This is a genomic window from Desulfomicrobium apsheronum (assembly GCF_900114115.1).
GTDB lineage: Bacteria > Desulfobacterota > Desulfovibrionia > Desulfovibrionales > Desulfomicrobiaceae > Desulfomicrobium > Desulfomicrobium apsheronum.
In genome coordinates this window covers 1-57,502 of sequence record NZ_FORX01000023.1, presented here as the reverse complement: position 1 = coordinate 57,502, position 57,502 = coordinate 1, and the positions used below count along the sequence as shown (strand labels likewise).

Sequence of the window (57,502 nt, the reverse complement as noted above, 5' to 3'; positions counted from 1 at the left end):
TACTTTGTAAGTAATTCATATTTTGACCACAATTTTAAAAAAAATAGCAAGGAGGAAGCCGTGAGTTGGAGATTTCATAATGGGAGATTGTCCGCTCCAAATGGTGGTGAATGGTCGGCAAGAAGCGGTCCTTGGGGGAAAGGGAAGTTGCCTGATGGTTTATACAGAATTGGTGTTGCCGTGAGTTTGAGCGGTGCAGCAAATGCCTCATTCAAGGATGAAGCCAATTTCGCGTGGTGGTGCCCCATCACGCCTCGATTCGGAACGCCGCGAACCGGTTTCGGAATTCATCCCGATGGAGGAATTTCGGGAACACTGGGATGTGTGGGCATCGTCGATGGAAACACCAGGGCGTTGTATGCGTTACTTCTTCGTGCTGAAGGCGAAACATTGTTGGATGTATTGTCTTGCCGAGAAATGTAAGAATTGCGATCAGTAAAAGCGGTGATACTAGTCTTATAGTGAGATGATAAACGTGAGATATAGCATTATTACATTGATATTAATTGCGTTATTGAGCAACAATTCCTATTCTTCAGACGAATTTGAAGAACAAGTCATATTTAACAAAAAATATGAATATATCATAACAAAATCTTGCGAAGATATTCAGGCTAATACGGATATATTGTTGATCATGTACAAAGAATCTGATGCCGCAATTGCCACGACATGGAGAGTTAGCGTGGCTAAAAATATTCCTTCTCAGGCGGTTGCCGCGATACGCCTCTTGTCGAAAGCAGGCGTCAAGCCAAATCGCTACTGCATGGACCCGTTTTTCGAAACAGATGAAATCACATTGAAGACATGGCTCGGCAACGCCATCAATGCCCTTGAAGCCTTCACGATGAATAACGGGAAAGAGGAATTGTTTCGTTGTCTGTGCCTGGAGGAGATCAAGTCGGAATACGCAGAACTCAACAACAAAGAACAATAACTCGACTTTCGGGGTTGGCCATTGGCCTCCTCCGATATGAGTGTTTCCCACCTCCGATATAGCAGAGGACTCGGTCATCTGCTATTTTCGGAGGTGTCCTTTTGTATGGTTATCAAGTCTGGCTTTGGCTAATCCTTGATGTGAATAACCGAAAGCCAAACGCAAAATCCACAAATCATAGTTTCCAACCAGGCCGGCGCATGCGGCTATGAGCAGGCCTTGCAGGTCATCCGCCGACTGGGACTGCCGATGGCGGCCATCGAGGAGCAGTTCCGGCGGATGGTGTTCAATATCGTTGCCCGCAACCAGGATGACCACGTCAAGAACATTGCTTTTCTGATGGACCGGACGGGGAAATGGTCGCTCTCACCGGCGTTTGACATGACCTACAGCTATCGGCCAAACGGGCAATGGACAGCGCGCCACCAAATGACCCTGAATGGCAAACGGGATGGCTTCTCTCTGGACGATTTCAAGGCGTGCGCACAGAGCGCCTCGATGAAGCGCGGACGAGCGGAAACGATCGTTGCCGAAGTACAGGGCGTGGTTGCCCGCTGGCAGGACTATGCTGACGAGGCGCAGGTGAATCCGGCGCAGCGGGACAAGATTCAGGCAGCCTTGAGAGTGGAGTTCATTCGATGAAACCCGCCGCACAGGGCGTTCGCTGAAATTTCGCCTTGGCCCGCATCAATGAAGAGTGAGAAGGAGTGAGACATGTCGAATACGAAGAACGCATATAGCCGCACCAATACCAGTTTTACCCTGGATCTGCCTGACTGGGCCATCGAGGAACTCAATGTTCTGCCGACACACTTCGAGACCGTGGAGGCCCGGATGGCAGCGGTGATCGAGTTTTCGCGCCGCAATTTCCAGAGCAATACGGGCGGACCTTTCGCAGCGGGCATCTTTGAACGCGACTCGGGCAGACTCGTGGTGATCGGAGTCAACCGGGTGATGCCCTTTCTGTGTTCCTCGGCGCATGCGGAGGTCATGGCCATTTCCCTGGCGCAGAAACTGCTGGGAGTCTACGACCTGGGCGCCCCCGAGCTGCCGTCCCACCAGCTGGTGGTGAACTGGCGGCCCTGCGCCATGTGTTTCGGCGCGGTGCTGTGGTCGGGTGTCCGCTCGCTGGTGATTGCGGGCGAGGGGCCCGAGCTGGAGGAGATCACTGGATTTGACGAAGGCCCGGTCCATCCCGACTGGCGTGCCGAGCTGTCACGGCGCGGAATAGAAGTCGTGGAGGATGTCCTGCGGACGGAAGCCCTGGAAGCCTACCGGGAATTCGCCGCCAGCCAGTCGTTTGTCTACAATGCACGGCTCGGGGTGGACTGAGAGCCCGCTCCAGGACGTGTAGGACAAGAATCCGCCCCCCGCTATCGGCCCCATCCCTGAGAGCGGAAGGGGCGTTTGTCCTGGTCGGCATCGAAGCTGATCCGTCCCGCTTTGTGTGATTTCCTTCTTGTGTCTCGCGCCGAATCTTGATCTATCTCAGATTCTCATTTCCAAACGGCCAGGCCCCTTGGTCTCTTGCCCCTTGGCATCTTGCAAAAGTCGTCATCCCGTTCAAAAAAATCCCATCATCTGAAAACACGTCATCCCCTTGAAGACAGGAATGACATTCATGGGTGACCTTTGGTATTTTGCGAGCTTCATTGACAGCCAGTCACATGTTTGCAAGACCTCCGTAACATTCCCGTAACATTGTGGCCAACTCCAAGTTGGTCGCATTATCCAAGGAGAGAGGATGAAAACTATAGGCAAACTGTTTCTGACATTGGCCGTGCTTGCTTTTGTGTGCACCGGTGCCATGGCAGGCACTCTGGAAAAGGTGCAGAAGGATGGCCAGCTCATTCTGGGTGTCAGCGAAGGCGTGGCCGGTTTCTCCGCGCCGGACTCCAACGGTCGCTGGGCCGGTTTCGACGTGGACATGGGTCGCGCCGTGGCCGCTGCCGTGCTGAAGGACCCCGAAGCCATCAAATTCGTTCCTCTGGCTTCCAAGCAGAAGATCGTGGCCGTATCCTCCGGCCAGGTGGATCTGTCCCGTGGCACCACCTGGACCATGAAGCGCGACTGCAAGCAGGGCGTGGATTTCACTGCGGTCCTGTTTTACGATGGCCAGGGGTTCATGGTGAAGAAGAGCCTGGGCGTGGAAAAGGCCCTCGACCTTGACGGCGGTTCCGTGGCCGTGGTCTCCGGCACTACCTCCGAGCTGAACGTGGCCGACTTTGCCCGCGCCAACGGCATCAAGCTGGAAACCGTCGTCTTCGAGTCCAAGAAGGAGGCCTTCAACGCCTATGTGGCCGGCCGTACCGACGCCTTCACCACCGACGTCAGCCAGCTGGCATCCCTGCGCGCAGGCGCCGCCAATGCCGATCAGCACATCATCCTTCCCGAGGTTTTTTCCAAGGAACCCCTTGCTCCCTTCGTCCGTCACGGCGACCAGCAATGGAAGGATCTGGTCACCTGGATTCTTTTCGGCCTCATCGAAGCCGAGGAAAAGGGCATCACCCAGGCCAACGTCCTTGAGATGAAGGCTTCCTCCACCGATCCGCTGATCCAGCGCATGCTCGGCGCCACTGGCGACACCGGCTCCCTGCTCGACCTGGACAACGACTGGCTCGTCCGCGCCATCCAGGCCGTTGGCAACTACGGCGAGATGTACGACCGCAACTTCGGCCCCAAGAGCGCCCTGAATATCCCCCGAGGCTACAACAACCTGTGGAACAAGGGTGGTTTGATCTACGCCATGCCCATCCGCTAGCGGGCTGAATCGAAAGAAATCCGCACGCCGCACCGGCCGGGACAATCGGCTGGTGCGGTCCTTTGTTTACTCCCCCAAAAGGAAGCTAGCCGTCTTGAACATGTCCAAACTGAAAGAACAGTTGCCCGCTCTTTTGACCCAGGTCCTGGTGGTCGGAGCGATCGTCTACGTGGCCCTGCAGCTGTTCCACAACACCCAGGCCAACCTGGAGGCGCGCAACATCGCCTCGGGGTTCGGCTTCCTGTCCGTGGAGGGCGGCCTGCCCATCAACGACAGTCTGTTGCCCTACACCCCCGCCGACACCTACGGCCGGGCCTTCGCCATGGGCATCCTGAACACCCTGTTCGTGTCCGCCCTGTCCATCGTGCTGGCCACGATTCTCGGGGTCATCATCGGCATCGCGCGCGTATCGGGCAACTGGCTGGTGGCCCATCTGGCCGCCGTGTATGTGGAGGTGCTCAGAAACGTTCCGCTGCTGCTGACCCTGTTCTTCTGTTACTCCACGCTGCTGGCCTTCCTGCCGTCCCCGCGCATGAGCCTGGTTCCCTTTGGCGACATATTCATCAACAACCGGGGCGTGTACGTTCCCCGTCCGTTTTTCCAGGATGGCATGGGCTGGGTGATTCTGGCCCTGGTCACGGCCATCGCGGCCTCGGTGGCCTTGGTGCGCGTGTCCAAGCGGATGCGCGATGAAACCGGTCGCGGCCTGCATTCGGGGTGGATATCCCTCGGACTGATCTTCGGGCTTCCTGCGGCCGCGTATTTCCTCACCGGCCAACCGCTCGATTTCGACGCTCCCGTGCTCAGCGGGTTCAATTTCAAGGGCGGCATGGTGCTGCGGCCCGAATTTTCCGCCCTGCTTATCGGCCTGGTCCTGTATACCGCCGCCTTCATTGGCGAGAATGTGCGCAGCGGCATCCAGTCCGTGGACGCGGGCCAGCTGGACGCGGCCAAGGCCCTGGGGCTCAGTCCGGGACCGATCATGCGCAAGGTGATCCTGCCCCAGACCCTGCGTGTCTGCATCCCAGCCACCACCAACGATTACACCAGCCTGATCAAGAACAGCTCCCTGGCAGTGGCCATCGGGTATCCGGACATGGTCTCCATCGGCGGGACCATCATCGGCCAGAACGACCAGGCCATCGAGATCATCGGCCTGTGGATGGCGGTCTACCTGACCATCAACCTGGTCGTCTCTCTGGTCATGAACTGGTTCAACGCCAAGGTGCAGTTGGTGGAACGATGAGCGAACTCAAGACCTTCATCCCCTCGCCCGACGCCCCGCCGCCCGTTGCCGCCTCGGGCGTGCTCCTCTGGTTGCGGACCAATCTCTTTTCGGGCTGGTTCAACTCCGTGCTCACGGTGCTGGCTGTGCTGGTCCTGGCCAAGACCATTCCGCCTCTGATTTCCTGGGCGTTCACCAACGCCGTGTGGTCCGGCGGGCCCGATGCGTGCGACGGTTCGGGCGCGTGCTGGGCTTTCATCGCGGACAAGGCGCGGGTCATGCTGATTGGCACCTACCCGTCGGAGCTGATCTGGCGGCCCCTGGCGGCGGCCATCCTGTTCGCCGGCGTGATTGCGGCCACGGTCAGCGGTCGGTTCGGCAAGCGCGTATTGGCCGGAGCCTGGCCCATGCTCTTCGTGGCCGCCGTGTGGCTCGTGGGCGGTGGCGCCGGGTTGGCCGAGGTGGACCAGTCCATGTGGGGAGGGCTCATGCTTTCGCTGGGCCTGGCCGCGGTGGGCATCCTGTTCTCGGTGCCTTTCGGCATCCTCCTGGCCCTGGGACGGCAGTCCCGGATGGTCGGTATCAGCTCCATCTGCATCGGTTTCATCGAACTCATCCGGGGAGTGCCGCTCATCACCATCCTGTTCATGGCCTCGGTGATGATGCCGCTGTTTCTGCCCGTGAACCTCCAGATCAACAATCTGCTGCGGGTCCAGGTGGGCATCATCCTCTTTTCGTCGGCCTATATCGCCGAAGTGGTGCGCGGCGGCCTGCAGGCCGTGCCGAGCGGCCAACTCGACGCGGCCAAGGCCCTCGGGTTGTCCCGCTGGATGATCACCCTTTTCGTGGTCCTTCCCCAGGCCCTGCGTTACGTGCTTCCGTCCCTGATCGGGCGCTGCATAGCCCTGTTCAAGGATACCTCCCTGGTCATTATCGTGGGGCTCCTGGATTTTCTCGGCATGGTCAAGGCTGCCTCCCAGGATCAAAACTGGCTTGGCCACGAGGTCGAGGGTTATGTCTTCTGCGCCGTGATCTACTGGTGCATCTGCTTCGGCATGAGCCGATATGGCCGCAGCCTCGAAAAGCGCGGCCCCCAAACCAAAAGGTAAGGTTCCTTATGACTTCCAGCGAAACCATCATCGACGTGAAGGGTCTGAACAAGTGGTACGGTGACTTCCACGTCCTCAAGAATATTGACCTTAAGGTGCACAGGGGCGAACGAATCGTCATCTGCGGCCCGTCCGGGTCCGGCAAATCCACCCTTATCCGGTGCATGAACCGGCTGGAACGCCACCAGGAAGGGACCATCATCGTTGACGGCACCGAACTGACCGGCAACGTCAAAGGGCTGGAGAAAATCCGCCGAGAGGTGGGCATGGTGTTCCAGAATTTCAATCTGTTCCCGCACATGACAGTATTGGAGAACCTTACACTGGCTCCCATCTGGGTACGGAAGATGCCCAGAAGGGAGGCCGAAGCCACGGCCATGCATTTCCTGGAACGGGTGCGTATCGCCGAGCAGGCGGCCAAGTATCCAGGTCAGCTCTCGGGCGGCCAGCAGCAGCGCGTGGCCATTGCCCGGGCCCTGTGCATGAATCCGAACATCCTGCTTTTCGACGAACCCACTTCGGCCCTGGATCCGGAAATGATCAAGGAGGTTCTCGATGTCATGGTCTCCCTGGCCGAGGAAAACATGACCATGGTGTGCGTGACCCATGAAATGGGCTTCGCCCGGACCGTGGCCGACCGCATCATATTCATGGACGGCGGCGAGATCGTGGAACAAAATTCTCCGGAGGAATTTTTCTCCAATCCCCGCTACGACCGCACCAGACAGTTCCTCAGCCAGATCCTGCACCACTGATCCCAGGGGAGCGGGGTCTCCGATCTTGAATCTTGAATAATCCTGTCGTCCTGATTCCATGCCCAGACCTCTGCGCATGGAATTCAAGGTTCTGGAGTTCCTCCAGAAAAGTGTCCCTCAACATTTCCTGACCCTCGTCCTCATTTCTTGAACATGAGCCTGCTTTCCTTCTCTTGATCCCCGGCACCACATACGTTCATGCCTTGAAAAATCTGTGATATTCCGCGTAACTATTAAATATCGAAAATTTTTGTGATTGATAATCCCAATCGCTGTCATTTTCTCTTCCGTATTTTTGCCATGGATTCAGTCTGTTGCAGACAGGAATGCTTATATTTTCAATTCTGCACGCATGTTTCGATATGATCTTATGGTAAAGAAAAAGCTCAACTTTGCATCGTGTTCATGATAACCACAAAGCGTCAGCAATAATACATTGAGTTATCGCATGGGATTTCCATGGGTTGAAGCAATAGAGGGCATGAGACGGCAAGTGATAATTGTTATAGCTGGCAAGAAGCGAAAGATGCTGGATACTTAAGCGCCAAAGATCTTGAGATCTTTATCGCCGTGGCACAGACACGGCGGTGGGCGCGGGGAAAAATCCGTTTGGGCTTATGCATGAGCCGAGGCGGGTTGATGAACTGACACGTGGTCTTCGGCATGCATGAATTCCGGCGGCCATCGACAGGAGCAAGGGAGAAATAATTATGAGCAATGACATCTTGAATCGTGAAACCCCCCAGGTCTTGCCTTTTCTGCCCTACGCGGAAAACGCGCTTGAGCCCGTGATTTCCGCGAAGACGATCGGTTTTCATTACGGCAAGCATCACAAGGGTTATGTCGACAGCCTGAAAAAGCTGGTGGCCGAAACGCGGTATGCTGACATGAGCCTGGAGAAGATCATAAGCGAGACAGAAGGCAAGAGCGACAAAACCGCCATCTTCAACAACGCGGCGCAAGCATGGAACCACGCCTTCTACTGGCAAAGCCTGAGGCCGAAGGGCGGTGGTGGACCTGCCAGTGCGTTGCAGAAGAAGATCGAAGTATCCTTCGGTTCTCTCGACGCCTGCAAGAAAGAACTGCTGACAGCAGCCGGGGCGCAGTTCGGCAGCGGGTGGGTATGGCTTGTGCTGGACAGCGACATGCTCAAGGTTGTCAAAACCGCAAACGCGGAGGTGCCCATGACCATGAGCATGAAGCCGCTGCTGACCATCGACGTGTGGGAGCACGCCTATTATCTGGATTACCAGAACCGGCGCGCGGACTATGTCACGGCTGTTCTGGACTCGTTGATCAATTGGGATTTTGCGGCGGAAAATCTCGGCTGCTGACCGTCGAAACGGTTGCGCGTTGATCCCGATAATGTGGAGGACAGGCGCTTGCTGTAAGGAACTCACGAGCGTCAAGTTGCCTGTCTTTCAAGTTTGCGACGCAGGCTGAATCCGTAAGTTATTCGAGATCAGCGTAAATCATCGTTGGCGAGCGATGTGCCCGACGCAAATTTTTTAAGTGGAGGTGTCAATGAAAGCAGTAGATGAACTCAGAAATGAACATCAAGGGATAGAGCGCATGCTTAGGATTCTACAGTCCATAGCGGGCAAACTTGCAAAGGATGAACAGATCGTAAGTGGGCAGCTTGATGGTATCATGGAATTTTTGTCGGTTTTTATCGACGAGTGCCATCATGGCAAGGAAGAGGAAATCTTGTTTCCGGCTTTGGAAGCCGCAGGGGTGCCGTGTGAAGGTGGGCCGATAGGGGATTTGTTGGGTGAGCACGAACAAGGTCGTAAGCTTGTTGCAAGACTTAAGAAATCTGTGGAGAGCTATACATCTGGAGATATGGCATCCGCAGCAGACGTTCAGGTAATTATTAATGAATATGTAGGACTGATGATACAGCATATCGAGAAAGAAAACAAAGGGCTTTTTTTGATGGCAGAATCAAAACTCGATATTGCTAAAGATCATGAAATTATTGAGGCTTTTGATACGCTCGAAAGAGAACGTATAGGATTAGGTAAGCATGATGAGTTTCATGCTCTTTTGGATAAGCTGTATGTAGAGTATTTGCAATAGTTTTTTAGATTGGTCAAGTAAAGTCAATAAATATATCATTTATATGTGCATTAATTACTATATGATATGTATAATTTTGTGCATTCAGTGATAATATTTTGAAAATACCTACAAAGTCATGTATAATCGTTTGCGTGATTGGTCGAAGCTAAGCCTCACAAAGATCAATACGCGTAATGAATTGAACTCAGAAACTAAAAATTTAGGTGGAAGTGTGCAGCCATGTTGGAATTAAAAAATATTACGTACAGAGTCCCAGAATCAGATACCGACGCCCAAAGTCCGTCTGATCGGACCATTATCCATGATTTGAGTTTTACGTTTGAAGCTGGCGGATTCTACGCCATAACCGGACCCAATGGGTCGGGCAAAACCACTCTGGCCAAGCTGATCATGGGGATCAATGAAATTACATCCGGAAAGATAATTTTTAACGGTTCCGATATCAGCAAGCTTCCCATTCATGAACGGTCCAAAGCAGGCATTGTGTATGGATTTCAGCATCCGGCCCGATTCAAGGGGACGACTTTTCGGGATCTGCTATCGATTGCCGCCGGATCTGATGACGAAGAAAAACTCATTGAGATCATTTCCAGGGTGGGCGTCTGCTCTCTGGAGTTTCTGGACAAACGTGTGGACAGCAAACTGTCTGGCGGAGAAATCAAAAAAATCGAACTGGCCACGGTAATTGCTAAAAATCCAAAAGTGGCAATCTATGATGAACCGGACACCGGTATTGATCTTTGGACCATCGGTCCAATGGTGGAGTTGCTCAAACGCGAACAGAGAGAAAACAAAACAACCACTATTGTAGTGAGTCATAACAAAGCATTTCTTGAAGCCGCCGATACGCTTTTGTTGATCAAAGACGGAGAAATCGGTTATTCCGGTGATCTGGCTGGTGCGGTATCGATACTTGAGGATTCGAGTGTCTGTAAATTCAATGAATTGTGTCAAGGAGAAGAGAATGCTCAATGCTATCGATAGGCGGGTGTTAAAGGAAGTGGCGGAACTCGAAGGAATTCCAAAAGGCGCTTATAATATTCGGAAAAACGGTAAGCTTCTGGGACGCGAGGTCTCCGCCAATATCAATATCGAAACAAACGAAAAAGGCGATGGAATCATCATTGATATAAAGCCTGGAACGGTGAATGAGTCCGTTCACATTCCGGTTATATTATCCCAGGCAGGTCTTCATGATACGGTCTACAATACATTTATTGTCGGGGAAGGAGCGGATGTAACCATTATCGCTGGATGCGGCATCCATTGCGGGGGCAAGGAATCCGAAGGCCACTCCGGCATCCATGAATTTCAGATCAAGGCGGGTGCAAAAGTCAAATATGTGGAAAAGCATATCGCTCTTGGTGACGGTACGGGCCGGCGTATTTTAAATCCCACCACAAAAGTTTTCATGGCGGAAAACGCCCAAGTGGAAATGGAACTGACTCAGTTGGGTGGGGTGGATGAAGCCAAGCGCTTCAATGAAGCTAAAATCGGCGCGGGCAGCGTGCTGCTCATCACCGAACGGGTGATGACCGACGGAGAGCAAGTGGCTGAATCCAGAAATGAAATTGAACTGATCGGAACTGACAGCAAGGCGAATATCGTTTCCCGTTCCGTTATAAAAGGCAATTCCAGCCAGGATTTTTACGTCAACCTGACGGCATTTGCCAAATGCTATGGTCATATAGAATGCGATGCCATCATCATGGACAATGGCAGAAACCAGACGATCCCGGCCCTGCGCGCACTGCACCCGGATGCTGAAATGACGCACGAAGCGTCTATCGGCAAAATCGCCAACGACCAGCTGATGAAGCTTATGAGCCTCGGACTTGATTATGATGCTGCGGTTAACCGGATTATACAGGGTTTTTTGAAATAATTGCCAACATATCCAGGACTTAAATGGGTAAAAGCTACGCACGATTTTTTTATAAGTGTTTTCCGGATAGGTTTTGTTCGTTTAGACATGCACAATATGTATAATGACTAATATGTAAATAATTAATTTAGTTATATTTTAGCAATATTTATGCATCGAAGTATTGTCTATTAAAGAACTTTTCAAATTATTTAATATTGTTTGTGCCATGATTAACAAATTAACTGTCACGGAATATTGATTAAAAAAGCAGCAAGCAGTGTCTTTAAGAGTGCTAAAGACGAGTAGTGGATTGTGTTTATAATACATCTTAGGGGGTGTACAGAGATGTCACGACTTCATCCGCAGTTGGTCGCTCAACATGTTCTTGCAAGCTCTGCGGGATTCATGCTGACTGCAGGGTGGGGAGACCGGTTTCAAATTTGCGGTCGCATGCGGCACTGGAAATTCAAGATTCAAGATCTGCCCCTTGCATTTTTTGGAGAATTTTAAATGTGGGATCACCTGAGTTTCATAATCAAACAATTCCGTGAGCGATTATGGATCAAGCCGCTCATCGTATGCGTGCTGTCCATTGCCGCAGTTTTTCTGGCCAATCTCATGGACATGACGCAGCTTGGCCGTTTTTTGCCGGAGATCACTGAGGAGTCGACCGAAACTTTGCTCAGGATCATGGCGTCGAGCATGTTGATGATGGCCACGTTTGCCGTGGCCTCGATGGTGGCCGCTTATTCGTCGGCAAGCAGGTCCGCGACGCCCCGTTCTTTTCCGCTCATCATCGCCGATGACGTGTCGCAGAATGCGCTCTCGGTATTCATCGGCGCATTCATCTTCAGCGTGGTCGCGCTTGTTGCGATGATGAACGGGCTTTATGTCGGAAGGAGCAGTCACTTTATCCTGTTCTCACTGACAATAGTTGTGTTCGCAATCGTCATTGTCACCTTCATCCGATGGGTCGATAACATCGCCCGCCTCGGCCGGTTGGGGCACACGATCACCAAGGTGGAGGCGGCGGCCGCAGAGGCGATTCGGAAGCGACAGTCGGCACCACGCCTTGGCGGCGTCGCGGCGTTCGGTCCCCCGGATGCGGGCCGGGCGGTCTTTGGAGCCATCGGGTACGTACAGCATGTTGACATCGCAGCATTGCAAGCGAGGGCGGTGCAGTCGCAACTGAGAATTGTTGTGGCGGCGTTGCCCGGCACCTTTTGCACCCCAGACCGCCCTGTTGCGTGGGTCATCCGGGAGACGACGGACAGCGTGTCCGACGAGGACGCCAAAGCAATCGCCGACACGTTCGTGATTGGCGATTCAAGGAGCTTTGATCAGGATCCGCGATTCGGGCTGGTGGTCCTTTCGGAGATCGCCAGTCGCGCGCTTTCGCCTGCGGTCAATGATCCGGGCACCGCCATCGGCGTCACGGGCACACTTGTGCGCCTGTTTGCAATGTGGAACGAGCGCGGCAAGGAGGATGACGTTTACGCGGTGCAGTTCGACCGTGTTGCGGTGCCGGAATTGTCCCTGGCAGACATGTTCGACGACGCTTTTACCGGGATCGCGCGAGACGGAGCGGGCAATGTCGAAGTGGTGGTCTGGCTACTCAAGGCCCTCGGATCCCTCGCCGTAACTGGGGACGCAACAATGCGCGACAACGCGCTGCGACACGCCCGTCTCGCAGTGGTTCGCGCCGTGAAGGCACTGGAAATTTCCGAAGATATCACAGCCGTACGAGAGGCAGCCAAATATGCAATTTGACGGGAAAGGCTGGATGCATAGCAATGTAGCGGGGAAGTAAAGACACGCCGAGCAATGGACGGGATCTTTGAGGATAAGAATGCAAGATCAGGCCTCGGCTTTTTCATAAGGCAGTACGATAAACGCTCATAAGTTTTTTTGAAAACATCCGGAGATCATAATGGCGAAGAACACAGGTGAAGGATACCGCTAAGGCAGCGTCAATGACCGTTCCCAGGTTCAAAATCCCAAGACCGGCCAGTGGGTCAAGCGTGATACGGAGACAGGCAAGTTCATGGATGTGAAAGAGGACGGGGAACCCTTCAAGGGTGTTGCAAAGGAAGTGGACGACCGCAAGGAATAAACTTCGGCAGTACTCTCCAGATCAAATCCACGCCGCAGAAGCGTGCTCAAAGGATGTGAACACAAGTCCTTGTGTTGGAATGGAGCACTCTTGCGCACTGGTTTGGAAAAGTTTGTAGTGCAGGATTATTGTTATTTATCATTTCATTACGGAACTTTCCATTCATCTCAACCCCAGGAGGTATTGATATGAGTTGGCATTCAAAAGCAATGGCGAGCTACGACCACGGTTGGAGCGATTATGTGAAGGGACTGAAACAGGCGCTTATCGATCTGGAACAGGATATCACCGAAGCTGAAAAAATGAGCGATACCTGTACATTGGAGTGGTGCGAGGCAATTGAACATGTCGTGGATGAACTCAGTAACGCGATATACTCAATTCATGAGCCTGTTTTCTCTACCGATGAGCAATCCCAATCGATCAAGGATATGCGCAAGCGGATTCATGAGATATATCACCGCTACAAAATGGTAAAACCCTGATCGGTCCCAATTTGGTCTTGTTTCAGCCTTCCTTTGGCTTGATGCGACAACCGAATCTGGAATCAGACATCACAAGTAGAAATAGGGATTTCAGGTTAAACTGAAATCCCTATTTTATTATGTCGGGACCGGTGGGGATCAATCAGCCATCACTTCAGATACACGTCTTGCAGTGTTTCCAGCAGAGCATGAAATTCTTCGTGTTTTCCTGCTCCAATTCTCTCACGCTCGTGCTTCTTGAAGTTCTCGCAAAGCTTGGCGGACGCGTCTGAATCTAGAATTTTTTCGGCCTTCGGAAATACATCCGTGTTTTCCGTGGTGATATGTTGGACCATTAGCTCCACATAATCCGCTGCGGCAGCCTGCACTTCTACCATGTCCGGAACACCCAAGGTCCCCGCCAGTGCTTTCTTGATTCGGGCGACATGGATGCGGCCCTGTTCGTGCTCATAGATCAAGACTCCGATGTGCCCGGTAATGTGATCCACTCCGGCGGCTTCCAAGGCCCGAAACAGGTATTTCTCTTCCTTGCCGTGATGGCATTTGTCGACGAAAACCGTCAAAAATTCGAGGATGCCTTCAAGATGTTCGGGCGGGACCGCATCTCCGTCGCGCAGTCGCGTTGACACTGTTTTCAGGATTTCCAGCATGAGCTCGATGTTCTGGTGTTCTTGGATGAGTTCTTCTGTTGCTTTCATGGTCAATCTCCTTTCACGAGAGGAGCCGCCTCCGGCGCCGTTGCGGCGGATTTCAACCGGAGGATGCATCTCGTCGCAGTTGTGTTTCCAGATATTCCTTCAATGCGTCCGATTGATTGCCGTCTCGGTCGCGCGCGAAAAAATGATGATTTTCATCTTTTTTCTCAATCAGACCGTAGCAAAACGATCGTTCGCCGGTTCTCGAAGTGACGATCGGTCGATAACGCATATCAAAACAGCATTCCTGCTGCATGATCGTCAGGCGCCATCAGGCAATTTCATCAATTTGGCATTGATGGCGACGATTACGGTGGACAGCGACATGAGTATCGCCCCTGCGGCCGGGCTGAGCAAAAAGCCCCACTTGTACAGGATGCCCGCAGCCAGTGGGATGGCGAAGGCGTTGTAGCCTGTCGCCCAGAAAAGGTTCTGGATGGTTTTCCTGTGCGTAGCTCTGGAGAGGGCTATGACCTTGACGACATCCATGGGGTTGGACTTGACCAGCACGATGTCCGCAGTCTCCTGGGCGACATCCGTCCCGGCACCAATGGCGATGCCGACATCCGCCTGCGCGAGCGCGGGGGCGTCGTTCACCCCGTCACCTGTCATGGCGCACATCATCCCTCGTTGCTGCACCTCCCGCACTTTGTCCGCTTTTTTGTCGGGGAGCACCTCCGCGAAGTACTCGGTGATCCCAAGCTCCTTGGCGACTCTGTCCGCCACGGTTTGGTTGTCGCCGGTGATCATCATGACCCGCAGCCCCATGCTTCGGAGCTGGGAGATGGCTTCTTTGGATTCCTCGCGAACGACATCGTCCAATGCGATGCATCCCATGGGCCTGTCGTCCACAAGAACGAAAACCAGGGTTTTTCCCTGGCTGGAAATGCTCTCGACAGCTGAAGAATCGTATTCAAGCCCTTGTTCTTCAACGTACTTGCGGCTGACGACCTTTATGTTCGCACCGTCGACTGTCGCCTCTGCGCCTTTGCCCGGGATATTCCTGAAGTCAGCGGATTGTTCCGGGTTTTCCGCCGCCCCGGAAACAGCGCGCGCGATGGGATGCTCCGAATGGGCTTCCACAGCCGCAGCCCTGTTTAGGAGGCTGTCTCTGTCAACATCCTGAGAAAAAAGGACGACGTCGCTCACTGCGAATTCGCCTTTTGTCAGCGTGCCCGTCTTGTCGAAAAGAACCGCCTGCAGTTTTCTCGCCTGTTCAAAAGGAGTCCTGTTCCGGATGAAGAAGCCATGCTTGGCGGCTATTGCCGTGGTTGTTGCCACGACCAGCGGGATGGCCAGGCCCAGTGCGTGGGGGCAGGTTATGATCATGACCGTCACCGTCCTCTCCAACGAGAAGACAAACTCGCGACCGGAGACAAACAGCCAGAACAGCATGGTCAGAAGACCCGCGCCGAGGGCAATGTAGGTAAGCCATGCAGCAGCTTTGTCCGCCACCCCCTGGGCCTTGGATTTGCTTTCCTGCGCCTCTTTCACCAGGGCCATGACCTGGCTGACGAAGGAGTTCTCACCGGTCTTGCCCACCTGAACGGTCAACGAGCCGTCACCATTGACAGCACCGCCGATGACCTCGTCTCCAGGGCCTTTTTCAACGGGATTGGATTCTCCGGTGAGCATGGCTTCGTTGACGCTCGAGGAGCCTTCACTGATCTTGCCGTCAGCCGGGATTTTTTCTCCGGGTTTGACGCGGATTTTGTCGCCGGGCTGGAGCTGATCGGCCTTTATGTCTTCAATCGAGCCGTCTTCGTTGATTCTGTGGGCTTCGCCGGGAATGAGTTTGGCAAGCTCCTCCATTGCTCCGGATGCGTTCGTGATGGACCGCATTTCAATCCAGTGTCCCAGCAGCATGATGTCGATAAGGCTGGCAAGCTCCCAAAAGAAGACCCTGCCGGGCAATCCGAAGGCTACGAGGCTGGAGTAGCCGTAAGCAACGCTGATCGCCAGCGCGATCAGGGTCATCATTCCCGGTCTTTTTTCGGAGAGTTCTTCGACCAGCCCCTTCAGGAAAGGCCAGCCGCCATAGAAAAAGATGCCCGTGGAAAAAACGAAAAGAATCAGCATCTGATTGGGGACGGCTGGTTCACCCAGCCCGAACAGTCCGCGCAGCATGGGAGACAGCCATATGATGGGCAGCGTCAACACAAGGGAGACAAAAAACCGTCGCTGAAAATCCCCGAGCATGTGTTCATGGTGAGAGGCATGGCCGTTTTCAGGGTGCCCATGCATATTGCCGTGACCGTGGTGTTCTTCGTGTTTCATGTCTTTCATCCTGGAATATCTCCTTGTGACACACCATGAAGTTGGGCCAAATGGAATTTGTAGCGGATGTGTCAAGTGAAATTCAGATTGAACAGGGGGGCAAGCACTCGGTACTTCCCGCCCCATGTATGGAGAATTTGGCGATTTTTTTGACAATTTGCTTTTGAACGCACTTACCATAACAGCAATGACACGATGCAGCAAGGCGCCTCGATTTTAGCTCATATGCATGTTGCGGGTATTCGACTGGGTCACAGAGAGCGGGAGTGGATTGAAGGTGCTCCGCAAGGTTTCGGTGGAGGGTGGGGCAGATCATCAATCTTGAATTATTTCGGCCTATCCGAGCCCATGGCCAGACTTCTTTGCAAGGAATTCAACGTGTCGGAGTTCCTTCGAAGTGCCCGAACGGATTGCCCGCGGTTCATCAAAACGAGTGCTGATGCGGAAGACTCATTTTGGGATGATCTCAAGGGGTGACGTCACCTCGGGGACGATGCGCTTCTCGAAAAACTGTTTCCCATGCTCTGACGACACTGCAAAAAAGTCGCAAAAGAACCCGAGTGTCATTCCCGCGAAGGCGGGAATCCATTCTTTTCAGATAGTTAAAAAGGCATGAATCCCCTTCTTCAAGGAGATTCATGCCTTTTTGCAGTGACCTCATACAAGGATGCCGCCAATTTCGCGTGGTGGCGCCCCATTGCTCCCAGATTCGGAACACCGTGATCCGGCTTCGGAATTCATCCTGATGACGGAATTGCAGGAACACTGGGGTGCGTGGGCATCATCGAGGGAAACATCAGGGCGTTGTATATGTTACTTCTTCGTGCTGAAGGAGAGACATTGCTGGTCGGTCAACTGTGAATTAAGAATTTTGGATTATGGGGCCCGTGTTTCAGTTTTCGTCAATGTGAAACGGTGCCTGAGTTCGTCCATCTCCCGCTTTGTCACGCCGTGTCCGGCGAAATGCTTTCGCCAGTTTGCGGCCGTTTCCCGCATCTCATCCCAGATTCTCGTCGCCTCCCTTTCATTGAGTCCGAAGGGCCGGACGTCACTCAGGATATTGGACCTTGTGGCTGCGCGACCTTCCTGACCGCAACGCAGGGACAGGTCCCATTGCCTGAAGCGGATGGAGGAGGGTACCAGATCGTAGGCCGGGGTCATGGCGATGGCTTTGCGGGAGACGAAAAAGGCGTGGTTGCGCAGGTGGTCGTCACGGTTCGAACACAGGGCGTTGAAAGCCATGCGGCGGAATATCTCCGCGCCGGACTGGGCGTCGCCGAGTCTGCGGGCCTGTTCGGCCAGGTTCTGATAGCTGCCCCAGTCGCCGTCTTCTTCGGCCCCCGTCAGCGTGAAGCCCGAAATGACGTGCCTTGAGCCGCCGTTCAGGCGGTCGAAGCGTTGAACCAGCAGGACGAAATGTCCGTCCAGTTCCATCAGCCGTGTGGATGCGACCGTGATGCCGCAGCGTGCGGCCAGGGTCATGGTCGCGTGCTCGACAACGGGTTCACGCCACGGGTCCCCGCGTTTGGAGAATTTGGCGATCCAGGGCGCCCCGTCCAGGGTGACCATGGCCTTGGGCCTGGCGCCGCCCAGGGACAGACTGGAGGCGAGGGCGGCCAGGAACGCGTCTTCGGGCATGCCGTCCCGCAGTTCATCAAGGTCCTCGTTGTCCTCGAACTCATCGATGCGGGCGACGATGGCCGCCACACGCCGCAGATCTTTGGGCACCATGCAGAACGCATCGCCCGTGGCCCAGGGAGCCATGGATTCAGGACCGTCCGGCGTGGGTCCGAAGGCCAGGGCACCCATGCGCTGCGGGTGATGGGCTGCCGTCAGGACCTCGAACTCGCTCAGCGTCCCAGGGGCCCGGCTGGCCATGAGCCCCAGCACTTTACGCCCCCATCGGTCCGGGGCGGCGTCGCGCAGGGCGCTGAAAAGGGTGTTCCCGGAAAACTCCAGGTCGGCCAGGGGCATCCGGGCAGGGTCGAGGGGAATGGCGTCTGGCCGCCCAAGATACCGGCGGCCGTAGCGGAAGAAATATGCCCGGTCTTCATGCCGGAGCATCCCCGCCGGCACGTAGTCCATGCCGGGCAGCCGGATGAAAACTACGGCCCGCTCAGAAGTCGAGGTCATCGTTTCTCTCCGTTGCGACGCGTTGCGGGAGCCTGCTCACGGCCATGGCCCTGCCCATGGGGTCGGATTCCAGGGCCGCCATGTCACCAAGCTGGTCATCGAGTTGCAGGACCCACAAGACATGGGCCAGCACCCCGAGGGACACTCCGGGGTGTCCGTTTTCCAGGCGGCGGATGGTCTCGCGCGTGGTCATGGTGCGCGCGGCAAGGTCCTGCATGCTCAGGCCGCGCAGCTTGCGGGCGGCGCGAATGTTGCGCCCCAGGCGCTCAAGATTGGCGGCCGGGTTGGCCGGCAGGTCGTGTGCGGACGTTTTTTTGGGTGACATGCATTATATATAGGTCTTTATATTTTTTTGCGCAATATTTATCATGCATTATTTGTCTCCAAGAGACTCCCCCTTGGTGTCCGGATGGGCATCTGATGTGCCGGGATAAGGCGGGGGCGTAAAAAAAGGGCGACCGAAGTCGCCCTTGAAACCGTTGCTGGCAGGGATGGTCTACTTCTTCTTTCCTTTTCCCTCTCCCTTTGAACCGCGATGATCTTCGGGCAGAAGATCGTCGTCGTACCCCTTGCCTTTACTTTTACCTTTGCCCGAACCCACCGAATCGTCGTATCCTTTGCCCTTTCCCTTGCCTGAATTCATCGAGTCGTCATCGTAGCCCTTGCCCTTTTTGGATCTTGAGCCCCAATAGTCGAATTCGCCGTTCTTCAGGGCATGAAATTCCTTTGAGCCGGGCTTGATGCCCATTTCCTGGGCCATGACTCCCCATCCCTTGCCTTCGCCTTTCTCGTAGGTATTTCTCACTCGTTCCCTGGTGAGGCCTGTCATGCGCGCCAGCTCGAAGATCATGAAGATGTCGGCGGGCCTTTTGGTCATGCGTGCCAGGTCCTCCACTTCGCGTGTCGGAACCCCGTAACGGGCGCTCAGGTTGCTTACGAATGAGTTGCGCGAGCGCGTGGCCTCGGCGTCGAGTTCTTCCAGGAAGATGTCCAGGCCGCTGGCAATGGCCGTTCCGGTACAGAGAAAGCCGAGCAGAATCGCGAAAATCAGTCTTTTCATGGGAGAGCTCCTTGATGACGCGCCGTGGGGAACGGCGCGGTTGATCTATGAATCTTCGGAAGCTGATTTTAAGGCCAAACCTTGGGACATGGCAAGAATGAAGCGTATGCCTGTTTTCTGGGCGAAAATTATCAAGAACCGAGGGCGCCAAGGATGCGCCATGCGACCCGCTCCGGGGGCAGGTTTTCCAGGCAGGCGTGGTCCTTGCGGGCACAGGTGTTCTGATTGCAGGGGCGGCAGGGCAGGTCCTCGAAGATGTCCTCATGCTGCTCGGACGGGAAGCGCCAGCCGCCGCTGGTCGCGCCGAGGATGGTCAGCGTCGGGGTGCTTACGGCCACGGCGAAATGGCGCGGCCCGGAACAGTTGCCGACGTGCAGGCGCGCCAGGGATTGCACCGCCGCCATCTGACGCAGGCCGATGACCGTGTCCGGAAATACGCAGGCCTCGGGCGTGGGGCAGTGGTCCAGCACCTCGCGGGCCATGTCCGCCTCGCCCGGTCCGTAAAGGATGAGGAAGCGCAGGTCGGGCCGCGCGGCATGAACCTGGCCGATCATGGTCCCGTAATGACGGGACGGCCAGAGGCGGGTTGTGCGGCGATGGGTCGGGTCCAGGGTGATGTATTCCCCTGGAGTGAGACCGTGGGTGCTCAGATAATCCTTCGCCCAGGCGATTTCCGCTTCGGTCAGGAAAATTTCCGGGGCCTGTCCGCTCCAGGTGATGCCCAGCGGAGCGAGGATGCTGGCGCGGTAGCTGCCGGAATAGGCGGGCACGGGTTTGGCCCAGTGGGTGTAGAGCAGCCGGTTGTACCAAGGCGGCGGGTAGGACAGCCGGACCTTGGCGCGGCTCATGAGGGTCACGAAGCGGCAGCGCGGCAATTGCTGGAAATCCACGACCAGATCGTAATTCTCGCGGGTTATGCGGGCATAGAATTTGAGTTCGGCAAAAAAGTTTGGCAGCTCTTTTTTGTTTAGCGCCCATATCTTGCGCAGGTGCGGATTGTTTTCGAGCACCGGCGTGCATTTTTTTTCGGTGAAGACGTCGATGGTTGCGTCTGGATAACGCTCCTTCAGGAGCCTGATGGACGGGGTGGTCAGCAGTACGTCGCCGATCTGGCGCAGCTGGCAGACAAGAATGCGTCTGGGCTCGAAGGTGGCAAGATTGGTCATGAAAATTCCCGGATGAGATCGGCGTAGGGCTCAAGGCCGCTTCGCGGCGCGTAGTCGGTGCGCGCGGTGGAGCCGTTGTGGATCAGGGCCTTGATGCGTTGGGCCAGCCCCGAGGCGTCGGTGGGGTCGGCAAGGACCGCTTCGGGGCGCAGGAAAACGGAGCTTCCGTTGCAGGCCGTGGAGATGGTCGGCAGGCCGCAGGCCAGGGCTTCGAGCACGGCGTTGGCGCAGGCGTCATAGAAGGTGTTCAGCACGAAAATGTCCCCGGACTGATAAAGGGCGGGCATGTCGTCCACCCGGCCCAGAAAATGGACACGCTCCCGCACCCCAAGCGTCTCGGCCAGGGCGTTCAGGTCGCGGCTGCCGCGTCCGCCGGCCACGGCCAGGTGGAACGATGTCGGCAGCTGGGCCAGGGCCTTGATCAGGACATGGACGCCTTTCAAACGAAAATTGGTGCCCGCTGTGACGATCAGGTCCGTCTGTTCCGGGAGACCGAAACGTCGGCGTAGCTCCGGCCTGAGGGCCGGGTCACCGGGGGAAAAGCGGCCAAGATCCGGTTTGTTGTAGATGAGCCGGATGTTTTCGGGCGTAAGACCGCCATAGGCCTGCACGGTCAGATCGCGCACGAATTCGGAGTTGGCCACCAGCACGGGGGTGTGCCGCGCGCACAGCCCTTCGATGATCCGGCCGAGCTGTTTGCCTGGCGAGAGCTGCCTGGTGAGGGTCTTCAGGATGCGCTCCCGGCCCGGGGCATAGGCGCGGATGGAGTAGTTCCAGAAAAGTCTGGTCGGCCCGCCGGATAGGCGCGCGATGTCCTGAAAGACGGTGTTCCCGAGCCCCACGCTCACGTCGAATTTTCCCCTGCGACGTGCGACCTCGGCTGCCATTGCGAACCAGAGGACCTTGCCGAGCTTGCCCGGTATCGGACGGCCGACCCGGATCACCCGCACGCCGCTTGGCGCAGGGCCGTCCTGCTTGGCACAGATGAAAGTCACCTCGAATTCCGACGCGCATCGCGTGGCCAGATATTCGGCCAGCCGGTATCCGAATTGCTCGGCCCCGCCGTAGCGGCTCAGTTTCGGGAGCATGAGCGCGACGCGTTTCATGGTGCATCCTCGTAGACCGCCAGGGTCTGGGCCAGAAAGTCGCGGCCCGAAAGATCGGCCATGCGCCTGCCTTGCACTTCGCGCAGGGATTCGGCCAGACCGGGCTCCGTGGCCACGGAGCGGATGCCTTGCTGAAGGGCGTCCACGTCCCCGGCGGCAAAAAGAGCCCCAGGTTCCAGCAGATCGGGCATGACGCCGACATCGGTGCTGATCAGCGGCACGCCCGTGGCCATGATCTCAAGGGCCGCCCGGGCGATGGTCTCGGACCAGAGCGATGCGACCACGCCAAGATCGAGAGCGTTCAGGCAGGCGGCGATGTCGGGGCGTTTGCCGGTGATGGTGGTGATGGAGTCGATGCCGTGCTCCGTGATCCAGCCGCGCACCGTGGATTCCGGCGTGGCCGAGTCGAAGCCGAGCAAGAGGAGGCGGATGTTCTGCATCCCCTGTGCGTGCAGCCGGGATACGGCCTGGATCAGCTCGTGCTGGCCTTTGACCCGGTCGAAGCGGCCCAGGAGTCCGACCACGAAATTGCCGCCACCGTATCCAAGTTCGGCCCTGATGCGGGTGCGGGCGGCGGGGTCGGGGTGAAACGTGTCGGTGTCCACTCCTCCGAGAATCTGGTGCAGCTTGTTTTTTGGCACCTTAAAGACATCCCTGAAATGGCGGGTCATGGGCGAGTTGGTGGTGATGACCGCATCGCTGACGTCATTGTGCAGCCAGCGGTTGACGAGATTCGCCTTGGGCAGGCGCTGGTCGCCGCGCGTGCGGATCAGTTTGAACCCCCCCAGTTCCTTCTTGATGAGACCCCACAGCAGGTAGCTCTCGCCCCGGTGGCAGTTGACCACGTCGGGCCTGAACTCGCGCACCAGCCGCTTGAGTTTGCCATGCAGCGAGGCTATGCCCCAGGGCGTGGCCGTGTTCAGGTCCAGAAGCCGCATGGGCAGCCCCCATTCCTCTCCCTTGCGGGCGGACAGGGTGCCCGGCAGCCCCAGGACCAGGACCTCATGGCCGCTTTCGCGCAGGAGGCGGCTCAAGTACATTCCGTACCAGGCTGTGGCGTTGAACCACCGTACATTGACGACCTGGATGCTTCTCATGACATGTGTTTCCGTGATTATTCCCACCCACGACCGGGCGGATGTTCTGGGCCGGGCCGTTGCCTCCGTGCTGGGGCAGACCTGGACCGATTTTGAGCTTTTTGTCGTCGATGACGGCTCCTCCGACGCGACGGCTTCGGTGCTGGCCGAATTCGACGATCCCCGGCTTACGGGAATGCATCAGGAAAATAAAGGGGTCAGCGCGGCTCGCAACCTGGGCATAGCGGCCAGCGGCGGCAGATACGTCGCTCTTTTGGATTCCGACGATTACTGGATGCCGGACAAGCTCGAAAAGCAGATCCGCTTCATGGCCGAGAGCGGGTTCGCGATCTGCCAGACGGAAGAAATCTGGATCAGGAACGGGCAAAGGGTCAACCCCCGTTTCAAGCATGCCAAGCCTGCCGGATGGTTTCTGGAGCGTTCTCTTGAATTGTGCCTGATCAGTCCGTCCTGCGTCATGTTCACCCGCGAATTGTGGCGTGAGCTCGGGCCCTTCGACGAACGCCTGCCCGCCTGCGAGGACTATAGCCTGTGGCTGCGCGTGGGGGCGCGCCACCCAGTGGGGCTGGTGCCCGAGGCGCTGACGGTCAAGACAGGAGGGCACGCGGATCAGCTCTCGCGGCGTATCATCGGTCTTGATTTGTACCGCATCTACGCCATGATCGATCTGCTGCGGAGCATGGCGCTTGGCGGCGAGCAGCGGATCATGGTCGAGGCGGCGCTGCGGGAGAGGGTGCGGCTTTATGCTCAAGGCTGCATCAAGCACGGCAAGGATGAGGAAGCGGTGCGGGTGCGGGAGCTGACCGCAGAGGTCATGCGCGGCCTTTGACCAGACTGACGGACTGACCGTGAAAAAAGGGCTTCGGCGTGTGCCAAAGCCCTTTTTTCATGCTCATTTTTCGGTACAGGCCCGCAGGTCAGGGATTATAGAGCGTACGCTCCTGCATGGGCGGGGGCGTCATCTGGTAGACCCAGGTTTCGCTGATGCGTCGGCCGTCGGCTTCAAGGTGCAGGCGCAGGTTGATGGGATTCTGGCTTTCGTCGGGCGGGACCACGTCGAACATGCATCGAAACCCGTTTATGGCGTGCTGCGGACGGACCGAGGTCAGTTCGATGCGGCCGGCCGAAGTCTCAAGGACCGGCGTTATCTTCTTGTCCTTGGCGATCATGGCCAGATCGCCGCCGGTGAAGTCCACGGCGAAGCGTTTGCTGTAATAGACGCGTTTTTGGCCGACCACTCCGCCAAGTCCCGTGAAGGTGTCCACGACATGGGCCAGCTGGCCCGGCATGGGTGGCTGCGTGCCCCAGTGAAGGTTGTAGCTGAAGAGCAGCTCCTGTCCTGCCTCCACCGGTGCGGCGGGGTTCCAGAAGGCCACGATGTTGTCGAAGGTTTCATCGACATGGGAGATCTCGACCAGTTGTACCGAGCCCTCGCCCCAGTCTCCCACCGGTTCCACCCAGACGCTGGGGCGCTTGTCGTAGAACACCCCGTCGTCCTGGTAGTGATCGAAATTCTGATCGCGCTGGAACAGGCCAAAGCCGCGCGGGTTGCGATCCATGAAGGCGTTGAAGCGCAGGAATGGTGGGTTCTCGAGGGGGCGCCAGATCCATTCGCCGTTGCCGGTGTGGATGGCCAGCCCGTCGGAGTCGTGGATCTCCTGCCGCCAGTCGTAGCCCATGCGGCGGTCGTTCTCTCCGGTCAGGAACATGCTGGTCAGGGGTGCTACGCCAAGACGTTCGATGGTTTTGCGCGGATAGAGGGCGGCGTCCACTTTCATGCCGAGGGTCTGCCCGGGGCGGATGTCGAAACGGTAGGCGCCGGTGACGCTGGGTGAATCGAGCAGGGCATAGACGGTGGCGGTGTCGCTTCCCGGGCGGGGTTTTTCCAGCCAGAAGTGCGTGAAGAGCGGAAACTCCTCGTTTCTGGGCAAGGCCGTGTCCACGGCCAGGCCACGGGCGGACAGGCCGTACTGCATCTCGCCGCCCACGGCGCGAAAGTAGCTCGCACCCAGAAAGGCCACCAGATCGCGGTTCCAGTCGGTGTGAAATCGGAAGCGGAAACCGGCGAAACCGAGGTCTTTTGGCAGGTCCTTGCCCTTGATTCCGGATTTTCCGTACTTGAAGAGGTCCGGGGTGTAGTCGATCTCTTTGACCTTTCCATCTTGTAACTCATAGATGGTGATGGGGGTCTTGAAGTAAAGTCCGAGGTGAAAGAGCTCGGCGTGAAAAAGAGAGCTCTCGCCTTGCCACAGCGCATGCTCCGAATCAAAGGAGAGCTGCATGTAGTCGTCCCAGGTAAGGTTCTGCAGAACCTTGGGCAGTTCCCCTTCGTGGTTGACATGGGGCGTGGCGGCCAGGGCCCGGGCGCGGCCCTTGAGCCATGCGTAGTCGAAGGTTGTGCCGCCGGTGGGAATTGGCGCGTCCGTGGCCGCCGTGGCGGCCGTGGACGCGACAAGGAAGGCGCCAAGAATGATCGGAATGATCAACGCAAAAAGGGTTTGACGCTTCATGTTTTGGGGATTCTCCATTTTATTGGGCAAGTTCCTGCTTGCTCACGGCTTCGGACTTGATGCGGTCCAGAAGATCGCTCAGGGCCGGTTTGACGTTTTCGCGGATGTCACCGGCCACGATCAGAAAAAGCAGGTCGTCGCCGGGTACGTATTCACCGCTTCTGGCTTCGGCCACGACCCTGAAGATGCCGGGACGGGCTTCGAACTCGGCGCGGATGGCTTCGACCTTGTCCTGATCGACTTCGATCTTGACCCGGCCGACCTTGGATTTGTCCTTGCGCGACCAGGCGCGAACCACGCCATTGTGCACCAGGATCATGCCCACGTTTTCTCCGAATCCGGGTTCGGTCTTGAGCTCGGCGATTTTCTTGCTGATATCCATGTTTTTCTCCTTCGGGCGCTAAAGTTCGTTCAAATGGGTGCGGGCGAATTCCAGGTCTGGATCGAGAGCCAGCGCTTCGCTCAGGAGTTCCCGGGCCTTGTCCGCGTTGTTCATGAACTTATGACACAGACCCAGATTGGCCAGGTCCATGGCTGATCCGCTGTCGAGAGCGAGGGCCAGTTCGAAATTGGCCGCCGCTCCGGCGAATTCTTGCTGCTTGAAATAGGCCACCCCGCGCAGGTTGAAGTATTCCTTGACCTCGGGGCAGTACTCCACGGCGCGGTCCAGATGGGGGATCGTGCCGGCCCACTGCCCCTGCTGGGAAAGCGCGTAGGCCTGATAGAACGCGGCCAGGCCCCGGTCATCGGCTTCGGGTTGCAGGTGCTCGGCCCGGGCGAACCAGGACGCGGCCTGGTCGATCTCGCCCTGACGCAGGGCCACGAGGCCCCGAAAGAACGGCAGGTAATGGGCATCTGGTTGGATTTCTTCCAGCACGTCAAGCCCGGCTTGGGCCTGTTCGGGGTCCATGTCCTCGGCCAGCACGCGGCCTACGAAAAGACCCAGGGAGGCCATGGGCGTGCGCTCCCGGAACAAAAATCCGGGTACGAAGTTGTAGTTGGCGGGGATGCCGAGTTCTTTGACCGTGGTGTCCACGGAGAAAAAGGTGAAGCCCTGGTCCTTGAGCCGCGCACAGAAGTTTTCGAGTTCCGTTGCGATATCCGCGTTGGTGTTCGAAGGCAGGGAGTGGATGGAGACCATCGCGCCGGAAGTCAGCCACGCGCACTGGTCCGGGTGGGTGAACTTGGGCAGGCCAGAGGCTTCGTAATTGCTGCAGGTCTCGAAATCCCCGCCGAGCTGGGCGATTTCCGTCAGGGCGCGGATGGCCGCCTTTTCGGGAGATGAGGCCGTGCCCGCCGTGAAGACGATCTCGCTTTTGTGCGGGAAGGTGGCCGGGTCCATGACCAGGGCCGCCACCGTGGGCACGGGCAGGCCCAGGCTGAAATCCTTGAGAAAGACTTTGAGGCCGTTGGCGGAAAATTTATCGTGCAACTCGATCAGGACCGGGTCGGTGAAGGAGGCGGGATCGATGCTGGGCGTTTCCTGCCGGGTGCGGTCGATGACGGCGCAGACATGGCGTTCGACCAGTTCGCAACCGCCCTGCAGCATGGACTCCTCCAGGGTGTTTCCTGCGGATGAGCCATTGAATTCATTGAGTTTCTTGAACCAGTCCAGCGGGGCCATGAATTCCTGCTCGCCGCCGATGTCCGTGACCGGCGCGAAACGCCAGGGCAGAAGGTCCAGGATGCGCGCCGCATCGTCTTCGCAGACTCCGTCCGTCACGGACTGAAGCATGTAGGAGATGGGCAGAAGCCTGTCGCCGAAAGCTTCCCGTGCCTGCGACCAGGTCATGGACTGAAAGTTTCCGGGATTGTTCCAGTAGGAAAAATAGCTGAACCTCTCCGCCAGCTCCATCAGCGCCGAGGCTTCGGCCTGGGGGGCGGAAGCGCCTTTGCCCATCTGTTTGCGGGTGGGCATGATGCCCCGGGCGTCCTCGCCGCAGATGGACATGTAGACCGGGATGCCGAGGCGACCTGTGTCGATGCGCCGAGTCTGGGCCAGGATGCGCTTGCCCGAGTTTGCCAGGGCTTCCCGCGCCCGGGTGACGGTTTCTTCGGGTGTGCAGGTCTTATCCAGGTCCGTTACGTAGCCCTTGGGGCAGGGTTGTATCTTGATCATATTGGTCCGAATTGCGACGGGTTGGGGTTGCTTTCAAGGGTCATCGCGCGCGGAGCGGTGCCTGGGCGCGATGAACAACGTTTCGAGGGTTGTTGTGACGAGGCTTTTGGAGCAAGTCAATGGCCTTTGTTTTTGGCACCCGCTTTGATATGCGTGTGGGGAGTAATCACACGGCGGTACACTCTTCAAGGAGGGGCCATGAGCGCAAATGATTTTTTGCTTGGCGGGGCAGGCGGGCAGGGTTTTTATCAGCTTGGAGTCATGGGCAACCGTCACGGTCTGGTGACAGGGGCCACCGGCACGGGCAAGACCGTCACGCTGCAGGTGCTGGCGGAGAGCTATGCTCGGATGGGGGTTCCGGTCTTTGCGGCCGATATAAAGGGCGATCTTTCTGGCGTCGCGGTGGCGGGCACGTCTCATCCGAAGATCGACGAGCGCCTGGCCGCCATGCCCGCGCAAGGCTTTTCCTTTCAGGGCTGTCCCGTTGTTTTCTGGGATGTCTTTGGCAAAAGCGGTCATCCCCTGCGCAGCACCATCTCCGAGATGGGACCGCTGCTTCTTTCTTCTTTGCTGGGTGTGAACGAGACGCAAAGCGGAATTCTGTACGCCTGTTTTCGCATCGCCGACGAGCAGGGCCTTTTGCTTCTTGATTTAAAGGACCTGCGGGCCATGCTGGAATTCATGGCCAAAAACGCGGCGGATCTGCGTGGGACCTACGGCAACATCAGCGCCGCCAGCGTGGGCGCATTGCAGCGGCAGTTGCTGGTGCTGGAGGAGCAGGGCGGGGACATCTTTTTCGGCGAACCGGCGGTGAACCTTGGTGACCTCATGCATGTCGATTTTTCGGGCAACGGCGTCATCTCCATACTTGACGCCTCAAGTCTCATGTCCCGCTCGCCGAAGATCTACGCCACTTTTCTGCTCTGGCTTCTGGCCGAACTTTTCGAGCAGTTGCCGGAGGTCGGCAACCCGGACAAGCCCGTCATGGTCTTTTTTTTCGATGAGGCCCATCTGCTTTTCGACAATGCTCCAAAGGCCCTGGTGGACAAGATCGAGCAGGTCGTCCGCCTGATCCGATCCAAGGGCGTGGGCATTTATTTCATCACCCAGAGCCCGGCGGATGTCCCGGATCAGATCCTGGGGCAGCTTGGCCTCAAGATCCAGCACGCCCTGCGAGCCTATACGCCACGGGAACAAAAGGCAGTGCGGGCCGTGGCCGAGAGCTTTCGGGCCAATCCCGCCTTCGATACCGGCGAGGCCATTGTCAGTCTCGGCACTGGCGAGGCCCTTGTTTCCGCACTGGATGAAAAAGGCAGGCCACGCATGGTCGAGCGGATTCTTATCCGTCCGCCCCATTCGCGCATCGGCCCGCTGACGGAACAGGAACGGGCCACCATACTGTCCCGCTCTCCGCTGAAGGGGCGTTACGATGCGGCCGTGGACCGGGAATCGGCTTTCGAGCTTTTGCAGGTCAGGGCGCACGAGTCCATGGCCCGGGCGGAAGAGGTCAGACAGGCCGAGACACAGGCCAAAGCCAAAGGGGCGGACAGCGGCTGGTTTTCGGGATCGGGTCGCAGGCAGGGCGTGGCCGAGGCTCTGGTCAAGAGCACGGTACGGACCATCGGGACCCAGCTTGGTCGTGAGATACTGCGCGGAGTGTTGGGTTCGCTCTTTGGTGGAAAGCGCTGAGGGCGTCAGGATCGTCGCTTGCCCGGAGAGGTTGATGGAGCGGCAAAGTACGGAGCTTGCGAGGCATGATCTGCCGTGGCGAAAAAAAAAGACCGGATAAACCGGTCTTTTGATTTTTGTGGAGCGGGAAACGAGATTTGAACTCGCGACTTCAACCTTGGCAAGGTTGCACTCTACCACTGAGTTACTCCCGCATTCGAAGTGAGGCTGTCCTAATCAGAAGACCGTCATGAGGCAAGCATTTTTTGCGTGGCGGTCAGGCTGAAAGGAAAGGCCGGTCAGGTACGGGGCGGAAAATCTGGAGCGGGAAACGAGATTTGAACTCGCGACTTCAACCTTGGCAAGGTTGCACTCTACCACTGAGTTACTCCCGCTCAACGAGGAAACGTGTTTATAAAGGGCGGTGCTGGCTGTCAATTAAAAAAAGCAGTTTTTTTTCCTTTGCTCCGGACACGCCTGTAAAAATAATTGGGAATGCGTGCAGGTCTGGGGGGGAGAGCCGGAAATCAGGTTCAAACCGGCAGGGTGATGTGGTACGTGTCCGGTCGCGTCATGATTGGGAATTGGAGTCCGGGCGTTTTTCCGATGTCGCGGTACCTGATCCGTTCTGAAGACCCTCCGGAAAAATATTTTCAAGGAAGCACGGCTTTCGGGTCTCGATAATCTTTCGATTTCATGCAATAAATGGGAGTCAACAGCAACGGGTCATGTGAAAGTGCCTTGGGGAGGCTTGCTGGCGGTCAAGGGCTTTACTTTTTGCTTTTCAGTGAATAGAAACACTCTCCCTAAGTTAACAGGCGTGCAGGAGGAATTATCATGGAAGCCAAAGACCTTGAGTTCTTCAAAGAATATTTGACTCAGATGATTGACGATATCCAGCGGCAGGGTGAGGCGACCATCGAAGAAATGTCGGACAACGTGGAATACTATTCCGATCCTGCCGACAGAGCTTCAGCCGAGTCCGACCGGACGTTCACTCTGCGTTTACGTGACCGGGACCGCAAGCTGATCAAGAAAATCAACGAAGCCCTGGATCGTATCGAAGACGGCACTTTCGGCGTTTGCGAGGATTGCGACGAGGAAATCGGAATTCCCCGCTTAAAAGCCCGTCCGATGACCACCTTGTGCATCGAATGCAAGAGCCGCAGGGAAGAGGAAGAGCGTTTGCGCGGTGACTAGGGCTGCGACAGGCTCAATGTTCATTGAAGCGCGTGCCGTTTGCGGGACGCGCTTTTTTTTAGGGTGAATTCATGGATGCCAGTGTTTTTTGTTTTGTGGCCAGGGAATTGGCCGAGCGCATCGTCGGCATGCGTGTAGAGAAGGTTTTTGCGCCTCTGCCCGAAACCTGGACCCTGGATCTTGGCCGGGCCGGGTATCTTGTGCTGTGCACGGCCAAGCCCACTCCGTTTCTCTACCTGAGTCCTCACAAGCCCGAAAATCCCCATAATCCTTCAGGGCGCGCCATGTGGCTGCGCAAACGCCTCAAAGGACGTCGCGTCCTGGGGCTCGTTTCGGACTGGCCGCTTCGGCGGTTGGCCCTTGAGCTGTCACCGGGCGAAGGCAAATGGCTCATCCTCGATCTGACCGCGAATCCGCTGCTGACGGACGCGTTGCCGCCCGGATTCGGGAGCGAGCCGGTCTGGCCGGAGCTTGAGCGAATCAAAAGCGAGGAAGGGCTGTGGAGGGAACTTCCCCACCTGACCCCGCCCTTGCGCCATCATCTGCGTTCGGTTCCCCTGGCCGAGGCCGAATCGTTGCTGATGAATCTGAAGGCTGGCGCAGTATCCACTTTTTATCACGGCCTTGATCATCAGGGACGCCCCCAGGTACGGCTCTGGCCCTTGCGAGACGGAGGGGCCTGCGGCAGCGCCCTGGAGGCCGCGCAGATGGCCCACGGCCAGACGCTGGCAGGGCTGGAGCGGGTTCATGCCGGTGCCGACAGCGCCGTGGCCCGCAACATTCGCCGCATCCGGCGCGCCCTTGAGCGGGTGCAGGATGATCAAAAGCGCTTGCAGGGCATGGTCGAAAAGCGTCGCGAAGGCCTGCTGCTACAGGCTCATCTGCACAGTCTGGACCGGAATGTCCGCCTGGCCGTGCTGCGCCTTGAGGATGAAGAGGGCGAAGAGGTGGAGGTGCGCTTTGATCCGGGCTTGACGGTGCGGGAAAACATGGAGCGCTTTTTCATGCGCGCCGCCAAGGGCGAACGGGGGCTCGGCATTGTCGCTGCCCGCGCCCTGGCCCTCCAGCGGGAGCTGGATGCTGCCCGTCAGGGCATGCCGCCGGCCGAATCCGAGCCGGAGCGCGGCGCAAAAGCTCCCGCGCCTGTCGTGCTTCCCGCCAAGTACCGCAAGATCAAGGTCCAGGCCTACCGCTCCTCCGACGGCTTCCTCATTGTGCGCGGCCGCAGCGCCCAGGCCAATCACCAGCTTCTGACCCAGGCCGCCAGTCCTTTTGATTACTGGCTGCACGCCCAGGACGGCCCCGGGGCGCACGTCATCGTCAAGCGCGACTTTCCGGCCCAGGAAGTGCCCGAGCGGACCATCCAGGAAGCGGCGGCCCTGGCGGCCCTGGTCAGTCATCTGAAAATGGCCGATCGGGGCGAGGTGCTCCTGTGCCTGGTCAAGGATGTGCGGCCCATAAAAGGCGCGGCCCTTGGCATGGTCGGGGTGGACAAGGTTTTGCGCACGGTCCGTCCGGCCATTGATCCCGCCCTGGAAGAAAACCTTCGCCTCGAAGGGCAACGCTGACTTTACATAATGCCTTGCCGGACATACTACTGACGGCCACACCATTTGCGCGAGGTATACCCATGTTGATCGATTCCCACGGCAGAAAAGTCAGTTACCTGAGACTCAGCATCACGGACCGTTGCAATCTGCGTTGTCTGTATTGCAGGCCCCAGGATGAATGGACTTTCATACCGCATGAACAGATTCTGTCTTTCGAGGAGATGGCCGAACTGGTGGACGTGGCCAGACAGGCCGGAGTGGAGAAGGTCCGGCTGACCGGAGGTGAACCCTTCGCCCGCAAGGATTTCATTCCTTTCGTTGGGCGTCTGCATGTCAAGTATCCCGACCTGGATCTGCGCATCACTACCAACGGGACCCTGCTCGCGGATCGCGTGGACGAATTGCGCGAGGCGGGCATCTCCTGCCTGAATATTTCTCTTGATACCCTGCAGCGCAAAAAATTCGAGGAAATCACCAAGATCGACGCCTACGATCAGGTCCGGGCGGGCATCGACGCCTGTCTGAAGGGTGGTCTGCGGGTCAAGGTCAATGTGGTCGCCTTGAAGGGGATCAACGATGACGAGCTGCCCGGGTTCGTGGATTTCGCCCGTGACAACGGAGTGGACGTGCGCTTTATCGAGTTCATGCCCATCGGTTATCAGTCGCGCTGGAGCCGCGACAATTACTGGCCCGCCGAGGAAATCATCTCCAAGGTGGAGAAGCTGGTGCCGCTTGAGGAGGTGCTCGTAGCATCCCGCAACAGCGGCCCTGCGCGGATGTACGGTATTTCCGGCGGGTCCGGGCGAATCGGGGTCATTTCGGCGGTCAGCAATCATTTCTGCGAGAGCTGCAACCGTTTTCGGGTCACCTCCGACGGCAAGCTGCGCACCTGCCTTTTTTCAGACCGGGAATATGACGTGCGTTCCATCCTGCGCGATCCGGGGCACACCATGCAGGACATGCTTGACCTCTTTGCCCGAGCCAACGCGGAAAAGCCGATGGGCTACCGTCTGCTGCAGGAGCGCGAGCACAATCAGGTCTGCGACAGGACCATGACGGCCATTGGCGGCTAGCAGGCTGCCAAAAAAAAACGGCAATCTGCCTCGCTACCACGAAAAATCCAGGCCCTCACGTATGCAGCGCTACCCATGCGGGCGCACGTACGCTTCGGGTCTGGATTTTTTGATCCGCGCATCTCTCCGGTTTTTTCAGCAGCCTGGCCGTTTGAAACCTTTAAATGGACGGCTAGGATTTTTTTCTGTGGACCAGGTCGTCCACGGCTTCGGGAGTGGACGGTATGGAAAGTGTGGGTTTGCCCTCTTCCAGGACGCGGTCGATATCCAGGGTCTCGATGACAATGTCGGACCCGAAGGCGTCTTCCTGCAGGGCAAGGTAGGCGGTCTTGGAAAAGGCCCGGGATTTGGCCCACCAGGAGCTGCCCTTTTGCTCCCAGAAGCGTTGCCCGGATCGGTAGGCATACATGCCCGAACAGGCCAAGAATGCGAGATTGGTCTTGATTGCGGTCACGAAAGCTTTCCTCACCATGCTTTTTGCTTCCTGAAAAGCAAGTTGCGTTTCCTGCCTGACGGCCGGCAGTTGGCTGGTTTCTTCTCTATTCTTTGTACTCATATTTTTATGGCCGCAGACGGGCCTGGAGCTGATGCTTGGTGTTGCTGGAAATCCTACATGTTCAAGTGTCAGCTTCTACGGGACTCCAGAGAGATTTGCAAATGGAGCCGCAGGCGGGTACGGATTTTTGAACAATTCACCCAGAGTATGGAATCATATGGAAATTCAGGAAATATCCTTTGAAAACGCGGACTTTGCCCGCGAAGTCTTTGGCCCCGGCAATGCCTATCTGGACACCGTGGCCACAATGACGGGCGTGCGCGTCGAGAGTCGGGGCAACGCGCTCTCGATCTTTGGCGAAGATCCGCTCATGGTCGGTCTGGTCTGCCGGTATTTCGCCCAGATTTATGATCTGGTGCGCGGCGGACACCAGCTTTTCGAGCGCGACATAGAGCAGAGTCTGCGCATCATGCTGCGCGATCCGTCCACCCCGCTCAAGAGCTATTACCAGGAAGCGCTTTTCGCGGTTTCATCCCGCAAGACCGTCTGCCCCAAGACCGTGACCCAGCGCGAGTACCTGCACGCCCTGCGCGAGCTGGATCTGACCCTTGGCATAGGCCCGGCCGGGACGGGCAAGACCTATCTGGCCGTGGCCGTGGGCGTGTCCCTGTTTCTGCAGAAAAAGGTCAAGCGCCTGATCCTGACCCGACCGGCCGTGGAGGCGGGCGAAAAGCTCGGATTCCTGCCCGGCGATCTGGTGGAGAAGATAAATCCGTATCTGCGACCGCTCTATGACGCGCTGCACGACATGCTCGATTACGCCAAGGTGCAGGAAATGATCGGCACCGGAGCCATCGAGATCGCGCCCCTGGCCTTCATGCGCGGGCGCACCCTGAACAACGCCTTCGTCATCCTCGACGAGGCCCAGAATACCTCCCCCGAGCAGATGAAGATGTTTCTGACCCGCCTTGGCTACGGATCGCGGGCCGTGGTCACCGGCGACATCACCCAGATCGACCTGCCCGGTCATATCGGATCGGGCCTGGTGCAGGCCATGGATGTGCTGAAGGATGTGCAGGGCATCGCCATGGTTCATTTCACCGAGGCGGACGTCATCCGCCATCCGCTGGTGGGACGGATTGTCCGCGCCTATGACCGGCATCGGCAGATCACGCAGGCCTCGCAGACACGCGATGGCGATACGTCCGGACAGGTCGGGCGCGGCAAGGGCCGCCGGGCCACGCCGGTGCGGGAGGGCTGATGCTGCATCTGGATCAGGCCGTGCCGGTTGATCCCCGCTTTCCCCTGTCGGGGCCGGAGCTCATGGAGATTTTCGAGGGATTGGCCGCGACTTTTGGACTCGACGAATGGCAGGTCTCCCTGCGCATTGTCGATGACCTGGAAATGGCCGAACTGAACGAGCGGTTCATGGGCTGCCTGGGGCCGACCAACGTGCTCAGCTTCCCCGGCGGCGAGGATGACTGGCTGGGGGATCTGGTGCTTTCCGCCGAGACCCTGGCCCGGGAATCCTGGCTCTACAATCAGGACACCCACGAATATACCGTGCGCTTGCTGGCTCACGGCCTGCTGCATCTCATGGGCCACGACCACGGTCAGGAAATGGACGCGCTGACGGAGTTGGCCGTGGCCTCGGTCCGGCTCGATGCGGATGAATCCTTCAGGCGCCTCTTCCCTTCAGTCTGAGCACATCCCTCCACAGCCTTGGGCTTATGCGTGTGAAGCGGTCGAAATCCGAGACGATCTCAAGACCCGGCACGATGGCGCGAAAGACCGGCAGGCGCAGCTCCCGCTTGGTTAGATCGGCATAGAGCGGCGAATGGCCCCGGGCTTCCAGGATCGCTTCGAGCAGGGCCAGGTCGCCCGCTGCCGAACCCGTCGAATGATCCGGCAGATCTTCGAGCATGCGCACGGGCAGGCCGTCCGGCCCCTGTGCCGAGGCCTCCTTGCCGGGAAAGGGGAACGGGGTCTCGGTCAGGGCCGAGAGCGCCGCACGCATGCCCGACAGGGATGCCCCCGTGGCCTTGACCAGTCCTCCTTCCCGCAGCTGCACAAAACATTTGTAGCAGGGCACGCCAAGATCCGTGGTCAGATCCTGAAAAACGGGATCAATGCCCTGCGCGCGGTACTGCGCAAGCAATCGGTTTATCTCCTCATCCCCGCTTTGCACCCGGAAACACCGCGCCGGGTCGAACACGCTGACCGCCTCGGCATCGCGCTCCACGACTTCAAGCAACCCGCTGACCTTGGCCTCTTCCGGAGTGTTGCCCGAGGCCAGGCCCGTGGAGCCCAGTCCGCTGAAGAGGCGGATCTCATCCAGATTGGTGAACAGATATACGGACTGGACCGGAACGAGTCGGGCCTGTCCGTTTTTGTCGTGGGCGGTCATCCAGTGCAGGGGTTGGCCCGCGTAGGACACTTCAAGACGCATGCTGTTCGGGTCCAGCGCCATGTCGCCAAGCTCGCGGCAGGTCGCCACGCGAATTTCGCCTTCATCGCCGCTGCCCGAGATGCGCAGGCCCCGGATGTCGGCGAAGGAGCTGTAGCGTTCCACGATCTCCATGGCCAGGGAGGCCTGCGCGTCTTCAAGGCAAAGCCCCCGGCCGTAGCTGGTCATGAGTCCGTCCAGGCGGTGGTTGAAGCGGCCGCTGCTTGTCACGCGGTCCAGTTTCCAGCGGCGCAGCAGCCCCCATGGGGACAGGGATGCGTGGTGGCGCATCTCCGGCCCGTCGAGGATGCCCAGTCCGTAGAGCCGCTCCATGGCCAGCGCGTATGTCTGCCGGGCCGGGCGTCTGGGACAGGGGGGCAGGGGATCAAGGGCGGACTTGAGCATGGCCGGGTCGGCCGCGTCGGAATCCGGGGCCGCCGTGAGCGGCAGGGCGCCCATATCGCCTGGCAGGGGCTGGTGCTCGAAAATGTTCGCGGCCAGCAGCAGGCTTGCGCGGGCATGGAGATCATGGTCCGGCAGGGATACGCTCCTTAGAAATATCTGGGGAGTCAGCTCCGCCGCTGCCTCTGCCTGGACGCGTAGCCGCGCCCACAGTTCCGAGTGAGCCGGAGTCAGCAGCGCGGTTTCCAGAACGAGGCTTTGGACGACGGGATCGGCGTCCGCGTGCAGGGCGTCCAGGCTGTGCGCGTCGAGGGCGGCCAGGAGCGGGCGGACGTGGGCGCGCATGAACTCGTCGTTGGGCGTGCGGCGGACATGCTCCAGGCACTCTTCCAGAGTCAGGGATTCGGCGGGGGCGGGGCTGAAGTAGGCCACGCCAAGCAGGCTCTCCTGGTGGGTCAGGCGATAGCGCAAGGGGGTGGATTCGCGGGGGGTGGTCACGGTGTTCTCCTGCAGCGGTTTATGTAGCGCTTGGTATCTATCTTGCTTGAAAACGCCTGCCAAGGAGATGCTGTCATGAAATTTTGCATGTTGTTCGTGCTCTTGTGTTGCGGGTGCGCGTATTCACCGGTCGATGTGAGTTTGAGCGAAATCCGCTACCACGACGACGCCCCGGTTGTATTGAGCGAGCTGGTCGAGGCGGTGACGCCACGGTCCCTTCCCGAAACGGGCCTGCGGGCCCTCATTCTGCCTTTTGCCCTGCGTCAGGACATTGCCGTGCGCAAGGACGTGGGCAGGGAGATGGCGGACATCTTCCGGCTCGCGTGGCTTGCGCGCGGGGTCTTTGAGGTCATGGAATACGATTCTTCCAGGCCATGGCCGGGTATTGATGAGGCCATGGCGCAGGCCAGGGCCAAGGGCGCCAATATTTTGGTCAGCGGCAACGTGTCCCAGTTTTTCGAGGGCTCGCGCACGGGACGGACCTCCATCGGTGCGACGGTTGAAATTCACTGGGTGCCGGACGGCGGGCTGATCTGGTCTGCGGCTCAGGCCGCCACCATGGAGAGCACGCCGGACAAGGACTTCGCCCTGTTCCGAAGCTCGCGTCGCCTGCCCGAAGACCCGACCTATGCGGTCATGCGCACCTTGTCCCGGAGTATGGCTGCGGGGTTTGCACGCCACGCCGCGCAAGAATAAGCCCATCCTCCCGCCCGTTACGAAAGCCAGTGTCCTCGCGCTGGCTTTTTTGCTTTATTCCGGGTTGTTACCATGCTCTTTACAAACCGGGGAGAAGGTCTGTAGAAATCATCTTTTTTGCGAACATGGCGTAACACATAAACCGGCCCACCGGATGATCGGGTGATATCATGAAGCATTTTCTGTCGATTAATAATCTGATGGCCACCGAGGCCATGGATCTGGTGCTGCGGGCCAAGGAAATGAAGGACGGGGATTACCGTTCCGACCTGCTCGCGGGAAAGACTTTGGCCATGATTTTCGAGAAGGCCTCCACCCGTACGCGCGTGTCTTTCGAGGTCGGCATCCGTCATCTGGGCGGCGATACGATCTTCATGACCCCCGCCGATTCCCAACTGGGCCGCAGTGAACCCCTGAAAGACACGGCTCGCGTGCTCTCCCGCTATGTGCAGGGCATGGTCGTGCGCACTTTCGCCCAGAAGAATGTCGATGATCTGGCTCGTTACGGCAGCATCCCCGTGGTCAACGCTTTGACGGACATGTTTCATCCCTGTCAGATCATGAGCGACATGCTCACCATTTATGAGCGGACCACGAACCTCAAGGATCTGGTCATCTCCTGGATCGGGGATGGAAACAACATGGCCAATTCCTGGATCAACGCCAGCGTGTATTTCGGATTCCAGCTCAATATCGCCTGTCCCGAGGGATACACCCCGAACACGGCGGTGCTGGAGCGGGCGCTGAAAATGGGCGCCAAGGTCTATGTGACCGATGATCCGAAGGCGGCCATCGCCGGGTCCCATTTCGTCAACACTGACGTGTGGGCCTCCATGGGGCAGGAAGCGGAGCAGAAGAAGCGCGAAAAGGCCTTTGCCGGATACCAGCTCGACGAAGAACTGCTCGCTCTGGCCGATCCGAATGCCAAGGTGCTGCACTGCCTGCCCGCCCACCGTGGCGAGGAGATCAGCGAGTCGGTCTTCGAAGGATCGCAGTCCATCGTTTTTGATCAGGCCGAAAACCGTCTGCACATGCAGAAGGCCATCCTGGAATGGATATACAGCTAATGCGGCATTGCCGCCTCGCATAACGGAGCACTTTCATGAGCAAGATAGAAAAAGTCGTATTGGCGTACTCGGGCGGCCTCGATACCTCGGCCATCCTGAAATGGATCAAGAAAACCTACGAATGCGAAGTCATCACCATGACCGCAGATCTGGGGCAGGGCGAGGAGCTGGACGGCCTGGAGGACAAGGCTCTTTCCACCGGCGCGACCAAGGCCTATGTCGTGGATCTGCAGGAAGAGTTCGTGGCTGATTATGTTTTCCCCATGTTTCGGGCCAACGCGGTCTATGAGGGCGGATACCTGCTCGGTACATCCATCGCCCGTCCGCTCATCGCCAAGCGCATGGTCGAGATCGCGCTGGCGGAAGGCGCCCAGGCCGTGGCCCACGGCGCCACTGGCAAGGGCAACGACCAGGTTCGCTTTGAGCTTTCGACCCTGGCCTTGGCCCCGCAGCTCAAAACCATCGCGCCCTGGCGTGAATGGGATCTCAACTCGCGTACCGATCTGCTCGCCTTCTGCGAGGAGAACGGCATCTCCGTGCCCGTGACCCGGGAAAAACCCTACTCCTGCGACCGCAATCTGCTGCATCTGAGCTTTGAGGGCGGAGAATTGGAAGATCCGTGGTCCGAGCCCGGGCCCGGCACCTATCAGATGAGCGTCAATCCCGAGGACGCGCCGGATACGCCCGAAATCATCACGCTGGACTTCGAGCAGGGCAATCCCGTGGCCTTGAACGGCCAGGCCCTGACCCCCGCGAAAATGCTCGCGGCCTTGAACGAGCTGGGTGGTCGTCACGGCGTCGGCCGTCTGGACATGGTCGAGAACCGCTTCGTGGGCATGAAGTCGCGCGGCGTCTACGAGACTCCGGGCGGAGCCATCCTGCAGCGCGCCCACCGCGATCTTGAAGGGGTGTGCATGGACCGTGAGCTTTTGCACCTGCGGGACACGCTCATTCCGCGCTACGCCGAGATGGTCTACAACGGCTACTGGTTCGCGCCCGAACGCGAGGCGCTTCAGGCCTTCATGGACAAGGCTCAGGAGACCGTGACCGGCACCGTGCGCCTGAAGCTCTACAAGGGCGGGGTCTATCCGCTTGGGCGCAAGTCTCCGTATTCTCTTTACAATCCGGAGCTGGCCACTTTTGAGAAGGATGAGGTGTACAATCAGGCCGACGCAGCCGGATTCATCAAGCTGCACGGCCTTCGCCTGCAGGCCCGTCAGCCTTTTCTGAACAAGATCAAGGGCTAGGCCATGACTTCGACGCAGAAGGAAAAGAAATTGTGGGGCGGCCGCTTTTCCGGCGACACCGCCCCTCTGGTCGAGCGCTATACCTGCTCCGTGGATTTTGATTCGCGCCTGCATGCCCAGGACATCGACGGTTCCAAGGCACATGCCTCCATGCTGGCCAGCCAGGGTATCATCAGCCAGGCCGAATGCGATGCCATCCATCAGGGCTTGGAGCAGATCCGGGGCGAGATCGCGGACGGAACCTTCGTCTGGCGGCAGGATCTCGAAGATGTGCACATGAACATCGAGCAGCGCCTGACCGAGATCGTCGGCACTCCGGGCCAGAAGCTGCACACGGGGCGTTCGCGTAACGATCAGGTGGCTCTTGATTTCCGGCTTTTTGTCGCCGCGTGTCTTGATGAATGGGCCGCGAACCTGCGCGATCTGATCGGAGTGCTGACCGCGCGGGCCGGGGAGCATCAGGATGCGCTTCTGCCGGGGTGCACCCATTTTCAGCCCGCTCAGCCCGTCAGTCTGGCTCAGCATCTTCTGGCCTACGCCCAGATGTTTCGCCGCGACCACGACCGGGTTCGCGATGCCCTGGCCCGGACCAGGATTTCGCCTCTGGGCGCCGCGGCCCTGGCCGGGACGACCCATCCCCTTGATCCGGGGCAGGTCGCCTCGACCCTGGGTCTTGGCGGGACGTTCGCCAACAGCATGGACGCCGTCTCGGACCGTGACTTTGTGCTCGAAGCCACGTTCTGCGGCAGCCTGATCATGATGCACCTCTCGCGCCTGTGCGAAGAGATCATCATCTGGGCCAATCCCCGGTTCGGCTTTGTGCGGCTGCCGGACGCCTATTCCACGGGTTCGTCCATCATGCCCCAGAAGAAGAATCCGGACGTGGCTGAGCTCATGCGCGGCAAGACCGGCCGGGTCTATGGAGATCTCATGGCTCTTCTGACCATCATGAAGGGTCTGCCCATGGCCTACAACCGGGACATGCAGGAAGACAAGGAGCCCTTTCTGGACACGCACGATACGGTTGCGCCGTCCCTTGCCATCATGGCCGGGATGCTCACCGAGCTCGGTTTCAACCGCGAGCGCATGCAGCTGGCCTTGAAGGCCGGATTTCTGAACGCCACCGAACTTGCCGATTATCTGGCGGCCAAGGGCGTGCCATTCCGGCAGGCGCACCATATCACCGGTGCGGCCGTGGCCTATGCGGAGGAACAGGGAGTAGGGCTCGAGGATTTGGACCTTGCCCAACTGCAGCGCTTTTCCTCGGATATCGATGACGATGTCTTCGCGGTCCTAGATTACGGGAACGCGGTGGCCCGGCGGCATGTTCCGGGAGGAACGGGGCCTGGATCCGTGAGAAATCAGATCGACAACTTGTCGTCCTGGCTGGATTCGGTCTCCAGGACGTGACTCCGGTTGCGTCAGAAGTCCGGCCGTCATCATTTCGGCTGGGCCGCTTTCATGATCAAAACCCCTCGTTGCGTTTGCGGCGGGGGGTTTTGGCTTTGAAAGGTACTCAGTGTTGGTCCATGAATTAGTTTTCAGGCGAGGTAAATCCAGATGAAAAAGACATGGACTCGGACGGGACCATGCGAGTCGATTATTTTAAGCGTGATTCCTTTGACCTGTCATACAAGTATTCAAATGCGAAAGCCTGTGGAATTAACCATGCGTAATTGTATGTCACTGGTAAAATTCTTGTTTTTTCCATGGAAGCAAAAAGCGCTGAAGTTATATGACAAAACAGAGGTGCGATTGCAAATTCGCAGGCAAGCTGTTGACGTTATTTGTTTTTTCATGTAAAATTTTAAATATATGTAAGAAAAATCGGCATGGTGATTCGCTATGCAAGACCGTGGTCGCTCTGATTGTATCCGTCCAAGGAGGGGGGAATGGAAGGACGAGTCGTGCTCAATGTATGGCATGCTTTTTTGCTGGCGTGCCTATTGTGGCCGTTTTCCGCCATGGCGGAAAACTCGTATGTAGGCACAGCCGCATGCAGGGACTGTCATGAAGAACATTATGAAAATTTCACTAGGTACGCCAAGAAAGCTCACTCGGACAAATCCGTGAAGATCATGGCTTCGGACCTTAGCGAAGCCGAACTTGCAACCTGCTACGGATGCCATGCCACGGGGTTCGGCAAGCCTGGTGGGTTCGTCAGCTACGAAAAGACGCCGCATCTGGCTGATGCCGGATGCGAAGTCTGCCATGGCCCGGGGAATGATCATGCCGAGAGCGGTGGGGACGCGGAACTGATCAAGGGTAAATTGACCATGGAAGACTGCGTGGGCTGCCACAATGAGGAACGGGTCAAATCATTCAACTTCAAGCCGCTGCTCTACGGCGGGGCGCACTAGGAGATCGTGATGGACATTTTCCGAAGATCTCTTGCCGCCAAGATGCTTGGTATCACGGCGTTGGTGTTGCTGGTATTTTTCGGTGTTCTTTTCTGGACGACTTTTTTCATGCAGAGGTCGAGCACTCTGCACGAGGTTGAGATCACCGCTGAACGTACCGCTGAAATGCTTGCCCTGGCCATCCGCGAGCCCATGGCTCTGGGCGACAATGCCGGGACGACTCAAAAATTTGATGAAGTGGGCGAGCGTTACGACGACATCGATATTCATCTGGCTAACTTCAAGGGCAACATCACCTACTCCACTTCGGAGCAATTCCTGCGTGGCGAAATTGCCGACGTCGTAAAAGCCCCGGAATTGGCGGGAATGCTCAAAGAGCGTTTGAAAACCGACGGGATGAGCCAGGTCATCACGGAAATCGACGGCGTGTCGTCTTATTTGGAAGTGAAGACCATCCCGAACGAGCCTGCCTGCCATCATTGTCATGGCGGAAATCAGCCGGTGCTCGGATTACTGGTTATGAGGCAGGATATTTCCAGACAGATGGGCACGCTCATGGACGGTCAGATCAAGGCCGGGGCGATCATGGCCACGGGCATGGTCGTATTGTTGGGCTGTCTGGCGTTTTTCATGCGGCTCGCGATTTTCAAGCCAGTCCATGCGGTGGCGTTGGCCACGGAGAAGGTCAGCAAAGGCGACCTGACTGTCCGGGTTGAGACCAAAAGCCGGGATCAGATCGGTCAGTTGGCGCAGAGCGTGAACACCATGACGGAAAACATGGGCGCCATGATGCGGGAAATCATCACCGGAGTCGGCACCCTGTCCGATGCGTCCGGTCAGCTTACCTCGGTGTCTGAAACCGTGGCCGTGGTGGCCAGGGACAATCAGGAACGGTCCAACAGCGTGGCTGCGGCCGCCGAGGAAATGAGCCAGAACTTGCGTTCGGTGGCGGCTGCCACGGAGCAGGCGACGGTCAACATTTCGACCGTGGCCGCCGCTTCCGAGGAAATGAGCACGACCATCGAAGAGATCTCCAGAAGCACGGGGCGGGCCAGGGAAATTACCGCCCAGGCCGTGAGCGCGGCGCAGGCCACATCCACCGATGTGGACCGCCTTGGAGCCGTGGCCAGCGAAATCAATTCCGTGACGCAGACCATCACGGCTATTTCGTCGCAGACGAACCTGCTGGCGCTCAATGCCACCATCGAAGCCGCGAGGGCCGGCGAGGCCGGGCGGGGATTCGCGGTCGTGGCCAATGAGATCAAGGAACTTGCCAACCAGACGGCCGAAGCCACGGATGAAATCCGCAGCAAGATCAGCGGAATCCAGGGTGCCACGGACCAAACCATCCTGCGCATAGGCGAGATCACCCGGGTCATCACGGATATCGATTCCATTGTGGCCACCATCGCCGCCGCCGTGGAAGAACAGTCCACGACCACTCGCGACATAGCCCAGAATATCGGCCAGGCCTCGCAAGGTCTGGACGAAGTCAATCACAACGTGACCCAGACCTCGGGAGTTGCCGGGGAGATCACGGTGCAGATCGCGGAAGTCAGCAATTCGGCGTCAAACATGAGCCGGAACGGCGAAACGGTTCGGGAGCATGCGGAGGAGTTGCGCGCCCTCTCGGAACAGCTTAAAGGGCTCGTGCAGATGTTTCGCATCAGCTAGACTTTCAATCAAACGAGGACGCACATATGAAGAAGTTTTTTTTGACTGGGGCGCTTGTGCTGGCTCTGGCCTGTCCCGGTTTCGCCAAGACTTACAACGTTTCAGTGAGCCAGTTTGTCGAGCACCCGTCGCTGGATGCGGTGCTGAAGGGTTTTCAGGACAGCCTCAAGGCGCAGGGAGTGGACGCGAACTACTCCGTGCACAATGCTCAGGCCAACATGGCCACGGCCAACCAGATCGCGGCCCAGATAGCCGGTGAAAAGCCCGATCTGGTGTTGGCCATCGCCACGCCGTCGGCCCAGGCTTGTGCCCTGGCCACCAAAAAATCGCCGATCCTGGCCGGGAGTCCGCTCCTGTTCACGGCCATCACGGACCCCGTGGGCGCGGGATTGGTTGATGACCTGGAAAAACCCGGCAAGAATATCACCGGCGTTTCCGACATGCTGCCCGTCAATCAGCATATGGTCATGCTGCGCCGCTTTTATCCGAACTTAAAGACGCTGGGCGTGATCTACAACGCGGGCGAGGCCAATTCCAAAACCACCGTGGCCATGGTCAAGGCCGAAGGGGCCAAGGCCGGTTTTGAAGTGGTGGAGGCGACCGTGGCCAAGACCAGTGACGTCTATCAAGCGGCCAAGGCCCTCGTGGGAAAGGTTGACGCGGTCTATCTGCCGACTGACAATACGGTCATCTCCTCCCTGGAATCCGTGATCAAGGTTTGCGAGCAGGAAAAGATGCCCCTGTTTTCCGCCGATGTGGATTCGGTGAAACGCGGCACTGTGGCTGCGCTGGCGTTCGATTACTACCAGCACGGATATCAGACAGGGCTCATGGCCAAACGCATTCTGGTTGATGGCTCGTTTCCTTCGGAAACTCCCGTTGAAACCCAGCAGGAGTTGATACTGCACCTCAATCTCGGGGCCGCGAAGAAGATCGGCGTGGCCGTACCTAAAGAAGTCAAAGAGACCGCTGACAAGATTTATGAATAGTGCCGCTTTGCGCAGTTTTGAAAAGAGGCGGCCTTGCCGCCTCTTTTTTTATGCATCGTTTGATCCGCCAGGTGACCGGGCATGAACGAAGCTTTCCGGGCTGCGCGCATCCTGACCATGAATCCGGACTGCCCCGAGATCTTGGATGGAGGGATCCTGGTCCGGGAAGGGCGCATCTTGGCGTTGGGAGCTTGGCGCGAGGTGGCGGGTGATGGCGTTCCCCGCGATCTGGGGGCTGTGACGCTGGTGCCCGGCCTCATCAACGCTCATGCCCATCTGGAATTGTCGCATCTGGCAGGGCGGGTGCCGGCCGGTTTGGGCTTTGCGGGCTGGGCGGACGCTCTTTTTGCCGCTATGCGCGAAAGCAGGGTGACGGAAGCGGCCTTAAAGAGGGCCGTGGACGAGGCACGGGCCAGCGGGACCTGCCATGTGGCCGATGTGGTCGGCCGCGAGTTCGATATGGTGCGGCGCGTTCTGGACAGCCAGGGGCTCGACGGCTTTCTGTTCCAGGAATTTTCGGGTCGCGGTCGGGAGTTCAAGCCGAAGGACCTGCCCGGGGCCTGGAGTCCGGGAGTGCACTCGTTGTATTCCACGGATCAGGGGCTGGCCCGGAGCATCAAGCAATGGTGCGAATCTCTCGCGCTTCCCTTTTGCCTGCATCTGGCCGAAGCGCCCGGCGAGAATGAACTTTTCAAAAGCGGCAGCGGCGAATTCGCCGATTTTCTGCGCGCCCGCCGCATCCTGCCCCGGGGTTTTGCCGCGCCGGGAGTGAGCGCCGTGGGGTTTGCACGCGAACTGGGTCTTCTGGACGAACTCACCCTGGCCGTGCATTGTGTTCAAATCGATGAACACGATGTCCAGATCCTGGCTGCAAGCGGAGCCAGCGTCTGTCTGTGTCCGCGCAGCAACAGATGGATCGGGGTAGGGGAGGCACCGGTGGCCGCGCTGCATGCCGCGAAAGTCCCTTTGTGCCTGGGCACCGATTCCTTGGCGTCGGTTCCTGATCTAGACTTGTGGCAGGAGTTGCGCGTTGTGCGGACGTTACTGCCTGCGTCGGCGTCCCTGTCCGATCTTCTGGCACTGGCGACCCGCAACCCGGCCCGGTTGCTTGGAATTGACGCGGATCTCGGAAGTCTGGACGTCGGCAAGCGCGCAGCCTGGGCGGTTTTGCCGGTCGATATGAAATGACGGACGGCAATGATTTTGAGTTGAGACACTGAAAAATGAAAGCGGGGGTACAGAAAGGCTGGGGGGAGTTGATGAGATCCTTGGCGGAAGCGTATAGGAGTCGAACCTACCGAAGACCTCTCGACCTTCCACCGGTTTTGAAGACCGGGCGCCACACCGGTGACGATACGCTTCCCCCTCAAGGAGGAACGTATCTATCAATGCCCTCGGCAATGATCAAGTTTTTCCGGGAACCTTTTAAAAAAGCTTTTTTTTGATGAAAATTTTCTTGTCATTCTGCAAACTGACCTTAACAATGATTCCTTGTTCAGCTTCGGATTCGTGCGTTATGTGAAGCAAAATGGCCAGTGGGAGGAACTCTTCCCAACTCGGCTTATGGAGGTTTTTTCACTTGAATAGTTTTTCCAAGAATCTGGTTCTCTGGGCCGGGATCTGCATGGTGATGATTGTTCTGTTCAATCTGTTCAATCAGCCGCCGGTATCGCCCAATGACCTCAATTACACGCAATTTCTGGCCAAAGTTCGTCAGGGCGAGGTGGTCAGCGTCAAGATTCAGGGTTCCCGCATCTCTGGAGTCCTGGCCAATGACCAGCGGTTCACATCTTACACCCCTGATGATCCGACCCTGGTCGACACGCTGGTCAAGAACAACGTGCAGGTCAAGGCCGAACCACAGGAAGAGGCCCCTTGGTACATGACCGTGCTCATCTCCTGGTTCCCGATGCTGCTCCTGATCGGCGTGTGGATTTTTTTCATGCGACAGATGCAGGGTGGCGGCGGCAAGGCAATGTCCTTTGGCAGATCGCGGGCCAAGATGGTCAGCCAGGAAGAGACCAAGGTGACTTTCGCGGATGTGGCCGGCGTGGATGAAGCCAAGGACGAGCTGCAGGAGATTGTCGACTTCCTGAGCAATCCCAAGAAATTTACACGGCTCGGCGGACGCATCCCCAAGGGCGTGCTGCTGGTCGGAGGCCCCGGAACGGGCAAGACCCTGCTGGCCAGGGCCGTGGCCGGCGAGGCCGGAGTCCCCTTTTTCTCCATTTCGGGTTCCGATTTCGTTGAGATGTTCGTGGGTGTCGGCGCCGCCCGGGTGCGCGATCTGTTCATCCAGGGCAAGAAGAACGCCCCGTGCCTTATCTTCATCGACGAAATCGATGCGGTGGGCCGTCAGCGTGGCGCAGGTCTTGGCGGCGGACATGATGAGCGCGAGCAGACCTTGAACGCCATGCTCGTGGAGATGGACGGTTTCGAATCAAACGAAGGCGTCATCCTGATCGCGGCCACCAACCGGCCCGACGTGCTTGATCCGGCCCTGCTGCGTCCCGGTCGTTTCGACCGCCAGGTCGTGGTGCCCAATCCGGATTTGCGGGGCCGCAAGCGCATCCTTGAAGTGCATACCCGCAAGACCCCCCTGTCCAAGGAAGTTGATCTGGAAGTGCTGGCTCGCGGAACCCCCGGCTTTTCCGGCGCTGATCTCGAAAACCTCGTCAATGAAGCGGCCTTGCATGCCGCCAAGCTGAGCCAGGATCTGGTCACCATGATTGACTTCGAGGAAGCCAAGGACAAGGTCATGATGGGCAAGGAAAGACGCTCCATGATTTTGAGTGACGAAGAGAAGAAAACCACTGCCTACCACGAGGCCGGTCATACTCTGGTCGCACAGTTCCTGCCCGGCACGGATCCCATTCACAAGGTGTCCATCATTCCTCGCGGTCGGGCGCTGGGCGTGACCATGCAGTTGCCCGTGGACGATCGGCACACGTATTCCAAAACGTACCTGCAGAACAACCTGGCCGTGCTGTTCGGCGGCCGGGCCGCGGAGGAGCTGGTCTTCAACTCCATTACCACCGGCGCAGGCAACGATATCGAGCGTGCCACGGCCATGGCCAGACGCATGGTCTGCGAGTGGGGCATGAGCGAGGAGTTCGGTCCCATGGCGCTGGGCAAGAAGGACGACGAGGTCTTTTTGGGTCGCGACATGGCCCACATCAAGGACTACAGCGATGAGACGGCCAAGCTTATCGATCTCGAGGTCAAGCGGATTCTGGGCGACGCATACAACCGCGCCAAGACCATCCTGCAGGACAACCTCGAGTTGCTGCACTCCCTGTCCCTGGCGCTCATCGACCGTGAAACCCTGACCGGCATGGAAGTCAGCAGGATCATCAATGGAGAGACCCTGGCACCGGTTCAGAACGGCATTAAGCCGTCGGTCGCGCCGGAGGCTCCGGCCGCCGAAGGAGACGCCCCGGAAGAAGGGTTCACCCTGGATGAGGAGAACAGTGGCGACAAGGCGGGAGAATAAACCATGACCCCGGAGAGATTGGACACGGTCTCCTGGGATTTGTGCAGGGGGAGGACCTTGGGTCCTGCCCCCTTTTTTGTTGTGGGCATCCTGAACGTGACGCCCGATTCCTTTTATGATGGCGGGCAGGCCGCCGATCCGGACGCCGCCGTGGCCAAAGGCCTCGCCCTCCTTGATGAGGGGGCGGACATCCTGGACATAGGCGGAGAGAGCACCCGCCCTTTTTCCGAACCGGTTTCAGGGAACACGGAGCTGGCCCGAGTATTGCCGGTCGTGCAGGGAATCCTCGCGGCCAGGCCGGACGCCGTCCTGTCCGTGGACACCACCAAGGCCTCCGTGGCCCGGGCGTGTCTGGAGGCCGGAGCCCTGATCCTCAATGACGTCTCGGCCATGGAGGCGGACCCGGAGCTTTTGCAGGTCGTGCGCGATTTTCATCCGGGCTACGTACTCATGCACAGCCTCGGTCGCCCTCGAACCATGCAGGTCGCGCCCCAGTATGATGACGTGATGGCCGAAATCATGCGTTTTTTTACCGCGAAACTTGAGATTCTTGCGCGTTCGGGGGTTCCCGAATCCCGAATTGTCCTTGATCCCGGCATCGGATTTGGCAAGACTGTTGAACATAATCTTGAAATATTGAAAAATATCTGTAAATTATTTGAATTCGGCCGACCTGTGTACATGGCGCTTTCCAATAAATCCCTATGGGGAGAGCTGCTTGGCCGACAGGGGCGGGAGCGCAACGCGGCCACGCTGGCCGCAACCGTCGCGCTCCACGAGAGGGGAGTGCGCATCCACCGGGTGCATGAGGTGCGCGACATGCGTGACGGTCTGGCCGTCGCCCACATGCTGGGGAAGGGAACTTCGGGAGAACAGGGGTGCTGAGTTTCACCGTTGGCAATCTGCAGATCAACTGGCGGGATATTCTCGATATCCTGCTCGTGGGCTATATTTTTTTCCGGATAATCCTGCTGATCAAGGGCACCCGGGCAGTCTCGGTAATCTACGGGCTTTTGCTCATCATCGTGACGTATTTTGCCGCCGGCCAGTTCGGATTGTACACCCTGAACTGGCTGCTGGGAAATTTTCTGGGATCCATCTTCCTTGTGGTCATCATCCTTTTCAGGCGTGATATCCGCAAGGCGCTGGCGGTCATGGGCGCGACCACCATCTTCAAGAAGGATTCGGTGCAGACCGCCGTTCTGGACGAGCTGATCCTGGCCCTGGTGCACATGGCCAAGAACAAGACCGGCGCGCTTATCGTCATTGAGCGCAACATCCCCATGGGAGATGTGGTTTCGGGGGGCATCGAGCTGCATGCCGCGTTCAGCAAGGATTTGCTGCTGACGATTTTTCATCCCGATACGCCGTTGCATGACGGGGCCGTCATCATCCGCGATAATCGGATAGAGGCGGCGGCGTGCATTTTGCCTTTGGCCGTCGGTCTCAAGCACGAGTCGTCCCTGGGTACCCGGCATCGCGCCGCCATCGGCGTGACTGAGGAAACGGACGCCGTGGCGCTGATCGTGTCCGAAGAGAGAGGCAGCATTTCCCTGGCTGTGGGAGGTCGGATCACCAGCAGCTTGAATGAAGTTCGACTGAAAAAAGTCCTTGCCGCTGCGTTGAGGAAATAATGTGGAATAATTGGCAATACAGAGTTCTGGCCATCCTGCTGGCCCTGGCATGCTGGTATGTGGTGTCCGGCCAGGAAAAGGTCGAGACGTGGCTTGAGGTGCCCCTTGAGTTCGTTAATCTGCCTCCACGCATGGAGATCACCTCCGGTCTGGTCAGCAAGCTTCAGGTGCGCATCCGGGGCACAAGCAACCAGGTCCGCTCCCTGAACGTCGGCCGTTTGGCCTACAAGCTGGACCTGGGCAAGATCAATGTCGGAACCAACGTCATTCCGCTGGTGCCCGAAAGCATGACCATCACCTCGGCCGTGGAGGTCGTGGAGATCAGCCCTACGCGACTTGAACTCGTGGCCGATGTCGTGGTCTCCAAGACTGTGCCCGTGAAGCTCGACTGGGCGGGTCTCCCCGGGGATGACGTACAGTTCAGGAATGCCACCGTTTTTCCCGATACGGTCACGATCACGGGTTTTGCAAGCTCGCTCGAATCGTTGAACAGCATCCCGACGGCCCTGGTACAGGTCCCGCCCGACGAGAGTCTTACCGCCTCGGGGCGGGCGCGCCTGCTCATGCCCAAGGATGTGCGCACCCCGGTATCTTCGGTCAGCTACGAATTGCAGTTCGGCCTCACGACCCAGGAGCTTTGGGTCAAGATGAATCTGGAGCCGGTGCGCTACGAAACTTTCAGCTATACGTTCGAACCCAAGTTCGTGCGCATCAAGCTTGAGATTCCGGTGCGGCTTTTGAAGGACAAGGATTGGCGCGAAAGCCTGCACCTGATGATCGACCCCGGCTCGAATCCGGCCATCGGGCAGAGCGTGATCGCTCCTGTGCCCCGTTTTCCCGAAGGCGTGAGCATTCTGGAAGCCAAGCCAGAGGAAATCGAGATAGTGGTGCAGCGCAACGATGAATTTGTTCCGTAATTGGAGGATGGATGGGCAGACTTTTTGGAACTGATGGAATTCGCGGGCGGGTCAACAGCCACCCCATGCAGCCGGAGCTGGTGCTGCGTCTCGGGCTTGCCGCCGGACAGTATTTCAGAAACGGAAACAAGCGCCACCGGGTCGTCATCGGCAAGGACACCAGGCTCTCGGGGTATGTCTTCGAATCGGCGCTGACCTCGGGCTTCTGCGCGGCCGGGATGGATGTTTTTCTGGTTGGGCCCCTGCCCACGCCGGCCATCAGCTTTCTGACCCGCAACATGCGCGCCGATCTGGGCGTGGTCATTTCGGCCTCGCACAATCCGTACATGGACAACGGCATTAAATTTTTCGACAAGGACGGTTTCAAGCTGGCCGACAGCGTGGAAGACGAAATAGCCGCCATGGTGACCAGCCCGGATTTTGTCTGGAAATCCCCCGATCACGATCAGGTCGGGCGAGCCAGGAAAATCCAGGACAGCCCCGGGCGCTATATCGTCGAACTCAAGCACAGTTTTCCGGCGGGCATGACCCTCGACGGCCTTACGATCGTCCTTGATTGCGCACATGGCGCGGCCTACCGCGTGGCGCCGCTGATTTTCGAAGAGCTCGGAGCCAGGGTCATCACCCTTGGCATCGAGCCGGACGGGCTCAATATCAACAAAGGCTGCGGTTCCCTGCATCCCGAAGTGCTCGCTGCCAAGGTCCGCGAACACAGGGCGGACATCGGCCTGGCCCTGGACGGGGACGCGGATCGGCTCATCGTCGTCGACGAATATGGCGCCATTCTGGACGGCGATCAGATCATGGCCGTGTGCGCGGACGAAATGATGGCGCAGGGCGCTCTTGCCGGGAACACCCTGGTATCCACGGTCATGAGCAACATGGCCCTTGAAGTTTTCATGCAGGAGCGCGGCGGACGGCTGCTCAGAACCAAGGTCGGAGACAGATACGTCGTTGAGGAAATGCGCAAGGGCGGTTATGTTCTGGGCGGAGAACAATCCGGGCATCTGGTCTTCATGAAGCATTCGACCACCGGTGACGGCACGTTGGCGGCCCTTCAGCTTTTGAGCATCATGGTCGGCAGGCAGAAGCCCATCTCCGAGATCGCCGGACTGCTGACCCCGTATCCGCAAAAGCTCGTGAACCTGAAGGTGAAGAAAAAAGTGCCCTTCGACACGGTCCCGATCATCAAGGATGCGGTCCGGCATGCCGAAGACAGGCTGGGACGCACAGGGCGCGTGCTGCTGCGTTATTCCGGCACGGAAACCCTGGCCCGGATCATGGTCGAGGCGCAGGACCAAGCCCTTGTGGACGAACTGTGCGCGAGCCTGACTGAGGCCGTTGAAGCCGGCCTGGCCTGAAGGCAAGAGATTTTTTAGAAGCAAGGGACAACCTTCTTCTTTGTGGGATAAAAAAAGGAGCGATGCATGCAGGTACGTAAAGTTGTCATTCCGGTGGCAGGATGGGGAACCAGATCTCTTCCGGCGACCAAAAATGTGCCCAAGGAAATTCTTCCGGTGTTCCGAAAGCCTTCCATTCAATATATAGTGGAAGAAGCAATCGCTTCCGGCCTGTCGGATGTGGTTTTCGTCAACAACCAGAACAAGCGCATTATCGAGGATCACTTCGACTACAACCTGGCCCTTGAGCAACTGCTGGAGCGCAAGGGACAGCTGGACCTGCTCGCCGAAGTGCGCAAGGTCGCCATGATGGCCAACATCATCGTCGTGCGCCAGAAGGAGCAGCTGGGCCTTGGCCATGCGGTGCTGTGCGCCCGCGAGGTCATCAAGGACGAGCCCTTCGCGGTCATGGTCGGGGACGATCTCATGTTCAACCGCGATCCCGGCATCAACCAGCTGCTTGAGGTCTGGAAGAACGAGCGCATGCCCGTGGTCGGAGTGATGGAAGTCCCCCGCGACAAGGTCAGTAAATACGGCATCATCGACGCCGAGGAGTTTGCGCCGGGGCTTTACAGGATTCGCGGGGTCAAGGAAAAACCCTCCATTGAAAGCGCGCCGTCCAGGTTGGCGCTGGTCGGCCGGTATGTGCTGACCCCGGAAATATTCGATCATCTGGAAGGGGTGAAACCGGACGGCACCGGTGAAATCCAGCTCACCGACGCCTTGCAGTCCATGGCACGCGACAACCGGCTTTTGGCGGTGAAACTGCGCGGACAGCGTTTCGATGTCGGCGACTGGGTCGATTACCTGACCGCCAACATCTATTTTGCGCTCCAGGACGAGGATCTGCGTTACGATCTCATTGCCCGCCTGCGTGATCTCATTCCGCCTTCTCGCTAGAGTCCTGCCGGTCCATACCAAGGGGACGGGGCAACCCGTTCCCTTTTTTTAGGAGCCTATGCGCGAATTCTGTTCCGTCCTTCTTCTTTCCTCGCCTTACAGCGTGCTGGCCTATTCCATGCCCGAAGATCTGCCTCGGCAGATGTGGCATGTGGGGGGCCGTGTCGTCGTGCCCCTGGGCAAGTCGTTCCGGGTTGGCATACTTACGGACGCCAATGTGGCCGAGCCCGAGGGCTGCGTCTGCAAGGACGTGCTCTGGCCCGTGGACAGAACCCCTTTTTTCAGCGCCGGGTATCTTGATTTCATCCGGGATCTCTCCATTCGCCAGATGGATGCCGCAGGCAAGATCCTGGCGCGCGTGCTGCCTGCAGCCCTCCGCGACTTGCCCTTGTTTAAGACCCGTGAGGGTGTGGCCGTACGGCTTGGTGATTTGGCGGAGGGAGATGCGCGTGCAGGCCTGTCCCGGGACTGGATGGCGGGCCAGTTTGCGCCTCATATCTGCACGCGCAGGCAGGAGCGGCTTTTTTCCCTGACCACGGAACCGCCGTGGCCGGTGCGTCCGCAGGCGACCGCCCAGCTTGAGGTGCTGCGCTATCTGGACGTGCACGGCGTCTCATCTGCCAAGACCCTGAACGGGCATTTTGGAAAGAATGTGTCCCAGCCCCTGCGCGTTCTTCTTCAGAAGGGACTTGTCCGGGAGGTTGAGTCTCACTTTGAACCGGACGAGGTCTGCGCTCCTGCAGCCGAAACATTCAGCCTGACGGACGAGCAGCAGCAGGCCGTGGAAGGTTTCTGGGAACTGTTGACAGACCACACCCCGCGCTCAGCGCTGCTTTTCGGGGTGACCGGAAGCGGTAAGACGGCGGTCTATCTGGAGTTGGCCAGGCGCTGCCTTTGCCTTGGCAAACATGTCATGCTTCTGGCTCCGGAGGTGGGCATTGCCCTCAAGCTCTACCGGGATGTGCGCGAGGCCTTGCCAGAGGCCAGAGTGCGGCTGTTTCACGGCTACCTGAGCCCGAGCGAGCGGCAAAGAACCTTCATGGAATTGGCCGGGCAAGCGTCTGCCAGCATTGTCGTTGGCACGCGTTCCAGCCTTTTTTTGCCCATCGAACCCGGGCTTGTCATTCTGGACGAAGAGCATGACGCGTCCTTCAAACAGGACGAAGGGCTCATTTATCAGGCCCGTGAATTGGCATACGGCCGGATCACCCGTAGCGGCGGGCTGTTGCTCATGGGCTCGGCCACACCCGACGTGAAAGTCTTTCACGCGGCCAGAAATGGCGGCATCGCCCTGAAGCGCCTGCCAAACCGGGTGGGCGAGGCCCGACTGCCGGAGGTCAGGCTGGTTGATCTGCGCGTGGAACCGCCGGAACACGGCCCCTTCGCAACATCGGTGCGCGACGCGTTGGTTGCGGCCGTCCACGCCGGGGAGCAGGTCATCATCCTGCACAATCGGCGTGGGTACGCACCCGTGCTGTATTGCGAAACCTGCTCCGAACCCGTCAAGTGTCCGCATTGCCAGGTGTCGATGACCCTGCACAAACGACGCGAGCTGTTGCTGTGCCACTATTGCGGGTATTCCTTGCTTTTCCCGTTGTCCTGCCCCGGGTGCAAGGGCAATGAATTTCTGCCGCTGGGATCGGGCACGGAGCGGCTCGAAGAATTTTTGCGTGACGACCTGCCGCGGGATACGAAAATCTTGCGTCTGGACAGGGACACTTCGCGTCGCGCCGGTTCGATGCAGGATACCCTGGCGGCATTTGCCCGGCAGGAGGCCCAGATTCTGGTCGGCACACAGATGCTCAGCAAGGGGCACCATTTTCCCGGCGTGACATTGGTGGTGGTCGTGGACGGCGATCTGGGCTTGAATCTTCCGGATTACAGGGCTACGGAACGATCGTTCCAGATGCTGGTGCAGGTCGCGGGACGCGCAGGCCGCGGAGAAAAGAACGGCCGGGTGCTCATCCAGACCCGCAATCCGGGGCACTATTGCTGGCAGTTCGTGCGCGAGAACGATTACGAGGGTTTTTTCGCGCGGGAGATCGCCCTGCGGCAGGTCATGGGGTATCCGCCCTTTGTCAAGCTTGCCCTGGTGCGGATCTCGCTTCCCTTTGATCAGCCGGATGCGGAGCTCATAAACGCCTTTGCCGGCCGCATCCGAGCCGTGTGCCCTGCGGCCGGGGTCCGGGTCCTGGGTCCCGCCCCGGCGCCGCTGGCCGTGCTTCGCGGGCGAAAAAGATTTCAATGTTTGCTCAAGGCCGATTCCTGGCCGGCAATCCGGGGTGTTTGCGCCGAGATGAGAAAAATGCTGGCTGGGGAAAAAAACGTGCGCATTTCCGTGGACCTTGATCCCATGGACATGCTCTAGCCGACGAATATCTGAGAGGAAAAATGAAAAATATCAGAGTGGCCGATCTCTTGTTGTCCGAGGCGGAAGTTGAATCCCTTGTGGTCAAGGGCTGGGTGCGAACCAAACGCGAGAGCAAGGAGTTCGTTTTCTTGGAGATCAACGACGGCTCCTGCCTGAAGAATCTGCAGGCCATCGTCGCTACCGACGCATCCGGTTTTGAACTCATGGACCGCGTTGGCACGGGCGCCGCGGTCAGCCTGAGCGGAGCCCTGGTGGAATCGCCCGGACAGGGACAGAAATGGGAACTGAAGGTTCAAAGCCTTGAGGTCCTGGGTGAAGCGGACGCCTCCTATCCACTGCAGAAGAAACGGCACACGGACGAGTATCTACGTACCATCGCTCATCTGAGACCCCGCACGAACAAGTACGGCGCCCTGAACCGGATTCGGGCCGAGCTGTCTTTTGGCGTGCATCAGTTTTTCCGCGAGCAGGGTTTTTTTCATGTGCACGCGCCGATCATCACGGGCTCGGACTGCGAGGGCGCCGGGGAAATGTTCCAGATCACCACTTTTGATCTGGCCAACGTGCCCAAGAAAAACGGCAAGGCGGATTTCGAGCAGGACTTCTTCGGCAAGGAAGCCTCGCTGACCGTGTCGGGTCAGTTGGCGGCCGAAAATCTGGCTTGCGCACTGGGGAGGGTCTATACCTTCGGACCGACCTTTCGGGCCGAAAATTCCAATACGCCCAAACATGCCGCCGAGTTCTGGATGATCGAACCGGAGATGGCCTTTGCCGACCTGGGCGATAACATGGATCTGGGCGAGGACTGCATCAAATGGCTGATCACCCATTTGCTGGACAACTGCCGCGACGACCTGGAGCTTTTCGGTAATTTCGTTGACAAGGGATTGTTTGCTACCCTCGACAACATTGTCGAGAAGCCCTTCATTCGTCTGCCTTACGCGGAGGCGGTGACCATCCTCAAGAACGCTCCGCGCACTTTCGAGTTCCCGGTGGATTTCGGAACCGATCTGCAGACCGAGCATGAGCGGTATCTGACCGAAGATCATTTTAAGCAGCCGGTCATTGTTTTTGACTATCCCAAAGAGATCAAGGCCTTCTATATGAGGCTCAATGATGATGGTAAAACCGTCGGAGCCATGGACGTGCTTGTCCCGCGTATCGGGGAGCTCATCGGCGGCAGCGCCAGGGAGGAGCGATTGTCCGTGCTTGAGCGGCGCATCGAGGAACTCGGACTGCCCAAGGAAGAATACTGGTGGTATCTGGACCTGCGCCGATTTGGATCGGTGCCCCACGCCGGATTCGGAATGGGTTTTGAGAGGCTGCTGATGCTGGTTACGGGCATCGCCAATATCCGCGACGTCATCCCGTTCCCCAGAACGCCTAGGCATCTGGAGTTTTGATTGGTTTAACCGATTGAAATTAAATAATATAAAATTAATTTCAGATTTTCGTTGACAACTGGGTGCCTCCCACATAGAAGCCTCTTTCTGCGCTGCGGAACAGCAACGCAAGAGACGAAAGTCACCAGCCTTTGCGGATTGAATTTCGCGGGTTGAATTGAAAAAAGAAAAAGAAAGTTCTTGACGGTGGATGAGGGAATCGATAGAGACGTTTCCTCTTGCCGGAAGGCTAAAGGATCTTTGACAAATAAATAGCGAGTTGGAGCAAATAGAACTGATTTAGATAAGGTTTTATAGGCAACAAGGTTGCCTTTAGTTATACGTAACTGGAGAGTTTGATTCTGGCTCAGAATGAACGCTGGCGGCGTGCCTAACACATGCAAGTCGTACGAGAAAGGGGCTTCGGCCCTGAGTAGAGTGGCGCACGGGTGAGTAACGCGTGGGTAATCTACCCTTGGATTTGGGATAACTTCGCGAAAGTGGAGCTAATACCGGATAGTCTGGCTTTAAATAAGAAGTCG

General features: G+C 58.0%; 52 protein-coding genes, 3 tRNA genes and 1 rRNA gene (1 of these 56 cut by a window edge). 39 read left to right on the top strand and 17 right to left on the bottom strand.

Going from position 1 to position 57,502, the window contains the following annotated elements:
* The 15 genes from BMZ40_RS17265 to BMZ40_RS17195 all read left to right on the top strand — a co-directional run.
* Positions 1-10, top strand: partial view of a hypothetical protein gene (locus BMZ40_RS17265; RefSeq protein WP_092378845.1) — the final stretch only. Its footprint begins 437 nt before the window's first position; 10 of the gene's 447 nt are visible here — the last part of the coding sequence; its start codon lies beyond the left edge, outside the window; its stop codon occupies positions 8-10.
* Between the two features lie 50 nt (positions 11-60).
* On the top strand, positions 61-423 hold the full coding sequence (locus BMZ40_RS19385; protein WP_143075687.1) for a hypothetical protein: 363 nt from the start codon (positions 61-63) through the stop codon (positions 421-423).
* A gap of 52 nt (positions 424-475) precedes the next feature.
* A complete protein-coding gene (locus tag BMZ40_RS17260) occupies positions 476-937 on the top strand; it encodes a hypothetical protein (protein ID WP_143075686.1) in 462 nt (153 codons plus the stop codon).
* Positions 938-1,081: 144 nt separating this feature from the next.
* The gene (locus tag BMZ40_RS17255) at positions 1,082-1,579 is read left to right on the top strand and encodes a type II toxin-antitoxin system HipA family toxin (protein ID WP_342707916.1); all 498 of its coding nucleotides are present in this window, start codon (positions 1,082-1,084) and stop codon (positions 1,577-1,579) included.
* A 72-nt stretch (positions 1,580-1,651) separates the two neighbouring features.
* Positions 1,652-2,269 (top strand): nucleoside deaminase, encoded by a 618-nt coding sequence (locus tag BMZ40_RS17250; RefSeq protein WP_218143792.1) that lies wholly within the window; start codon positions 1,652-1,654, stop codon positions 2,267-2,269.
* A 412-nt stretch (positions 2,270-2,681) separates the two neighbouring features.
* A complete protein-coding gene (locus BMZ40_RS17245; RefSeq protein WP_092378839.1) occupies positions 2,682-3,698 on the top strand; it encodes an amino acid ABC transporter substrate-binding protein in 1,017 nt (338 codons plus the stop codon).
* 100 nt (positions 3,699-3,798) lie between these two features.
* Positions 3,799-4,944, top strand: coding sequence for an amino acid ABC transporter permease (locus BMZ40_RS17240; protein WP_177193245.1), 1,146 nt, complete (start codon positions 3,799-3,801; stop codon positions 4,942-4,944).
* Positions 4,941-6,032, top strand: a complete 1,092-nt coding sequence (locus BMZ40_RS17235) for an amino acid ABC transporter permease (RefSeq protein ID WP_092378833.1) — start codon at positions 4,941-4,943, stop codon at positions 6,030-6,032. Before BMZ40_RS17240 ends, BMZ40_RS17235 begins: the two co-directional genes overlap by 4 nt.
* 8 nt (positions 6,033-6,040) lie before the next feature.
* Positions 6,041-6,787, top strand: a complete 747-nt coding sequence (locus BMZ40_RS17230) for an amino acid ABC transporter ATP-binding protein (RefSeq protein ID WP_092378830.1) — start codon at positions 6,041-6,043, stop codon at positions 6,785-6,787.
* 710 nt (positions 6,788-7,497) lie between these two features.
* A complete protein-coding gene (locus tag BMZ40_RS17225; protein WP_092378827.1) occupies positions 7,498-8,121 on the top strand; it encodes a superoxide dismutase in 624 nt (207 codons plus the stop codon).
* 190 nt (positions 8,122-8,311) lie between these two features.
* Complete coding sequence (locus BMZ40_RS17220; protein WP_092378824.1) at positions 8,312-8,866, top strand: hemerythrin domain-containing protein; 555 nt, start codon at positions 8,312-8,314, stop codon at positions 8,864-8,866.
* A gap of 222 nt (positions 8,867-9,088) precedes the next feature.
* Positions 9,089-9,853, top strand: coding sequence for an ABC transporter ATP-binding protein (locus BMZ40_RS17215; protein ID WP_092378822.1), 765 nt, complete (start codon positions 9,089-9,091; stop codon positions 9,851-9,853).
* A complete protein-coding gene (locus BMZ40_RS17210; RefSeq protein ID WP_092378819.1) occupies positions 9,834-10,754 on the top strand; it encodes a SufB/SufD family protein in 921 nt (306 codons plus the stop codon). The genes BMZ40_RS17215 and BMZ40_RS17210 overlap by 20 nt, the downstream gene beginning before the upstream one ends.
* Before the next feature lie 492 nt (positions 10,755-11,246).
* Positions 11,247-12,506 (top strand): DUF2254 domain-containing protein, encoded by a 1,260-nt coding sequence (locus BMZ40_RS17205; protein WP_092378816.1) that lies wholly within the window; start codon positions 11,247-11,249, stop codon positions 12,504-12,506.
* Positions 12,507-13,037: 531 nt separating this feature from the next.
* Positions 13,038-13,334 carry a hypothetical protein gene (locus BMZ40_RS17195; protein ID WP_092378813.1) on the top strand — a complete coding sequence of 99 codons (297 nt, stop codon included), beginning with the start codon at positions 13,038-13,040 and terminating at the stop codon, positions 13,332-13,334.
* Positions 13,335-13,483: 149 nt separating this feature from the next.
* Here the strand turns inward: BMZ40_RS17195 and BMZ40_RS17190 are convergent, their stop codons facing one another.
* From BMZ40_RS17190 to BMZ40_RS17155, 9 genes are all read right to left on the bottom strand, one after another.
* Positions 13,484-14,032: a hemerythrin domain-containing protein gene (locus tag BMZ40_RS17190; RefSeq protein WP_092378810.1), complete on the bottom strand. Its 549-nt coding sequence runs from the start codon at positions 14,030-14,032 to the stop codon at positions 13,484-13,486.
* Positions 14,033-14,084: 52 nt separating this feature from the next.
* A complete protein-coding gene (locus BMZ40_RS19380) occupies positions 14,085-14,285 on the bottom strand; it encodes a hypothetical protein (RefSeq protein ID WP_143075685.1) in 201 nt (66 codons plus the stop codon).
* Positions 14,286-14,290: 5 nt separating this feature from the next.
* Entirely contained in the window at positions 14,291-16,306 is a 2,016-nt protein-coding gene (locus BMZ40_RS17185) for a copper-translocating P-type ATPase (RefSeq protein ID WP_245751135.1), read from the bottom strand.
* Between the two features lie 876 nt (positions 16,307-17,182).
* A complete protein-coding gene (locus tag BMZ40_RS17180) occupies positions 17,183-18,439 on the bottom strand; it encodes a type II toxin-antitoxin system HipA family toxin (protein WP_092378804.1) in 1,257 nt (418 codons plus the stop codon).
* Positions 18,423-18,764, bottom strand: a complete 342-nt coding sequence (locus tag BMZ40_RS17175; protein ID WP_092378801.1) for a helix-turn-helix domain-containing protein — start codon at positions 18,762-18,764, stop codon at positions 18,423-18,425. Before BMZ40_RS17175 ends, BMZ40_RS17180 begins: the two co-directional genes overlap by 17 nt.
* 171 nt (positions 18,765-18,935) lie before the next feature.
* Complete coding sequence (locus BMZ40_RS17170; protein ID WP_092378798.1) at positions 18,936-19,499, bottom strand: hypothetical protein; 564 nt, start codon at positions 19,497-19,499, stop codon at positions 18,936-18,938.
* Between the two features lie 131 nt (positions 19,500-19,630).
* Positions 19,631-20,665 carry a glycosyltransferase family 9 protein gene (locus BMZ40_RS17165; RefSeq protein ID WP_092378795.1) on the bottom strand — a complete coding sequence of 345 codons (1,035 nt, stop codon included), beginning with the start codon at positions 20,663-20,665 and terminating at the stop codon, positions 19,631-19,633.
* Positions 20,662-21,771 (bottom strand): glycosyltransferase family 4 protein, encoded by a 1,110-nt coding sequence (locus BMZ40_RS17160; RefSeq protein ID WP_092378792.1) that lies wholly within the window; start codon positions 21,769-21,771, stop codon positions 20,662-20,664. The genes BMZ40_RS17165 and BMZ40_RS17160 overlap by 4 nt, the downstream gene beginning before the upstream one ends.
* Positions 21,768-22,868 carry a glycosyltransferase gene (locus BMZ40_RS17155; RefSeq protein WP_092378789.1) on the bottom strand — a complete coding sequence of 367 codons (1,101 nt, stop codon included), beginning with the start codon at positions 22,866-22,868 and terminating at the stop codon, positions 21,768-21,770. The genes BMZ40_RS17160 and BMZ40_RS17155 overlap by 4 nt, the downstream gene beginning before the upstream one ends.
* Between BMZ40_RS17155 and BMZ40_RS17150 the strand changes: the two genes are divergently transcribed.
* Complete coding sequence (locus BMZ40_RS17150) at positions 22,867-23,697, top strand: glycosyltransferase family 2 protein (protein WP_092378786.1); 831 nt, start codon at positions 22,867-22,869, stop codon at positions 23,695-23,697. The genes BMZ40_RS17155 and BMZ40_RS17150 overlap by 2 nt on opposite strands.
* Before the next feature lie 88 nt (positions 23,698-23,785).
* Here BMZ40_RS17150 and BMZ40_RS17145 read toward each other — a convergent pair whose 3' ends face one another.
* Genes BMZ40_RS17145 through BMZ40_RS17135 form a run of 3 tightly spaced genes read right to left on the bottom strand, consistent with a single transcriptional unit; the run spans position 23,786 to position 27,497 of the window.
* Complete coding sequence (locus tag BMZ40_RS17145; RefSeq protein WP_092378885.1) at positions 23,786-25,378, bottom strand: glucan biosynthesis protein D; 1,593 nt, start codon at positions 25,376-25,378, stop codon at positions 23,786-23,788.
* A gap of 19 nt (positions 25,379-25,397) precedes the next feature.
* Positions 25,398-25,760, bottom strand: coding sequence for a molybdenum cofactor biosynthesis protein MoaE (locus BMZ40_RS17140; RefSeq protein WP_092193491.1), 363 nt, complete (start codon positions 25,758-25,760; stop codon positions 25,398-25,400).
* Between the two features lie 18 nt (positions 25,761-25,778).
* The gene (locus tag BMZ40_RS17135) at positions 25,779-27,497 is read right to left on the bottom strand and encodes a YcaO-like family protein (RefSeq protein WP_092378784.1); all 1,719 of its coding nucleotides are present in this window, start codon (positions 27,495-27,497) and stop codon (positions 25,779-25,781) included.
* Between the two features lie 198 nt (positions 27,498-27,695).
* Between BMZ40_RS17135 and BMZ40_RS17130 the strand changes: the two genes are divergently transcribed.
* Positions 27,696-29,186 carry a helicase HerA-like domain-containing protein gene (locus BMZ40_RS17130; protein ID WP_092378781.1) on the top strand — a complete coding sequence of 497 codons (1,491 nt, stop codon included), beginning with the start codon at positions 27,696-27,698 and terminating at the stop codon, positions 29,184-29,186.
* A 119-nt stretch (positions 29,187-29,305) separates the two neighbouring features.
* Here the strand turns inward: BMZ40_RS17130 and BMZ40_RS17125 are convergent.
* Positions 29,306-29,380 (bottom strand) — tRNA-Gly (locus BMZ40_RS17125).
* A 105-nt stretch (positions 29,381-29,485) separates the two neighbouring features.
* Positions 29,486-29,560 (bottom strand) — tRNA-Gly (locus tag BMZ40_RS17120).
* 442 nt (positions 29,561-30,002) lie between these two features.
* Here BMZ40_RS17120 and dksA point away from each other — a divergent pair.
* From dksA to moaA, 3 genes are all read left to right on the top strand, one after another.
* Positions 30,003-30,365, top strand: a complete 363-nt coding sequence (gene dksA, locus BMZ40_RS17115) for an RNA polymerase-binding protein DksA (RefSeq protein ID WP_092193488.1) — start codon at positions 30,003-30,005, stop codon at positions 30,363-30,365.
* A gap of 71 nt (positions 30,366-30,436) precedes the next feature.
* Positions 30,437-31,933 (top strand): NFACT RNA binding domain-containing protein, encoded by a 1,497-nt coding sequence (locus tag BMZ40_RS17110; RefSeq protein ID WP_092378778.1) that lies wholly within the window; start codon positions 30,437-30,439, stop codon positions 31,931-31,933.
* 62 nt (positions 31,934-31,995) lie between these two features.
* The gene (gene moaA / locus BMZ40_RS17105; RefSeq protein ID WP_092378776.1) at positions 31,996-32,988 is read left to right on the top strand and encodes a GTP 3',8-cyclase MoaA; all 993 of its coding nucleotides are present in this window, start codon (positions 31,996-31,998) and stop codon (positions 32,986-32,988) included.
* A gap of 172 nt (positions 32,989-33,160) precedes the next feature.
* On the opposite strand, the gene BMZ40_RS17100 is transcribed toward moaA, so the two are convergent.
* The gene (locus tag BMZ40_RS17100; RefSeq protein ID WP_143075684.1) at positions 33,161-33,442 is read right to left on the bottom strand and encodes a hypothetical protein; all 282 of its coding nucleotides are present in this window, start codon (positions 33,440-33,442) and stop codon (positions 33,161-33,163) included.
* A 259-nt stretch (positions 33,443-33,701) separates the two neighbouring features.
* Between BMZ40_RS17100 and BMZ40_RS17095 the strand changes: the two genes are divergently transcribed.
* Both BMZ40_RS17095 and ybeY read left to right on the top strand, forming a co-directional pair.
* Positions 33,702-34,745 carry a PhoH family protein gene (locus tag BMZ40_RS17095; RefSeq protein ID WP_092378773.1) on the top strand — a complete coding sequence of 348 codons (1,044 nt, stop codon included), beginning with the start codon at positions 33,702-33,704 and terminating at the stop codon, positions 34,743-34,745.
* On the top strand, positions 34,745-35,188 hold the full coding sequence (gene ybeY / locus BMZ40_RS17090) for an rRNA maturation RNase YbeY (RefSeq protein WP_092378770.1): 444 nt from the start codon (positions 34,745-34,747) through the stop codon (positions 35,186-35,188). Before BMZ40_RS17095 ends, ybeY begins: the two co-directional genes overlap by 1 nt.
* Here ybeY and BMZ40_RS17085 read toward each other — a convergent pair.
* Complete coding sequence (locus BMZ40_RS17085) at positions 35,163-36,830, bottom strand: YcaO-like family protein (protein WP_092378768.1); 1,668 nt, start codon at positions 36,828-36,830, stop codon at positions 35,163-35,165. The genes ybeY and BMZ40_RS17085 overlap by 26 nt on opposite strands.
* A 75-nt stretch (positions 36,831-36,905) precedes the next feature.
* Between BMZ40_RS17085 and BMZ40_RS17080 the strand changes: the two genes are divergently transcribed.
* The 8 genes from BMZ40_RS17080 to BMZ40_RS17045 all read left to right on the top strand — a co-directional run bounded on the left by BMZ40_RS17080 (position 36,906) and on the right by BMZ40_RS17045 (position 46,051).
* Complete coding sequence (locus tag BMZ40_RS17080) at positions 36,906-37,526, top strand: hypothetical protein (protein WP_092378766.1); 621 nt, start codon at positions 36,906-36,908, stop codon at positions 37,524-37,526.
* 167 nt (positions 37,527-37,693) lie between these two features.
* Complete coding sequence (argF, locus tag BMZ40_RS17075; RefSeq protein ID WP_425429372.1) at positions 37,694-38,593, top strand: ornithine carbamoyltransferase; 900 nt, start codon at positions 37,694-37,696, stop codon at positions 38,591-38,593.
* A 35-nt stretch (positions 38,594-38,628) separates the two neighbouring features.
* The gene (locus tag BMZ40_RS17070; RefSeq protein ID WP_092378762.1) at positions 38,629-39,840 is read left to right on the top strand and encodes an argininosuccinate synthase; all 1,212 of its coding nucleotides are present in this window, start codon (positions 38,629-38,631) and stop codon (positions 39,838-39,840) included.
* Positions 39,841-39,843: 3 nt separating this feature from the next.
* The gene (argH, locus tag BMZ40_RS17065) at positions 39,844-41,250 is read left to right on the top strand and encodes an argininosuccinate lyase (RefSeq protein WP_092378760.1); all 1,407 of its coding nucleotides are present in this window, start codon (positions 39,844-39,846) and stop codon (positions 41,248-41,250) included.
* Positions 41,251-41,732: 482 nt separating this feature from the next.
* Positions 41,733-42,200 (top strand): cytochrome c family protein, encoded by a 468-nt coding sequence (locus BMZ40_RS17060; protein ID WP_092378758.1) that lies wholly within the window; start codon positions 41,733-41,735, stop codon positions 42,198-42,200.
* Positions 42,201-42,209: 9 nt separating this feature from the next.
* Positions 42,210-43,874, top strand: a complete 1,665-nt coding sequence (locus BMZ40_RS17055) for a methyl-accepting chemotaxis protein (RefSeq protein WP_092378757.1) — start codon at positions 42,210-42,212, stop codon at positions 43,872-43,874.
* A 26-nt stretch (positions 43,875-43,900) separates the two neighbouring features.
* Positions 43,901-44,863 (top strand): ABC transporter substrate-binding protein, encoded by a 963-nt coding sequence (locus BMZ40_RS17050; RefSeq protein ID WP_092378755.1) that lies wholly within the window; start codon positions 43,901-43,903, stop codon positions 44,861-44,863.
* 81 nt (positions 44,864-44,944) lie between these two features.
* Positions 44,945-46,051: an amidohydrolase family protein gene (locus BMZ40_RS17045; protein WP_092378753.1), complete on the top strand. Its 1,107-nt coding sequence runs from the start codon at positions 44,945-44,947 to the stop codon at positions 46,049-46,051.
* 81 nt (positions 46,052-46,132) lie between these two features.
* Here BMZ40_RS17045 and BMZ40_RS17040 read toward each other — a convergent pair.
* Positions 46,133-46,226, bottom strand: a tRNA-Sec gene (locus tag BMZ40_RS17040).
* 216 nt (positions 46,227-46,442) lie between these two features.
* On the opposite strand from BMZ40_RS17040, the gene ftsH reads away from it, so the two are divergent.
* The 9 genes from ftsH to BMZ40_RS16995 form a co-directional block, all read left to right on the top strand.
* Positions 46,443-48,356 (top strand): ATP-dependent zinc metalloprotease FtsH, encoded by a 1,914-nt coding sequence (gene ftsH / locus BMZ40_RS17035; protein ID WP_092378750.1) that lies wholly within the window; start codon positions 46,443-46,445, stop codon positions 48,354-48,356.
* Positions 48,357-48,359: 3 nt separating this feature from the next.
* Entirely contained in the window at positions 48,360-49,241 is an 882-nt protein-coding gene (gene folP, locus BMZ40_RS17030; RefSeq protein ID WP_092378747.1) for a dihydropteroate synthase, read from the top strand.
* Positions 49,235-49,990, top strand: coding sequence for a diadenylate cyclase CdaA (gene cdaA, locus BMZ40_RS17025; RefSeq protein ID WP_092378744.1), 756 nt, complete (start codon positions 49,235-49,237; stop codon positions 49,988-49,990). The genes folP and cdaA overlap by 7 nt, the downstream gene beginning before the upstream one ends.
* A complete protein-coding gene (locus tag BMZ40_RS17020) occupies positions 49,990-50,907 on the top strand; it encodes a CdaR family protein (protein ID WP_092378742.1) in 918 nt (305 codons plus the stop codon). Before cdaA ends, BMZ40_RS17020 begins: the two co-directional genes overlap by 1 nt.
* Before the next feature lie 11 nt (positions 50,908-50,918).
* Positions 50,919-52,268 carry a phosphoglucosamine mutase gene (gene glmM / locus BMZ40_RS17015; RefSeq protein WP_092378739.1) on the top strand — a complete coding sequence of 450 codons (1,350 nt, stop codon included), beginning with the start codon at positions 50,919-50,921 and terminating at the stop codon, positions 52,266-52,268.
* A 66-nt stretch (positions 52,269-52,334) separates the two neighbouring features.
* Entirely contained in the window at positions 52,335-53,207 is an 873-nt protein-coding gene (gene galU, locus BMZ40_RS17010) for a UTP--glucose-1-phosphate uridylyltransferase GalU (RefSeq protein ID WP_092378736.1), read from the top strand.
* 58 nt (positions 53,208-53,265) lie between these two features.
* On the top strand, positions 53,266-55,575 hold the full coding sequence (gene priA / locus BMZ40_RS17005; protein ID WP_092378733.1) for a replication restart helicase PriA: 2,310 nt from the start codon (positions 53,266-53,268) through the stop codon (positions 55,573-55,575).
* Between the two features lie 23 nt (positions 55,576-55,598).
* Positions 55,599-56,981, top strand: a complete 1,383-nt coding sequence (asnS, locus tag BMZ40_RS17000) for an asparagine--tRNA ligase (RefSeq protein WP_092378731.1) — start codon at positions 55,599-55,601, stop codon at positions 56,979-56,981.
* A gap of 323 nt (positions 56,982-57,304) precedes the next feature.
* A 16S ribosomal RNA gene (locus tag BMZ40_RS16995) occupies positions 57,305-57,502 on the top strand; the annotation flags it as partial.

Excerpts from the sequence above, each read along its gene's own strand:
- BMZ40_RS17250 (WP_218143792.1), top strand. The coding sequence starts at position 1,652 with ATGTCGAATACGAAGAACGCATATAGCCGCACCAATACCAGTTTTACC.
- BMZ40_RS17245 (WP_092378839.1), top strand. The coding sequence starts at position 2,682 with ATGAAAACTATAGGCAAACTGTTTCTGACATTGGCCGTGCTTGCTTTT.
- BMZ40_RS17240 (WP_177193245.1), top strand. The coding sequence starts at position 3,799 with ATGTCCAAACTGAAAGAACAGTTGCCCGCTCTTTTGACCCAGGTCCTG.
- BMZ40_RS17235 (WP_092378833.1), top strand. The coding sequence starts at position 4,941 with ATGAGCGAACTCAAGACCTTCATCCCCTCGCCCGACGCCCCGCCGCCC.
- BMZ40_RS17230 (WP_092378830.1), top strand. The coding sequence starts at position 6,041 with ATGACTTCCAGCGAAACCATCATCGACGTGAAGGGTCTGAACAAGTGG.
- BMZ40_RS17225 (WP_092378827.1), top strand. The coding sequence starts at position 7,498 with ATGAGCAATGACATCTTGAATCGTGAAACCCCCCAGGTCTTGCCTTTT.
- BMZ40_RS17220 (WP_092378824.1), top strand. The coding sequence starts at position 8,312 with ATGAAAGCAGTAGATGAACTCAGAAATGAACATCAAGGGATAGAGCGC.
- BMZ40_RS17215 (WP_092378822.1), top strand. The coding sequence starts at position 9,089 with ATGTTGGAATTAAAAAATATTACGTACAGAGTCCCAGAATCAGATACC.
- BMZ40_RS17210 (WP_092378819.1), top strand. The coding sequence starts at position 9,834 with ATGCTCAATGCTATCGATAGGCGGGTGTTAAAGGAAGTGGCGGAACTC.
- BMZ40_RS17205 (WP_092378816.1), top strand. The coding sequence starts at position 11,247 with ATGTGGGATCACCTGAGTTTCATAATCAAACAATTCCGTGAGCGATTA.
- BMZ40_RS17195 (WP_092378813.1), top strand. The coding sequence starts at position 13,038 with ATGAGTTGGCATTCAAAAGCAATGGCGAGCTACGACCACGGTTGGAGC.
- BMZ40_RS17190 (WP_092378810.1), bottom strand. The coding sequence starts at position 14,032 with ATGAAAGCAACAGAAGAACTCATCCAAGAACACCAGAACATCGAGCTC.
- BMZ40_RS19380 (WP_143075685.1), bottom strand. The coding sequence starts at position 14,285 with ATGCAGCAGGAATGCTGTTTTGATATGCGTTATCGACCGATCGTCACT.
- BMZ40_RS17185 (WP_245751135.1), bottom strand. The coding sequence starts at position 16,306 with ATGAAACACGAAGAACACCACGGTCACGGCAATATGCATGGGCACCCT.
- BMZ40_RS17180 (WP_092378804.1), bottom strand. The coding sequence starts at position 18,439 with ATGACCTCGACTTCTGAGCGGGCCGTAGTTTTCATCCGGCTGCCCGGC.
- BMZ40_RS17175 (WP_092378801.1), bottom strand. The coding sequence starts at position 18,764 with ATGTCACCCAAAAAAACGTCCGCACACGACCTGCCGGCCAACCCGGCC.
- BMZ40_RS17170 (WP_092378798.1), bottom strand. The coding sequence starts at position 19,499 with ATGAAAAGACTGATTTTCGCGATTCTGCTCGGCTTTCTCTGTACCGGA.
- BMZ40_RS17165 (WP_092378795.1), bottom strand. The coding sequence starts at position 20,665 with ATGACCAATCTTGCCACCTTCGAGCCCAGACGCATTCTTGTCTGCCAG.
- BMZ40_RS17160 (WP_092378792.1), bottom strand. The coding sequence starts at position 21,771 with ATGAAACGCGTCGCGCTCATGCTCCCGAAACTGAGCCGCTACGGCGGG.
- BMZ40_RS17150 (WP_092378786.1), top strand. The coding sequence starts at position 22,867 with ATGACATGTGTTTCCGTGATTATTCCCACCCACGACCGGGCGGATGTT.
- BMZ40_RS17155 (WP_092378789.1), bottom strand. The coding sequence starts at position 22,868 with ATGAGAAGCATCCAGGTCGTCAATGTACGGTGGTTCAACGCCACAGCC.
- BMZ40_RS17145 (WP_092378885.1), bottom strand. The coding sequence starts at position 25,378 with ATGAAGCGTCAAACCCTTTTTGCGTTGATCATTCCGATCATTCTTGGC.
- BMZ40_RS17140 (WP_092193491.1), bottom strand. The coding sequence starts at position 25,760 with ATGGATATCAGCAAGAAAATCGCCGAGCTCAAGACCGAACCCGGATTC.
- BMZ40_RS17135 (WP_092378784.1), bottom strand. The coding sequence starts at position 27,497 with ATGATCAAGATACAACCCTGCCCCAAGGGCTACGTAACGGACCTGGAT.
- BMZ40_RS17130 (WP_092378781.1), top strand. The coding sequence starts at position 27,696 with ATGAGCGCAAATGATTTTTTGCTTGGCGGGGCAGGCGGGCAGGGTTTT.
- dksA (WP_092193488.1), top strand. The coding sequence starts at position 30,003 with ATGGAAGCCAAAGACCTTGAGTTCTTCAAAGAATATTTGACTCAGATG.
- BMZ40_RS17110 (WP_092378778.1), top strand. The coding sequence starts at position 30,437 with ATGGATGCCAGTGTTTTTTGTTTTGTGGCCAGGGAATTGGCCGAGCGC.
- moaA (WP_092378776.1), top strand. The coding sequence starts at position 31,996 with ATGTTGATCGATTCCCACGGCAGAAAAGTCAGTTACCTGAGACTCAGC.
- BMZ40_RS17095 (WP_092378773.1), top strand. The coding sequence starts at position 33,702 with ATGGAAATTCAGGAAATATCCTTTGAAAACGCGGACTTTGCCCGCGAA.
- ybeY (WP_092378770.1), top strand. The coding sequence starts at position 34,745 with ATGCTGCATCTGGATCAGGCCGTGCCGGTTGATCCCCGCTTTCCCCTG.
- BMZ40_RS17080 (WP_092378766.1), top strand. The coding sequence starts at position 36,906 with ATGAAATTTTGCATGTTGTTCGTGCTCTTGTGTTGCGGGTGCGCGTAT.
- BMZ40_RS17070 (WP_092378762.1), top strand. The coding sequence starts at position 38,629 with ATGAGCAAGATAGAAAAAGTCGTATTGGCGTACTCGGGCGGCCTCGAT.
- argH (WP_092378760.1), top strand. The coding sequence starts at position 39,844 with ATGACTTCGACGCAGAAGGAAAAGAAATTGTGGGGCGGCCGCTTTTCC.
- BMZ40_RS17060 (WP_092378758.1), top strand. The coding sequence starts at position 41,733 with ATGGAAGGACGAGTCGTGCTCAATGTATGGCATGCTTTTTTGCTGGCG.
- BMZ40_RS17055 (WP_092378757.1), top strand. The coding sequence starts at position 42,210 with ATGGACATTTTCCGAAGATCTCTTGCCGCCAAGATGCTTGGTATCACG.
- BMZ40_RS17050 (WP_092378755.1), top strand. The coding sequence starts at position 43,901 with ATGAAGAAGTTTTTTTTGACTGGGGCGCTTGTGCTGGCTCTGGCCTGT.
- BMZ40_RS17045 (WP_092378753.1), top strand. The coding sequence starts at position 44,945 with ATGAACGAAGCTTTCCGGGCTGCGCGCATCCTGACCATGAATCCGGAC.
- folP (WP_092378747.1), top strand. The coding sequence starts at position 48,360 with ATGACCCCGGAGAGATTGGACACGGTCTCCTGGGATTTGTGCAGGGGG.
- BMZ40_RS17020 (WP_092378742.1), top strand. The coding sequence starts at position 49,990 with ATGTGGAATAATTGGCAATACAGAGTTCTGGCCATCCTGCTGGCCCTG.
- glmM (WP_092378739.1), top strand. The coding sequence starts at position 50,919 with ATGGGCAGACTTTTTGGAACTGATGGAATTCGCGGGCGGGTCAACAGC.
- galU (WP_092378736.1), top strand. The coding sequence starts at position 52,335 with ATGCAGGTACGTAAAGTTGTCATTCCGGTGGCAGGATGGGGAACCAGA.
- priA (WP_092378733.1), top strand. The coding sequence starts at position 53,266 with ATGCGCGAATTCTGTTCCGTCCTTCTTCTTTCCTCGCCTTACAGCGTG.
- asnS (WP_092378731.1), top strand. The coding sequence starts at position 55,599 with ATGAAAAATATCAGAGTGGCCGATCTCTTGTTGTCCGAGGCGGAAGTT.